Annotated in this window: 47 protein-coding genes, 1 pseudogene and 2 riboswitches (1 of these 50 cut by a window edge); of the genes and pseudogenes, 19 read left to right on the plus strand and 29 right to left on the minus strand. The window is 70.3% G+C overall.

Translation table 11 applies throughout. The features are described from left to right. From IEY87_RS18040 to IEY87_RS18050, 3 genes are all read left to right on the plus strand, one after another. Positions 1-833, plus strand: the end of a protein-coding gene (locus tag IEY87_RS18040; RefSeq protein WP_225277026.1) for an excinuclease ABC subunit UvrA. Its footprint begins 1,714 nt before the window's first position; only the last 833 of its 2,547 coding nucleotides appear in the window; the start codon falls outside the window, past its left edge; it ends in the stop codon at positions 831-833. A 72-nt stretch (positions 834-905) separates the two neighbouring features. Next, the gene (locus IEY87_RS18045) at positions 906-1,265 is read left to right on the plus strand and encodes a DoxX family protein (RefSeq protein ID WP_189139822.1); all 360 of its coding nucleotides are present in this window, start codon (positions 906-908) and stop codon (positions 1,263-1,265) included. Between the two features lie 58 nt (positions 1,266-1,323). Next, on the plus strand, positions 1,324-1,899 hold the full coding sequence (locus tag IEY87_RS18050; protein ID WP_189139823.1) for a TetR family transcriptional regulator: 576 nt from the start codon (positions 1,324-1,326) through the stop codon (positions 1,897-1,899). Positions 1,900-1,939: 40 nt separating this feature from the next. On the opposite strand, the gene IEY87_RS18055 is transcribed toward IEY87_RS18050, so the two are convergent. Beyond that, the gene (locus tag IEY87_RS18055) at positions 1,940-2,548 is read right to left on the minus strand and encodes a TetR/AcrR family transcriptional regulator (RefSeq protein WP_225277025.1); all 609 of its coding nucleotides are present in this window, start codon (positions 2,546-2,548) and stop codon (positions 1,940-1,942) included. Between the two features lie 101 nt (positions 2,549-2,649). Here IEY87_RS18055 and IEY87_RS18060 point away from each other — a divergent pair, with 101 nt between their 5' ends. Both IEY87_RS18060 and IEY87_RS18065 read left to right on the plus strand, forming a co-directional pair. Next, complete coding sequence (locus IEY87_RS18060) at positions 2,650-4,200, plus strand: FAD-dependent monooxygenase (protein ID WP_189139824.1); 1,551 nt, start codon at positions 2,650-2,652, stop codon at positions 4,198-4,200. Positions 4,201-4,563: 363 nt separating this feature from the next. Beyond that, positions 4,564-5,616 carry an AraC family transcriptional regulator gene (locus IEY87_RS18065; protein ID WP_189139825.1) on the plus strand — a complete coding sequence of 351 codons (1,053 nt, stop codon included), beginning with the start codon at positions 4,564-4,566 and terminating at the stop codon, positions 5,614-5,616. On the opposite strand, the gene IEY87_RS18070 is transcribed toward IEY87_RS18065, so the two are convergent. Further along, on the minus strand, positions 5,534-7,597 hold the full coding sequence (locus IEY87_RS18070; RefSeq protein WP_189139826.1) for an AfsR/SARP family transcriptional regulator: 2,064 nt from the start codon (positions 7,595-7,597) through the stop codon (positions 5,534-5,536). The two genes, IEY87_RS18065 and IEY87_RS18070, sit on opposite strands and share 83 nt — an antisense overlap. Positions 7,598-7,970: 373 nt before the next feature. Between IEY87_RS18070 and IEY87_RS18075 the strand changes: the two genes are divergently transcribed. Next, complete coding sequence (locus tag IEY87_RS18075; RefSeq protein WP_189139827.1) at positions 7,971-9,002, plus strand: hypothetical protein; 1,032 nt, start codon at positions 7,971-7,973, stop codon at positions 9,000-9,002. A 158-nt stretch (positions 9,003-9,160) separates the two neighbouring features. Here IEY87_RS18075 and IEY87_RS46695 read toward each other — a convergent pair whose 3' ends face one another. The 9 genes from IEY87_RS46695 to IEY87_RS18115 form a co-directional block, all read right to left on the minus strand. Then, positions 9,161-9,292: a hypothetical protein gene (locus IEY87_RS46695; protein ID WP_263651551.1), complete on the minus strand. Its 132-nt coding sequence runs from the start codon at positions 9,290-9,292 to the stop codon at positions 9,161-9,163. 7 nt (positions 9,293-9,299) lie between these two features. Continuing rightward, positions 9,300-10,049 (minus strand): MerR family transcriptional regulator, encoded by a 750-nt coding sequence (locus IEY87_RS18080; RefSeq protein WP_189139828.1) that lies wholly within the window; start codon positions 10,047-10,049, stop codon positions 9,300-9,302. 80 nt (positions 10,050-10,129) lie between these two features. Next, a complete protein-coding gene (locus IEY87_RS18085; RefSeq protein WP_189139829.1) occupies positions 10,130-10,864 on the minus strand; it encodes a GOLPH3/VPS74 family protein in 735 nt (244 codons plus the stop codon). Between the two features lie 145 nt (positions 10,865-11,009). Then, the gene (locus tag IEY87_RS18090) at positions 11,010-12,800 is read right to left on the minus strand and encodes an alpha/beta fold hydrolase (protein ID WP_189139830.1); all 1,791 of its coding nucleotides are present in this window, start codon (positions 12,798-12,800) and stop codon (positions 11,010-11,012) included. Positions 12,801-12,986: 186 nt separating this feature from the next. Further along, positions 12,987-13,724 carry an ABC transporter ATP-binding protein gene (locus IEY87_RS18095; protein WP_189139831.1) on the minus strand — a complete coding sequence of 246 codons (738 nt, stop codon included), beginning with the start codon at positions 13,722-13,724 and terminating at the stop codon, positions 12,987-12,989. Further along, the gene (locus IEY87_RS18100) at positions 13,721-14,809 is read right to left on the minus strand and encodes a FecCD family ABC transporter permease (protein ID WP_189139832.1); all 1,089 of its coding nucleotides are present in this window, start codon (positions 14,807-14,809) and stop codon (positions 13,721-13,723) included. Before IEY87_RS18100 ends, IEY87_RS18095 begins: the two co-directional genes overlap by 4 nt. After that, positions 14,806-15,849, minus strand: coding sequence for an ABC transporter substrate-binding protein (locus IEY87_RS18105; protein WP_189139833.1), 1,044 nt, complete (start codon positions 15,847-15,849; stop codon positions 14,806-14,808). The genes IEY87_RS18100 and IEY87_RS18105 overlap by 4 nt, the downstream gene beginning before the upstream one ends. Positions 15,850-16,069: 220 nt before the next feature. Continuing rightward, positions 16,070-16,642: a GNAT family N-acetyltransferase gene (locus tag IEY87_RS18110; protein WP_189139834.1), complete on the minus strand. Its 573-nt coding sequence runs from the start codon at positions 16,640-16,642 to the stop codon at positions 16,070-16,072. Between the two features lie 5 nt (positions 16,643-16,647). Continuing rightward, positions 16,648-17,250 carry a superoxide dismutase gene (locus IEY87_RS18115; RefSeq protein ID WP_189139835.1) on the minus strand — a complete coding sequence of 201 codons (603 nt, stop codon included), beginning with the start codon at positions 17,248-17,250 and terminating at the stop codon, positions 16,648-16,650. 249 nt (positions 17,251-17,499) lie between these two features. Between IEY87_RS18115 and IEY87_RS45800 the strand changes: the two are divergent. Beyond that, positions 17,500-17,794 (plus strand): annotated as a pseudogene (locus IEY87_RS45800) (hypothetical protein). Here IEY87_RS45800 and cobF read toward each other — a convergent pair. Further along, positions 17,748-18,506 carry a precorrin-6A synthase (deacetylating) gene (gene cobF, locus IEY87_RS18125; protein ID WP_189139836.1) on the minus strand — a complete coding sequence of 253 codons (759 nt, stop codon included), beginning with the start codon at positions 18,504-18,506 and terminating at the stop codon, positions 17,748-17,750. The pseudogene IEY87_RS45800 and the gene cobF sit on opposite strands and share 47 nt — an antisense overlap. A gap of 62 nt (positions 18,507-18,568) precedes the next feature. Between cobF and IEY87_RS45805 the strand changes: the two genes are divergently transcribed. From IEY87_RS45805 to IEY87_RS18140, 4 genes are read left to right on the plus strand one after another with little or no spacing between them, the layout of a single operon-like run. Beyond that, positions 18,569-18,694 (plus strand): hypothetical protein, encoded by a 126-nt coding sequence (locus tag IEY87_RS45805; RefSeq protein WP_308112920.1) that lies wholly within the window; start codon positions 18,569-18,571, stop codon positions 18,692-18,694. After that, positions 18,691-19,899, plus strand: a complete 1,209-nt coding sequence (gene cbiE, locus IEY87_RS18130; protein WP_225277024.1) for a precorrin-6y C5,15-methyltransferase (decarboxylating) subunit CbiE — start codon at positions 18,691-18,693, stop codon at positions 19,897-19,899. The genes IEY87_RS45805 and cbiE overlap by 4 nt, the downstream gene beginning before the upstream one ends. Then, positions 19,896-20,651, plus strand: coding sequence for a precorrin-4 C(11)-methyltransferase (cobM, locus tag IEY87_RS18135; protein ID WP_189139838.1), 756 nt, complete (start codon positions 19,896-19,898; stop codon positions 20,649-20,651). Before cbiE ends, cobM begins: the two co-directional genes overlap by 4 nt. After that, positions 20,636-21,382, plus strand: a complete 747-nt coding sequence (locus IEY87_RS18140) for a cobalt-precorrin-6A reductase (protein ID WP_189139839.1) — start codon at positions 20,636-20,638, stop codon at positions 21,380-21,382. The genes cobM and IEY87_RS18140 overlap by 16 nt, the downstream gene beginning before the upstream one ends. Here the strand turns inward: IEY87_RS18140 and IEY87_RS18145 are convergent. From IEY87_RS18145 to cobG, 3 genes are all read right to left on the minus strand, one after another. Next, complete coding sequence (locus IEY87_RS18145) at positions 21,373-22,851, minus strand: precorrin-2 C(20)-methyltransferase (protein ID WP_189139840.1); 1,479 nt, start codon at positions 22,849-22,851, stop codon at positions 21,373-21,375. The two genes, IEY87_RS18140 and IEY87_RS18145, sit on opposite strands and share 10 nt — an antisense overlap. A gap of 5 nt (positions 22,852-22,856) precedes the next feature. Next, entirely contained in the window at positions 22,857-23,477 is a 621-nt protein-coding gene (locus IEY87_RS18150) for a precorrin-8X methylmutase (protein WP_189139841.1), read from the minus strand. Further along, entirely contained in the window at positions 23,474-24,775 is a 1,302-nt protein-coding gene (cobG, locus tag IEY87_RS18155) for a precorrin-3B synthase (RefSeq protein ID WP_444544168.1), read from the minus strand. Before cobG ends, IEY87_RS18150 begins: the two co-directional genes overlap by 4 nt. Then, positions 24,741-24,864, plus strand: a riboswitch (cobalamin riboswitch). Its footprint overlaps the gene before it by 35 nt. Positions 24,865-24,917: 53 nt before the next feature. Between cobG and cobN the strand changes: the two genes are divergently transcribed. Beyond that, positions 24,918-28,505, plus strand: a complete 3,588-nt coding sequence (gene cobN / locus IEY87_RS18160) for a cobaltochelatase subunit CobN (RefSeq protein ID WP_225277023.1) — start codon at positions 24,918-24,920, stop codon at positions 28,503-28,505. Here the strand turns inward: cobN and IEY87_RS18165 are convergent. Genes IEY87_RS18165 through IEY87_RS18190 form a run of 6 tightly spaced genes read right to left on the minus strand, consistent with a single transcriptional unit; the run spans position 28,460 to position 34,058 of the window. Then, positions 28,460-29,773 (minus strand): cobyrinic acid a,c-diamide synthase CobB, encoded by a 1,314-nt coding sequence (locus tag IEY87_RS18165; protein ID WP_189139896.1) that lies wholly within the window; start codon positions 29,771-29,773, stop codon positions 28,460-28,462. The two genes, cobN and IEY87_RS18165, sit on opposite strands and share 46 nt — an antisense overlap. Positions 29,774-29,781: 8 nt before the next feature. Continuing rightward, the gene (gene cobO, locus IEY87_RS18170; protein ID WP_189139842.1) at positions 29,782-30,384 is read right to left on the minus strand and encodes a cob(I)yrinic acid a,c-diamide adenosyltransferase; all 603 of its coding nucleotides are present in this window, start codon (positions 30,382-30,384) and stop codon (positions 29,782-29,784) included. 2 nt (positions 30,385-30,386) lie between these two features. Then, the gene (locus tag IEY87_RS18175) at positions 30,387-32,540 is read right to left on the minus strand and encodes a magnesium chelatase subunit D family protein (protein ID WP_189139843.1); all 2,154 of its coding nucleotides are present in this window, start codon (positions 32,538-32,540) and stop codon (positions 30,387-30,389) included. Beyond that, positions 32,537-33,091, minus strand: a complete 555-nt coding sequence (locus tag IEY87_RS18180) for a histidine phosphatase family protein (RefSeq protein WP_189139844.1) — start codon at positions 33,089-33,091, stop codon at positions 32,537-32,539. The genes IEY87_RS18175 and IEY87_RS18180 overlap by 4 nt, the downstream gene beginning before the upstream one ends. Positions 33,092-33,096: 5 nt before the next feature. Then, complete coding sequence (locus tag IEY87_RS18185; protein ID WP_189139845.1) at positions 33,097-33,861, minus strand: CbtA family protein; 765 nt, start codon at positions 33,859-33,861, stop codon at positions 33,097-33,099. An 8-nt stretch (positions 33,862-33,869) separates the two neighbouring features. Continuing rightward, a complete protein-coding gene (locus tag IEY87_RS18190; RefSeq protein ID WP_138208152.1) occupies positions 33,870-34,058 on the minus strand; it encodes a CbtB domain-containing protein in 189 nt (62 codons plus the stop codon). 195 nt (positions 34,059-34,253) lie between these two features. After that, positions 34,254-34,441, plus strand: a riboswitch (cobalamin riboswitch). Between the two features lie 359 nt (positions 34,442-34,800). Here IEY87_RS18190 and IEY87_RS18195 point away from each other — a divergent pair. Genes IEY87_RS18195 through IEY87_RS18210 form a run of 4 tightly spaced genes read left to right on the plus strand, consistent with a single transcriptional unit; the run spans position 34,801 to position 37,920 of the window. Further along, the gene (locus IEY87_RS18195) at positions 34,801-35,019 is read left to right on the plus strand and encodes a hypothetical protein (RefSeq protein WP_189139846.1); all 219 of its coding nucleotides are present in this window, start codon (positions 34,801-34,803) and stop codon (positions 35,017-35,019) included. A 29-nt stretch (positions 35,020-35,048) separates the two neighbouring features. Beyond that, positions 35,049-36,269 carry an acyl-CoA dehydrogenase family protein gene (locus IEY87_RS18200; RefSeq protein WP_189139847.1) on the plus strand — a complete coding sequence of 407 codons (1,221 nt, stop codon included), beginning with the start codon at positions 35,049-35,051 and terminating at the stop codon, positions 36,267-36,269. Continuing rightward, positions 36,266-37,240, plus strand: coding sequence for a ThiF family adenylyltransferase (locus tag IEY87_RS18205; RefSeq protein WP_225277022.1), 975 nt, complete (start codon positions 36,266-36,268; stop codon positions 37,238-37,240). The genes IEY87_RS18200 and IEY87_RS18205 overlap by 4 nt, the downstream gene beginning before the upstream one ends. After that, positions 37,237-37,920 (plus strand): thermostable hemolysin, encoded by a 684-nt coding sequence (locus IEY87_RS18210; protein WP_189139848.1) that lies wholly within the window; start codon positions 37,237-37,239, stop codon positions 37,918-37,920. Before IEY87_RS18205 ends, IEY87_RS18210 begins: the two co-directional genes overlap by 4 nt. Before the next feature lie 33 nt (positions 37,921-37,953). On the opposite strand, the gene IEY87_RS47190 is transcribed toward IEY87_RS18210, so the two are convergent. From IEY87_RS47190 to IEY87_RS18225, 3 genes are all read right to left on the minus strand, one after another. Beyond that, positions 37,954-38,214, minus strand: coding sequence for a DUF998 domain-containing protein (locus IEY87_RS47190; RefSeq protein WP_225277087.1), 261 nt, complete (start codon positions 38,212-38,214; stop codon positions 37,954-37,956). A 325-nt stretch (positions 38,215-38,539) separates the two neighbouring features. Then, the gene (locus IEY87_RS18220; RefSeq protein ID WP_225277086.1) at positions 38,540-39,046 is read right to left on the minus strand and encodes an LLM class flavin-dependent oxidoreductase; all 507 of its coding nucleotides are present in this window, start codon (positions 39,044-39,046) and stop codon (positions 38,540-38,542) included. A 4-nt stretch (positions 39,047-39,050) separates the two neighbouring features. Further along, positions 39,051-39,674 (minus strand): NADPH-dependent F420 reductase, encoded by a 624-nt coding sequence (locus tag IEY87_RS18225; RefSeq protein WP_189139849.1) that lies wholly within the window; start codon positions 39,672-39,674, stop codon positions 39,051-39,053. Positions 39,675-39,925: 251 nt separating this feature from the next. On the opposite strand from IEY87_RS18225, the gene IEY87_RS18230 reads away from it, so the two are divergent. Next, positions 39,926-40,537: a TetR/AcrR family transcriptional regulator gene (locus IEY87_RS18230; RefSeq protein WP_189139850.1), complete on the plus strand. Its 612-nt coding sequence runs from the start codon at positions 39,926-39,928 to the stop codon at positions 40,535-40,537. Between the two features lie 364 nt (positions 40,538-40,901). On the opposite strand, the gene IEY87_RS18235 is transcribed toward IEY87_RS18230, so the two are convergent. From IEY87_RS18235 to IEY87_RS18245, 3 genes are read right to left on the minus strand one after another with little or no spacing between them, the layout of a single operon-like run. Then, the gene (locus tag IEY87_RS18235; protein WP_189139851.1) at positions 40,902-42,224 is read right to left on the minus strand and encodes an MFS transporter; all 1,323 of its coding nucleotides are present in this window, start codon (positions 42,222-42,224) and stop codon (positions 40,902-40,904) included. 28 nt (positions 42,225-42,252) lie between these two features. Further along, a complete protein-coding gene (gene ilvD, locus IEY87_RS18240; protein ID WP_225277021.1) occupies positions 42,253-43,932 on the minus strand; it encodes a dihydroxy-acid dehydratase in 1,680 nt (559 codons plus the stop codon). Further along, the gene (locus IEY87_RS18245) at positions 43,929-45,263 is read right to left on the minus strand and encodes an FAD-dependent oxidoreductase (RefSeq protein WP_225277020.1); all 1,335 of its coding nucleotides are present in this window, start codon (positions 45,261-45,263) and stop codon (positions 43,929-43,931) included. The genes ilvD and IEY87_RS18245 overlap by 4 nt, the downstream gene beginning before the upstream one ends. A 103-nt stretch (positions 45,264-45,366) precedes the next feature. On the opposite strand from IEY87_RS18245, the gene IEY87_RS18250 reads away from it, so the two are divergent. After that, the gene (locus IEY87_RS18250) at positions 45,367-46,011 is read left to right on the plus strand and encodes a GntR family transcriptional regulator (RefSeq protein WP_189139853.1); all 645 of its coding nucleotides are present in this window, start codon (positions 45,367-45,369) and stop codon (positions 46,009-46,011) included. Positions 46,012-46,222: 211 nt separating this feature from the next. Continuing rightward, complete coding sequence (locus tag IEY87_RS18255) at positions 46,223-47,257, plus strand: hypothetical protein (protein WP_189139854.1); 1,035 nt, start codon at positions 46,223-46,225, stop codon at positions 47,255-47,257. A gap of 516 nt (positions 47,258-47,773) precedes the next feature. Here IEY87_RS18255 and IEY87_RS18260 read toward each other — a convergent pair. Together IEY87_RS18260 and IEY87_RS18265 are read right to left on the minus strand one after the other, a co-directional pair. Then, positions 47,774-48,127: a hypothetical protein gene (locus IEY87_RS18260; protein ID WP_189139855.1), complete on the minus strand. Its 354-nt coding sequence runs from the start codon at positions 48,125-48,127 to the stop codon at positions 47,774-47,776. A 54-nt stretch (positions 48,128-48,181) separates the two neighbouring features. Next, positions 48,182-49,015, minus strand: coding sequence for a CPBP family intramembrane glutamic endopeptidase (locus tag IEY87_RS18265; RefSeq protein ID WP_189139856.1), 834 nt, complete (start codon positions 49,013-49,015; stop codon positions 48,182-48,184). Positions 49,016-49,293: the final 278 nt, after the last annotated feature.

Here is a 49,293-nt window from a genome sequence, read left to right on the forward strand (position 1 = left end):
ATCAGGAACCGCTCGGGCGGACCCCGCGATCCAACCCGGCCACCTACAGCAAGGCGTTCGACATCGTCCGCAGGCTGTTCGCCGAAACCGACGTGGCACGCGGGCGCGGGGTCGACGCCTCCTGGTTCAGCTTCAACACCGCGAACGGCGGCCGCTGCGAGACCTGTACGGGATACGGCCGCAAGCTGGTCGACATGCACTTTCTGCCGGATGTGTGGGTGGTCTGTGACGCGTGCGAGGGGCGGCGCTACCAGCCGGAGGCCTTGGACATCAGGTATCAAGGGCTGGCCATCGATCAGGTCCTGGAGCTGACCGTCGCCGAGGCCGTGGAGCGGTTCTCCGCGCCCCGGCAGCTCGCGGAGATCCTGGGCGCCCTGGACCAGGTCGGGCTCGGCTATCTCCAACTCGGCCAGAGCGCAACGGAGTTGTCCGGGGGCGAGGCCCAGCGGCTCAAACTGGCGTCGGCGATCCAGCGAGGCGCCGCGAGCCGCAGGGCCGGCCTGGTCGTTCTCGACGAACCCGTCTCGGGCCTGCACCCGTCCGACATTCAGCGGGTGGTCGACGCGTTCGACGTGTTGCTCGACTCGGGCAACACCGTCGTCGTGGCCGAGCATGACATCCCCGTCGCCGCGTCCGCGGACTGGGTGATCGACCTTGGGCCGGGCGCCGGTCCGGACGGCGGTGCGGTGGTCGCGGCGGGCACCCCGGACACCGTCGCGACCGCGGACACCCCGACCGCGGCTTTCCTTCGGCGGTACGCGGCGGGCCTGCCGCTCCTGGGCACGCGGGAAGACACGGGCCGACAGCGAGCCGGGAGTGCCGGACCTGCTTGAGCGAGAGGACCGTACTATACGGTATGGTACGGTCCTAGCGCGTGGTCATCGATTCACTGTCTGAGGAGAGCTGTGTCAGCATTGCCCGATCCGATCTGGCCGGTCGTCGTCCTGGCGATCATCCAGGCCGGCGACGCCGTCATGTGCATCAAGCCCGTCCCGTTCATCGCCCAGTGCTTCAAAGACGTGAGATTTCCGCGACGTCACTGGTGGATCATGCCGCCGCTGAAGTTCGCCGCCGCGGCCGGTCTGATCCTGGGCATCTGGCTGCCGTACCTCGGTGCCGTGACCTGTGCCGCACTCGTCCTCTACTTCGTGGTCGCCATCACGATGCACATCGCGGCTCGGGACTTCGGCCGCAACCTCTTCCTCAACGCCACCGTCATGCTGCTGATCTGCGTCGCCGTCGGCGTCTTCAGCTTCGTGGCATGAAGCTCGCCGGCGCCTCGGCGAGCGCGGACTCCTCCATACCCGATGGTACGTTTACCGGATGAGCACGGCACGAGACCGGTGGCTGAACGAAGGCTTGCACGTACTCGCGGAAGAAGGCGCGGCAGGGATTCGCATCGACCGGATCGCCGCTCGGCTCAACCTGTCGAAAGGGTCGTTCCACCATCACTTCGACGGTGCCGAGGGATACAAGAAAGCGCTTCTCGACCAGGTCGAGCGCCTGTCGATCGACACGCTCGAAAACGCGATCGCCGACGTCGGCGAATCGGCTGGTGCCCGGGTGATCCTCGCCCGGCTGACGACACTCGTCCGCCCTGGCGGCACAGGGCTCTATCGTCCAGAACTCGATATCGCGGTGCGGGCGTGGGCGACCTGGGATGCGGAGGTGCGTGCCGTGCAGACCCGCCTGGACGAGGCCAGACTGTCCGCACTCCAGCGGGTGTGGCGATCAGCCGTCGCCACCGACGAGGAGGCGCGGACGGCAGCCCTGCTGCCCTACCTGCTCGCGGTCGGAGCGACTGTCGTCTTTCCTCCCGTCGACGCCGACCAGCTTCGCGACCTCTATGAAACTCTCCTGCCACTCGTGCCGGACAGCGGCACGACGTCACCATCGTGACCTGGCCATAGGCGATTCACCGAAGCCGCCTCATGATCGATCAGCCGGCGTCCAGGCAGAGCGGAAGCGCCTGGATGATCAGCTTGCTCGTCGCCTCGACGTAGGAGTCGTCGACGGTCCTGCCGGTGTTGAGCACACGCCACTGCGTGAGCCCGACCAGGAGGTCGAGGGCCAGGTCAAGGCTCAGGTCGGCGGGCAACTGGCCACGCTCCACCGCGCTCCGCAGAAACCGCTCGCACGCGAGCCTGCGCGGCTGCCGGATCGCGGTGTCGAAGGCAGTGGAAAGTCCGGGATTGCGAGCGGCCTCGGCGGTCAGATCGAGCACGATGCGCATGACCACGGGATCCGACAGCGTATCCGCCACCGCTCGGACGTAGGCTCGTACGTCGCTGCTCAGGTCACCGGCCCCGCCCGCCGGGACCTGCCGGGACGCGATGACCTCGATGAGGTCGACCACCATCGCCTCTTTCGAGGGCCACCGCCGGTAGAGCGCGGCCTTTCCCGTACCGGCCCGCCGGGCCACCGCGCCCATCGACATGCCGGCGTAACCCGTCTCCGCCAGCTCGGCGACCGCCGCCGCGACGATGGTGTCGGTGACCGTCTGGCGCAGCACGGCGGCGCCACGGCCACGCGAGTTGATCTCAGCCATATCGGCGATAGTACCCCGAGACGGAACGGTTGCGTCCCGGCTCGATGGACGCCTATCCTTCAAACGGAACGGATACGTTCCGTCCTGAATGGGGGGAAGGCATGACCGACGTAGAGGTGCTCATCGTCGGAGGCGGACCGACCGGGCTGACGCTGGCTTGCGAGCTGGCCCGGCGCGGCGTCACCTTCCGAGTGATCGACAAATCTCCCGAATTCCACCGCCAGTCTCGGGGTAAGGGCATACAGCCGCGCAGCCTGGAGGTGTTCGACGATCTCGGCGTGGTCCAGGACTTCCTGGACGCGGGGACGTCCGAGATGCCGGCGCGGATCTACATGGACCGCCGGTTCATCGCGGAGCTGCACCTCCTGGCCGGGGTCCACGCGCGGCCGGATGTGCCGTACCCGACGCTCGTCCTGCTGCCGCAGTGGCGCACCGAGGAGATACTCCGCGCCCGCCTGACCGAGTGGGGCGGTCAGGTGGAGCGCGGCCTGCACCTGACCGACCTCAAGCAGTCCGACGGCGAGGTCGTCGCGCGACTCGCCACGGGTGAGGAGATCCACGCCTCCTACCTCGTCGGCTGCGACGGCGGCAGCAGCGCCGTGCGCGAGGCCGCCGGGATCGCCTTCCCCGGTCTGGTGTCGGAGACCGAGCACTACCTGCTCGGCGACGTGGAGGTGGACGGCTTGCCCCGCGACGGCTCCTATGTCTGGTACGCGGCCGATGAGTCCTCCGTGGGCCTCGCACTGCTGCCCGGTACGCGGTCGTGGCAGTTCGGCCTCACCGTACGCCCCGGTGAGGAGGGCGCCGGGGAGGAGCCCTCACTCGAGCTCTTCCAGCGCCTGTTCGAGCAGCGCACCGGCCGGACGGATGTGCGCCTGCACAACGCCACCTGGCGCTCGCGCTTCAGCTACAAGGTACGGCTCGCCGACCGCTACCGTGCCGGCCGCGTCTTCATCGCCGGAGACGCCGCCCACGTCCACCCGATCGCGGGTGGCCTCGGCATGAACACCGGCATCCAGGACGCCTACAACCTGGGCTGGAAGCTGGCCCTCGCGGTACGCGGTCAAGCCTCCGACAGCCTGCTCGACACCTACGAGCGGGAGCGCCGCCCGGTGGCCGAATCCGTGCTCAAGACCAGCGGCGCCAGTATGACCGCGCTGTTCTCCGCCAAGCCTCTGATGACCTTCCTCCGGGACCGGATCATCCTGCCGCTGATGCGCAGCCCCGCGGTAACCAAGGCGATCGTCAGCAGGACCTCCCAGCTCAACGTGAAGTACCGCGACTCCGAGCTGTCGGTCGGCGACAAGGGCAAGGTCCGTCCCGGCGATCGGGCACCCGACTCGCCGTGCCGGCACCCGGTGACCGGCGAGCAGTCGCGGCTGTTCGACCTCTTCCGCGGCCCCCACTTCACGCTGCTCCAGTTCGGCGCGATGGTGCCAGGCCTGGCCGAGCGCCTGGACGCACTCTACGGCGACGGCATTCGCGTCTACCAGCTGGAGCCAGGCCCGCCGAGCAAGCACTACGGCGCCGGCAGAGGCACCCTCGTCCTCGTCCGCCCGGACGGCTATGTGGCCGTACGAACCCGGTCAGGCGACGCGGTGGCCGACTACTTGAGGACGATCTCCGCCACGCCAAGGGTTTCAAGTCCATAAGGGAATCGTGGCGCACCAGGCCGTTCGACCTGGTGTGCCAACGGGCGACCCCTGATCGACGGCGTGGACCCCATGATGTCCGCGGGCCCCTACCTCGCGGCGACGGCGGCCCGCGGCTCGCGACGGAAACTTATCAACAATCCCATCAAGGCGTGATTTATTTAGAAATACTTCGAAATGTCTGGATTCAGATGTACAGTATCGCGATCCATCGCTAGCCTGCTGTCCGCGGGAGGAAGAGTCCAGGGTCCTTCCGCTGCGGAGATGACGTGGGTATGCGCATTCCGGAACTCACGTCACCATGCTGCCGAACTCGGTTCCCTGATCGACGATCAGGTCGACGCAGCCTCCATGTCGAGTACCATGGCGCGACTGCTCGCGGGGGCGGGGTGGTCGGCAGAGCGTGCAGGGGAAGTCAGCGCGATGGCAGATTTTAATGTGCGGGAATCGGGGCGTACCTCAGACCCAGCGATAAAATCCCCGGCTGTCACCGCAGATGTCGATCAGCTGCGCGAACTACTGGGACAGCAATATCCATCTTACTACCTTCGGATTGTCAAATCGCACCCGCGCGGCGCGCGACACCAGCTTCTCCACAAAGGAAAGATCGCTTTATACACCGCGTCATATGGGGCAGAAATTCGTACCGGGACGTCGGAGTCGTTCAACTTCTACGCGATCATGCCGTTGCGAGGGGTCGGCGAGGTGACGCTCAACGGGCGGGACGACGTCAACGCACCGATCTCCCTCATAGGTCCCCAGCAGAAGATAGACATGCGTTGGAGTCTCGATCACGAAGTGATGCTGATGCAGATTCCGTCGGAACTCCTGCAGGAAGCGCTTGAGACGTACCTGGGTGATCCTCCCAAGGAGAGACTGCGGTTCGAACCGGGGGTGGTCGCCACCGGCGCGCTCGGTCACGCGCTGAGACTGCTGTCGTCGGTCGGTACGGGCGGGACGCTGCCGTTCACGGCCTCGAAGCAGGCCGAGTATCACTTCGAGCAGTTCCTGCTGCACACCTTGCTCTCCTCCCAGCCCCACAATTACTCCTACGAACTCGGCGAGCCATCCGCCGCGTGGACTCCTGCCGCTCTTCGGCGTGCGACCCGCTATTGCGAGGATCACGCCGGCGAACCGATCAGTCTCGGCGACATCGCCGCCGCGGCCAGGGTCAGCGTCCGCACCCTGCAACTCGGCTTCCGCGAGCACCTGCAGACCACCCCGATGGCCTATCTCCGTTCCGTACGGCTGGCTCACGCCCACGCCGATCTGGTCCGTATCGCCGAGACGGGCAGCCAGACAACCGTCACGGATGTGGCCCTCCGGTGGGGATTTACCCATCTCGGCCGTTTCGCGGCCAGGTACCGGCAGACCTACGGCCGGCCGCCGTCCAGCACCCGCCAAGGACACCGGTAAGCGTGGCAGCCGCTCCACCTGAGCAGTGCGCCTGTCGATGATCACATCCGCCCAGCTCATGGGCGAGTATCTCGGTGAGCTCGAGTCGCAGGACCGAGGCGTCAGCGTGTTCCTCTACCGGCTTCGCGAGGTCCGAGAAGCCGGCGAGACGCCGATCCCTTGTCACCCTGTATTCGGCGGCGCCCAGTTCCGCGCGGCAGAAATTACGGATCGGGATGAGGATCCGATACCGATAGTCATGACCGCGGACGGGTTGGACCAGTGAGTTGTCGACCAAGGTGGCCAGAGAAAGGGCTACCTGCCCGCTCGTGACAGGGCCGTGGGCGCTGAGCTGTTCGGCCGCCTCGAGAGTGAAGCTTCCTGAGAACACGGACAACTGCCGCAGGACCAGCTTGTCCGTTTCGCTGAGGAGATCGAGACTCCAGCGGATGGTCGTACCGAGGGACTGCTGATGGGGCAGGCCGGGTGCCAAGCGTTCGCCCAATGCGCCGGGGTGTCCGAGACGCGTCCGCAAGGCCGCGATCGATATCGACCGCAGTCTGGCCGCGGCCAATTCGATGGCGAGGGGCAGCCCGTCGAGCTTGCGGCACACCTCGACCACGTCGCCGAGATCGTCCGAGAGGTCCAGCAGCGGGCAGACTTCACCCGCACGGGTGAGAAAGAGGTCCACCGCTCCGTATCCGCACAGCTCTGATTCGGGTGTTCCCGCAGAGGGCAGCGAAAGCGGGGAGACCTCCCACACCGTTTCGCCGGGGAGCCCGAGAGATCGACGCGACGTGATGATGAACCGAACTCCGTCGCATGACCGGAGCACCTCGTCGGTCCAGAACGCGATGACGCTCGCCACATGCTCCGCGTTGTCGAGCACGATCAGCAGATGTTCGCCTTGCAGCGCGGTGATGAGATCCGCTGCGCGAACATCAGGATCGTCCGACAGCCCGAGCCCTGACCGAATGGCGTCCGTCACGGCATCGAGTCGCGCGGTGCGGTCGTCCCCCGTGGCGTGCCTCGACGACAGAGAGCCGAGTTCGATGACCGCGACGCCGTCGCGATGCGCCTCCTGAGCCCTGGCGGCCACCTCGAGGGCCAATCTCGTTTTTCCCACCCCGCCTGGGCCGGTGAGCGTCACGAGCCGACGCTTTCTCACGAGTTCGGTGACCTTCCTCAGGTCGTCCGCACGCCCGATCAGGGGGCCGTCCGCGGCTCTTCGCCCTCGCCAGCGCGGCCCAGGGGATACCACGACCGGACGCTGCGTGAGAGCCTCCATGTTCGCGCGACGGAGCTCTTCGCCAGGATCGGCGCCGAGTTCCTCGCCGAGCCTGCGCCGGATCTGATCGAAGGCCATCAGCGCTTCGGCTTGCCTGCCCGCATGGTTGTACACGCGCATCAAAGCGGCGTGGAGCGGTTCATTCAAGGGGTAGTGGCGGGCCAGGCCCTCAAGACCTCTGACCAACTCGGCGCGATCATGGCGGCCGGGTGCTCGGGCCGCGACGACCATTGCCGTGATCAGTTCCTGCTCGACGGCCGCGAGATTCGCATCCGTTCTCGGAAAGGCGCTCAGGTCCTCCAGCGGAAGCCCATGGAACATGGTGAGCGCCTCCGCGGGCACTGTTTCCGATCCTTCACGCTTCGCCGTGGACAACAGGAACCGGAACCGGAGCAGGTCGAGACTGTCCTCGTCCAGGATCAGCGAATAGCCGCCGTGCACCCTCTTGAGCATGCTGTCGGCAGCGGTTCCCGAGACACGCTCCGGCTGCAGCAGGCCACGGAGCCTCTTGATGTACGTCTGAATCGTGTTGACCGCCGTCGGTGGCGGGGACTCCTCCCAGAGAAGAGCGGAGATCTCACTCGTGCTGACCCGCCCGCACGGGTTCAGTAACAGCGCCCCCAAGACCACCCGCTGCTTGGGCGACCCCAGGGCGAGTTCGCACTCCTCGCGCCACGCTCTTAGCGGACCCAGAACCTGAAAACGTACCCCCATACGACGGACCCCGTCTCAGGCGGCGGCATTCGGCGGCGCGGTGAAGACGCCAAGGGCATCAATCGTCACCAGGGTGAGAATGGTGGAGTGCATGCTGCTCCCTGCAGTTGGAAACCGGCGAGCCGGCGCTCAGACGCTTTCGGCATACAGGGCCTCCCGGAAGGTGTTCGGGCCCCGTGCGCTCGATTGCGTCGTCGCGATTAGGCATGGAGCGTAGGAGGCGGACACGACCAGCGGCTATCCACATTGCGTCGCACGATATTCGTGCTTCGGACAGCACGCTCTCTGAGCCTGAACGCTCGCGTGCGGGCCGGGGCGGCGAAGGCGTCGCTCAGCCAGGAGATCAGGGCGCCGTCGCTCTCGGGCTTTACCGGTGGATCAAGGCGGCGCCGGCCCGGGCGGAGCGGGCCGCGGCCGATCCATACACCACATCCGTGGCGCGATCACGTACAAGTCCGAATGCGCCACGAAGAAGAACTACGACCGGACGTTCCAGGACGTCACGGCGTCTGCTCTGGTCGACAAGCGCAACAAGCTGGCGGTCACGACGTCGACGGCGCTGGCCGGCGCGATCGCGTCGGTCAAGGTGAACAACAAGGAGTTCATCTCCAGCGGCGGCCACGGTGCCGCTTTCCAGTACGCCTTCCACGCCTGGCAGCGGGGTAAGGCGTCGACAGAGTGCTACAACCCCACGCAGGCCGGTACTCGCATGGACGACGCGGGTCAGCCGCCGCCCTACCACGGTCCCAGCACCAGCGCGCTCTACACCATGGCCAGGTCCGGCAGCACCATCCGCACGGCGGGGAGGCCCGCGATGTTCGTTACCCTCGCGGACACGAAACCGGGCTGGGGCGACTGCCGCAGCGCCGACCACCAGGCCAAGCGCGTCCCGTTCACCATGGGCCTGTCGCCGTACTGGCTGCAGACCTCGATCGAGCTCGCCCCCGACCACGACGCGCCCAAGCTGGAGAACGTCTTCCGCGCCGCCGCCACGATCACCTCGGACGACGAACGACACGATCACTTCGACGGTGTCCTCGTCGCCTACCTGCAGCCGGACTTCACCAAGGTCTTCTCCTACAGCCCCGCCACCGGTCGCCTGTCGCCCAAGCCCGTGGACTCCCACACGAGCAAGGACCCCATGGTCCGTTGTACCGACGACGGCGACTACTGCCTCGGCATGTACGTCAAGCCCGACGTTCTCGGCGACAAGGCCTACTACTACACGATGACCCGCCCGCCCATGGACTACAACGGCCACTTCGGTGAGAACACCATCCAGGTCACCAGCCCCAGCGGAGCCATGGACAAGGGAGACAAGGTCACCTACGAAACCTACGTGGTCGTCGGCGACAAGAGCCGCGTCGCCGACACCATGACCCAGCTCCACCGCGCCTTCAGGTAGCCGGCCCTCGGCCAGGGCTCATACCGACCCCGATGACGCCACAGCCTTCGCGCTCCGCGCCCGGTAACAGTCTCGTGGACAGCACGGGCACGCCCATCGTGCTGTCCAGGCTTCCTTCGCCGTTCAGCGCAGCCGCCACAGTGCGCCATGCGAGCCGGTCAGCTCCCCTTGAGCGCCGGTTGCCCGGCGATCCGGCGCGAGGGAGGTACGGTCACCCGGCACATCTTGCCGGAACCGGAGCCGGCGAAGAGCCGATCCGACAACGGGGCGATGTCGGCAAGCCAGGACATCCGCCGGTCATGCTCGGGGGCCCGGCACCTCGTCCGTGTCCGCCCGCGCCCGCGCGAGCGCTGTGGCTCCCACCAGGACCTCCAGCTGCGCCGGATTGTAGATCGCGTGCATGGTCTCGACCATGGTGACAGCGGTCGATATCGGCGTCCGCCTCAGATGCGTTTCCGGTGCGGCTATCCAGGGGTAGTTCGCGAGAGCTTTCGTGATCGTCTCCGCGAACTCCTCGACGAGGCGAGCGCGCGTCGCCTCGTCGGCGTCCGCGGGCAGCGACTCGAACTCCACCGTCGCGGCGTCTGCGTCGACGTCGAGCATCTCGCTGACGTCATTCATCACCTCGGGCTGGTACAGCTGCGAGTAGATGAGCGTCAGGGATCGCTCGGAAGGAGACAACCGCGGCGCGACTCTCGCGAACCCCGTCGCCACCTCCGTGATCGAGCCATGCTGGAGCATGTCGGCGATCTCAGCGCGCGCCCGCTGGCTGCGTTCGATCGTCTCGATGAGGTTCGCGTCGATGGCCGCCAGCACCTCTGGCGAGGTCCCGACGCCGGAGTCCAGACGCTCGATCTCCGCGATCGGGACGCCGATGTCGCGGAGCCGGCGGATCTGCAGCAGACGGATGAGGTGGGGGACGCCGTACTGCTTGTAGCCGTTCATCCGTCGGTCGGGCACCTCGAGCAGGCCGCGCTCGTGGTAGTGCCGGACGGTGTTGACGGTCGTGCCCGCCAGGTCAGCGAGCTCGCGGGTGCTCCACGCCATGGTCCTACCTCCGCTCGCATCCTAGGCCAGGAATTTCGTCCCGGACGATGCGGGAACATCCTGCGAGATCTCTGGTGGGACTAGCCGCGGCCGGCGGCATTCGCGGCGGTCGATGCGCTCAGGGCGCCGCTGAGGACGGCGATCGTCGCCCGGGTGACGGCCGCTCCCACGGCCGCCGCGCCCCAGTCGCCGCTCTCGAGCTCCTTCGCGCGGTGGATGACCGACGATGTCCATGGGATCTCGGGATCGAACTGGTGCAGGTTGGCACTCGCGGAGAGCAGCGCCGTGATCGCAGCGGTCCTGGCGTCGGGCTCGTTCCCGTCGACGAGCGTCGCGCGCACGCGGGTGAGGAGCTCCGCGCGCCGCGTGCTGCCGAGCTCGAGGGACTCCGATGGGATGAAGCCGAGCACTTTCTTGCGCGTGCGTCGCAGATGTCCGTCGTCGATGAGCTTGTTGAGCACCTTGCCGCGCAGTTCCGGACCGATCGCCGCGATCACCGTCCGCATACCGCGCGGCTTCGTGGCGAGGTAGTCCCACGCAGGGCGCAGGATGTCTTCGTGCGGGGCGTCGCCCCGTGCGGCGACGCGGCGGACGAGCCGGCCTGCCTCCTGCACCTCGGTGAGGTCGCGGAGTGCCAGATCGGCGACGACGGCACCGCCCAGCACGTAAAAGAGGAAGTTCTCGCCCGCGATCGCGCCGGAGGACGGCTGGAAGAGCAGCAGCAGCACGTCCTCGACGAGCAGCGGCTCGTCGATGGACCGCTCGAGCGGCGCACCGTCCGCGCGATCGACCGGTACCTGGTTCTCGTCACTCATCGTGCCCCTCTCCCCACCGGACGAGCCCTGCGCTCCTGGTTCCCCCCATTGAGAACCATGTTCCCGGAACAGGGTCGAATGCGGGGCCTCGCGGTGGCGGCCCGAGCCGGGGCGACTCGGGCCGCGCGCGCTCAGCACCGGGTCATCACGGGGTGCCCGAGGAGGGCTGCGGAGCCGGCGTCTCGCTCAGTGTGCCCGTCTCGGCCAGGATGGTCGGGTCGGTGAACCGAGGGACGTCGGTGGCGTGCCCGGCGTTCTCGTCCAGTGGCGTCCACGACTCGTACGTGAATCGCTCCAAGGGCAGAGGTTTGCCCGCGGCGACGATCGTCCATGCGGGCCGCTCGCCGCCGAGGAGGAAGTCGATCACCGGTCGGTCTACTTCTTCCGTGCCGTAGGGGAACACCCCATGGATACTCTCGTTGTCGACCGCGATCAGGCTCGTGTTCGGCAGCCCTGTGCCGGCCGCCCAGCCCTGCTCGAACGGTGTCATCGAGTCGAGCTCGCTCTGCAGGACGATGGTCTCGGGAAAGCTGTCGTCCAAGGCCGGCATCTTCGAATCCGTCGGCCAGAACGCGCACGTCGGCGTGACCAGCAGCCCGAGCTGCTTCGACAGCGGCGCGACGGCTGCCGTGCGCTCGTTGAACTCTTCCCAGTGGTCGAGGCCCTGCGTCCACTGACCGTCTGTGCACGCGGTGAACTCGATCACGTAGTCGTGCGTACCGCGAACCGTCTCGCCCGGTTCGCCGGCCGGAGGTTCGGCCAGCTGCGCGAGGCGCTCGTGCGCCGCGGCCCGCAGCCCGTCGGGCAGGTCCGTCCGATCGATGATGCGAGCAGCCGACTCTACGGGGATCACCGGGTCCGCCGGCGTCTCGCCCTCGGCGATGATGTTCGACACGAGGCTCCCGGCCATCGGGTACGCGACAGGGTTCGAGAAGGCGACCGGGCCATTCACCGAGTTCCAGGCATAGAGCGCCGCCAGCGACTGCTCGGGGGTGCTCGTGGCCGCGAAGTACCGCTTCCAGATGGTTTCCGGGTCGGTGCCGAGCCCGACGGTCGCGTCGTTGCGGGCGATCCAGTTCATCAGGTGCAGGCGGAACTGGCGATCGCGGCCCTCGTGGGCGGCGTTGTAGAGCGTCTGGATCGATTCCTGCGTCGAGTCCGTCGCCGAGTCGAGCACCATGCGCTCGATGTTGTCGGAGAAGAGGCCGCCGAACCATGTCCCTAGCCAGGTGCCGTAGGAGTAGCCCACGTAGGTCACCGACTCAAGCCTGAGAAGGTGGCGGATGAAGTCCATGTCGTAGGCGGCCTGCTCGGTCGTCATGGTCGCCACGTCGGCATCCTGCGAGCAGGCTTCGCCGATCGCCTGCGCCTGCGCCGATCGCCCGTCGGCCGGGTCGTACTCGTACGCGCATTCCGCGTGGCTCGACTGACCGAGGCCACGCTGGTCGAAGCTGACGTAGTTCGTGGTCGGACGGAGTTCTGGCGTGTACATCTGGACAGTGGTGCTGTAGGACAGCCCGGATGCGTACGGTCCGCCGGGGTGCGTGATGATCGTCGTGCGGTAGTCAGGGTCGGCGGGATCGATGTTTCGCGCCTGAGAGATCCGGACATCCCAGGTGACCTCCGGGTCGGGGTCGTGCCAGTCCCGCGGGACCTGGATGGTGGCGCACTCGACGTTGGACAGGTCCGCACCCGGCAAGGGCGGGCCGTCATCGTGGAACACGCAGGCCTCCCAGGCCGGCTCCTGGTCCGCAAGCGGGCCGGCGAGTACGGCGACATCCGGTGTCTGCCTCACTTCACCGTCGCCGCCGCTCCGGAACGCGACCGTTCCCGCCACCAGAATGGCGGCTACTCCGGCAGCCGCGACCCCCGCTATCAGCGGCTTGAGTCTCCGGCGTCGCCTGGTCTCCGCCTGGGCGGAGCTGTCATGGGGCATGAGTGGTCTCCTCATCGGTCGCAAACTACGGATCGCCGCATGCGTCGAGCGGTGGCCGAGCGCCGCTCGACCGCCGTGCCACCGAGTCCAACGTGTGTTCCGAGGACAGGGTCAAGCGCCGGCGTCCGCCTCTCGGGCGGCGTGCGGCGCCGATGACCCTCGCGCGACGCGGGTCTGGGTCGACTCCTAGTCCGCGAGCCGTTCGAAGACGAGCTGGGTGCGGTGGACGGCGCGCACGCCGTACACCTGGGAGATCAGTTCGGGGGTGAGGACGTGGTCGGGCGGGCCACCGGCGACGATGCGGCCGGCGTCCATGACGTAGAGGCGGTCGCAGAAGGCGGCGGCCTGGTTGAGGTCGTGCAGGACGGCCAGGGTGGCGATGCCGAGCTCGCGCACCAGGTGCAGCAGTTCGAGCTGGTGGCGGACGTCCAGGTGGGAGGTGGGCTCGTCGAGCAGGAGCAGGCGGGTCTGCTGGGCGAGGGCGCGGGCGAGCAGGACGCGTTGTTTCTCGCCGCCGGACAGGGTGGCGAAGATCCTTTCGGTGCGGTCGGCCAGGCCGACCCGCTCCAGCGCGCCGACGCACAGCTTCTCGTCGGCGGAGGTGTCCGTCTTGTACGGAGTACGGCCCATCCGTACGATCTCGGACACGGTGAAGTCCAGGTCGGCGGGGGTTTCCTGGGCGACGACGGCGGTGCGCCGGGCGGCCTCGCGGGCGGGCATCCGGTGCACGTCGTCGCCGTCCACCGCGATGAGCCCGGCGGACGGGCGCAGCGCCCGGTAGATGCTGCGCAGCAGCGTGGACTTGCCGCAGCCGTTCGGCCCGACTAGGCCGACGACCTCGCCGTCGTCCACCAGCAGGCCGGCCTCGTGCACGATCCGGTGGCCGTCCAGCTTGACGGACACGCCTCGCAGGTCGAGCGTCACTGGACGCTCACCGCCCGGTCCACCGAACGGCGGCGCAGCAGCCAGAGGAAGAACGGCACGCCGAACAGGGCGGTGACGATGCTGAGCGCCAGCTCCTGCGGGGCGTTGACGGTGCGCGCGGCGATGTCCACCAGTTGCAGGAAGACGGCGCCGAGCAGGGCGGTGACGGGCAGCACCCGGCGATGGTCGGCGCCGACGAGCAACCGGGCGGCGTGCGGCACGATCAGGCCGACGAACGCGATCGCGCCGCTGGTGGCCACCAGCACGCCGACCAGCAGCGAGGTCAGCACGAACAAGGTCAGGCGGAAGCGGTTGACGTTCACGCCGAGCGAGACGGCCGTCTCCTCCCCGGCGGCGATCGCGTTCAGCGGCCGGTGCTGCAGCAGCAGGTACGTCACCCCGGCGGCGAGGACGACGGCCGGCAGCGGCAGCAGGTGCCAGCGGGCCCCGCCGAGGCTGCCCATGAGCCAGAACAGCACCTGCTGGGCGGCCCGCCCGCTCTGCGCCGCCTGGAGGACGAAGCTGTAGGCGGCCTGGAACAGGTACGCCAGCGCCACCCCGGCCAGCACGAGCCGCGAGGGGGTGAGCCGCCCGGACCGCTGCGCCAGCGCGTACACCAGGGCGAGCGCGAGCAGCGACCCGGCGAAGGCGGCGGCCGACATCGACAGCCCGCCGAGCGCCGAGACGCCCAGGATGAACACCGTCACCGCCCCGAACGAGGCTCCGGAGGAGATGCCGAGCAGGAACGGGTCGGCCAGCGGATTGCGTACCAGCGCCTGGAGCACCGCCCCGACCACCGCCAGCCCGGCCCCGACGAGCAACGCGAGCAGCGCGCGTGGCAGCCGGAACTCCCACACGATCTGCTCCTGCACCGGCGTCCAGGTGCGCGGCACCAGGCCGGGCACGATGCCGTCGGCGACGATGCCCCATGCCTGGGGCAGGGCGACGGGCACCGCGCCGATGCTCACCGCCAGCCAGGTCGAGGCGACCATGGCCACGACCAGCACCACGACGAGCATCCCGAACCGGCCGCGCCGGTTCACCGTCGACGTGGTCGTCACGTCCTGCTGAATTTCACTGGTCATCGCGTGAAGGCGTCCGGGTGCAGGAATGCGGCGATGTCCGTGATGGCCAGGATGTTGCGGTAGCCGGGGTGCTGGGCCGCCACGGGCAGGGCCAGGTAGCGCTTCTCCTTGGCGGCCGGGCTGTTCTTCGCGATGGCGAACGCCTCTTCGGCCTTGGCCGGCGAGCTCGGCATGTCCTCACCGCGCAGCGTCGCGTAGTCGCTGACCAGAACCGCCTCGGGCTGGGCGGCGCTGACCTCCTCGACGCTGACCTCGGTGTAGTCGCCCTTGACGTCGGCCAGCACGTTCACGCCGCCCGCTGCCGTGATCATCTGGTTGGTGACGCCCGAACCGCCGTAGGCGTTGACCGGGCCCTTGCCGCCGTCCGTGGCCAGGACCTTGACCGGGGTACGGCCCTCGACCCGCTTCTTGGCGTCGGCCAGGCTGCCCTGCAACGCGCCGACCAGCTTCTCGGCGCGCTCGGAGACGCCGAAGATCTTGCCAAGATTCCGCAGGTCGGTGAAGGTCTTGTCCAGGGTGTACTGGAGCGTCTCCTCGGGGCTGCACCAGCCGCCCAGGATGTAGACCGGAGAGCCGGCCGCGTCCAGCTCCGCCACGCCGGCGTACCCGCCGGCGGTGTCGAAGCCGGCCATCGCGTTGTCCAGGACGAAGTCCGCGCCCTGGGCGAGCATGACCTCCTTCTGCGGCAGCATGATCGTCTCGGAGATCTGCGGGATCTTGTCGTACTGCTCCTTCTGCCCCGGTAGGAACGCGCTCTCGCCGAAGAAGGTGCGTCCCGCGATCCGATCGCTCAGGCCGAGGGCGAGCAGCGTCTCCAGGGACGGGTGGTAACCGGTCACGACCTTGGACGGCGGCCTGTCGAAGGTGAGCTCGCGCCCGCAGTTCTCGACGGTGACGGGGAAACCGGTCTGCGGCGCGGACGCCGTCTGCGTGCCCTCCTGGGTGGCGGGGGCTTGTGAGCAGGCGGTCAGCGTCAGGGCCGACGTCAGGACGAGCAGCTTCTTCGTGATGGTCGAGGAGGTACGGGGCGGGCGGCTCATGCGGTGAGTCTCCGAGGGTGAGCGGTCGAATGATCGTGAAGCGGAAACACCACATTCTGCTCATATCTCGCAAATGCAAGCAAGTTGCATTTGCTGGCCGCACATCAGACCGAAACTGGTCAGAATGCGTCCGGATGCAGGGAGCGGGCTATGTCGACCCACGCCGCGAGCCTGCCGATGATGCGGGGCAGTGGCGCCGGCAGGGCGACCTCTCAGAGCTCTACTGGTTGCTGTCCTTACCGGTGAGCGGCTGCTTCAGCATGATCAATCTGACCCTGTCCTCGGTGGTCAGCAGCGCCGCCACGCGCCAACCCCTGCGGCGGTACAGCCCGAGCGCCGCGCCCGCGCGCGGATGCGTGGTCAGCCACCATGGCACTCCCGGGGCAGCCGACAGCAACGCGTCGTGCAGACGTGCCCCGAGCCCATGTCCCCGCATCGAGGGCAGGACCGCCAGTTCTCGGAGGGTGAGGTCCTCTCGCGGCAGTCGGGAGGCCAGCAGGGCGAGTCTGGAGCAGCGCACACCATAGGCGAACCCATGCACCTGATCACCGTGAAACGCCGCGGCGAACGTGAATCCCCGCCGGCGCGTGTCGGCGGCGAGCCGTTCGGCGACGGCGCCGGCCGACTCCCTCGGCTCGGCCCAGGGCGGAAGGGTGAAGACCTGTCGCGCCACCTCCGTCACGGTGTCCAGCAGGCCGTTCACTTCGCTCGCCGGGATGAGCCGGATCTCGGAGAGAGCGGCGCCCGCCTGGCCCTGCGGACCAAGCTGTGGCCGGGCGGGCGTCGCCGGCATGGTGGCTAGGCGCCGCGGGCGGCGTCGTAGCGGGCGATGACGTCGTTCCAGTTGATCAGGCCCCAGAGCTTCTCGACGTAGTCCGGGCGCACGTTGCGGTACTGCAGGTAGTAGGCGTGCTCCCAGGCGTCGAAGACGAGGAGAGGGGCGGTGTTCATGCCGACGTTGCCGTGGTGGTCGTAGACCTGCTCGACCACCAGGCGGCGGCCGAGCGGCTCCCACGCGAGCACGCCCCAGCCCGAGCCCTGCACGGTGGCGGTGGCGGTGGTGAGCTGCTTCTTGAAGGCGTCGAAGGAGCCGAAGTGCTCGGTGATGGCGTCGCCCAGCTCGCCGTCGGGGCGGTCTCCGCCGTCGGGGGAGAGGTTCTGCCAGAAGATCGTGTGCAGGACGTGCCCGGACAGGTTGAACGCGTAGGTCTTCTCCAGCCCGACCAGGCCGCCGAACTCGCCCTTGTCGCGTGCCTCGGCCAGGCGGTCAAGGGTGTCGTTGGCGCCCTTGACGTAGGCGGCGTGGTGCTTGGCGTGGTGCAGCTCCAGGATCTCACCGGTGATCGCCGGCTCCAGCGCCGCGTAGTCGTACGGCATGTCCGGGAGGGTGTACTGCCCCATGAGCTATCTCCTCGAAATCTCGTACTTGCATATGCCTCGCAATAACCTTAATGCCGCAACTAGCTCGTGTCTCGGGTGGCATGCCGACAGCGATGGCGACATTCGCTCAGTGCTTGAATCCACCGCCGTCACCCTCGCCTTCGGCCGCCACCAGGTCCTGGACGGCGTAACCCTGACTGTCATGCCCGGGGAGACGCCCGGCCCGGCCTGGCCGGGCCGAGCGGGTGCGGCACATCCACCCTGGCGTGCGTGCTCCCCCTGCTGCTGCGGCCATCTGGCGGCACGGTCAGCCTCGACGGTCAGCCGATCACGCGCTGGCGGCACCGCGCCCGGCAGCGCACCTCGATCGACCTGATCTTCCAGCAGCCCGCACGAGGTGTCCGACGGCCAGCTCCAGCGCGCCTGCGTGGCCCGTGCCCTGGCACTCGAACCCCGCTACCTCATCTGCGACGAGATGAACGTCCGCGCCTGGTGGCACCGGCCCGCCCGCAGGCGATTCAACGATCGGCGCGAGGAGCCCGGCGCAGCAGGTAGGTGTCCATGATCCACCCCTTGCGGGCGCGCGCTTCGGCGCGGAGCTCGCGGATGCGGTCGCCGACCTCGGCGACCTCCCCGGAGACCAGGATCTCGTCAGGGGTGCCCAGGTAGGCGCCCCAGTAGATGTGGAAGTCGTCCAGGCCGGCGAAGGAGCAGTGGGCGTCCAGCATGACGACCACGTCGTCGGCGGTGGCGCCCTCCTCGGCCAGACGGCGCCCCGTGGTGAGGTGAACGGGCCGCCCGACCTGGGTGAGGCTGGTGCGGTGGCGGGCGGTCAGTGCGGCCACGCTGCTGATGCCGGGGATCACCTCGTACGCGAACGTGACGTTGCCGCGCTGGAGGATCTCTTCGACGATGGCCAGCGTGCTGTCGTACACGCCCGGATCTCCCCAGACCAGGAACGCCCCGGTCTCGCCGTCGGCCAGTTCCTCGCTGATGAGCGCTTCGCAGGCCAGCGCTCTGCGCGAGCGCCAGTCCTCGACGGCGGCGGTGTAGGTGGAGGCGTTCCGGTCGCGTTCCGGGTCGCGGGCCTCGGCGATCCGGTAGGGCGGGCGGCCGTGTTCGGCGATCAGGTCCTGCCGGAGCCGCACCAGCTCATCTTTCACCTCGCCCTTGTCGACGAGGAAGAACACGTCCGTACGGGCGATGGCCTTGGCCGCCTGGAGGGTGAGATGGTCGGGATCGCCCGCGCCGATGCCGATGACGAGTAGCCGCTTCACCCGTAAGAGTGTGCCAGAGCAGGAGATATACGATATCCCTCGCACACCACCCGAGGAGGACCGTGGATCTGGCCGAGCAGGTGGCCGACGCCGAGCGCCGCTACGCCGCCCGCTACAGGCCGCCGCGTCCGAATCCGTCCAGGGTGGTCGTGGAGATCCGGGTGACGAACGTGCTGGGCAACGTGTGATCACCGTCGTCGGCATCGGGGCGGACGGCTGGGACGGGCTGCCCGCCGAGTCGCGCCGTGCGCTGGAGACGGCGGAGGTCCTCATGGGCGGCATCCGGCAGCTCGGCCTCGTGCCGGCCTCCGCCGCCGAACGGGTCGCCTGGCCGGCGCCGCTGCTCCCGGCGCTGCCCGCGCTGGTGGAGAAGTACGCCGGTCGCGATGTGTGTGTGCTGGCCAGCGGCGATCCGATGTTCTACGGCATCGGCTCCACCCTGGTGCGGCTGCTGGGCGCCTCGCGGGTCAGGGTGCTGCCGCACCTGTCGTCGCTGTCGCTGGCGTGCGCCCGGCTCGGCTGGCCGGTCGAGCAGGTGGAGGTGGTGAGCCTCGTGGGCCGCCCGCCGGCGGCTTTGAACGCGGCTCTGCTGCCGGGACGGCGGATCGTCGTGCTCGGCGCGGGGCGCGACTCGCCGTCCCTGGTGGCGGGGCTGCTGGTCGGGCGAGGGTACGGCCCCAGCCCGATGACGGTGCTGTCGGACCTGGGCGCGGCGTCGGAGTCGGAGCTGCGGGGCACGGCGGACGCGTGGGCGGTGTCCGCGCTCTCATCCCTGAACGTGATCGCGATCGAGTGCGTCGCCGAGCCGGGCACCGAGCCGCTGGCCCGCGTCCCCGGCCTTCCTGACACGGCCTTCGAGCACGACGGCCAGCTCACCAAGCGCGAAGTCCGCGCCGTCAGCTTGTCGCGGCTGGCACCGGTGCCCGGCGAACTGCTGTGGGACGTCGGCGCGGGGGCGGGCAGCATCGCCATCGAATGGATGCGCGGCCACTCGGCGTGCGCGGCCGTCGCGGTCGAGAGCCGAGCCGATCGGGCCGCCGCGATCCGGCGCAACGCCGATGCCCTCGGAGTGCCGTCGCTGTGGGTCGTCGAGGGCGAGGCACCCGCCGCCCTGGACGGGCTTCCCGCACCGGACGCCGTGTTCGTCGGCGGCGGCGCGACAGGATCCGGACTGCTGGAGAAGTGCTGGGCGGCGCTGCGGCCCGGCGGCAGGCTCGTGGTCAACGCCGTCACCCTGGAGTCCGAGGCCGTCGTGGCCGGATGGTACGCCAGGCTCGGCGGCGATCTGGTGCGCCTGGCCGTTCAGCGTGCCTCCCCCGTCGGCTCGTTCACAGGATGGCGGGCCGCGATGCCGGTGACCGTCTGGTCGGTCACCAGGAAGGACCAGCCGTGACCGTCTACTTCATCGGAGCGGGCCCCGGCGCGGCCGACCTGATCACGCTGCGCGGGCTGCGGCGGCTGGAGTCCTCGCCGGTGTGCCTGTACGCGGGCTCGCTGGTGCCCCGTGAGCTGCTGGCCTCCTGCCCCGCGGGCGCCAGGCTGGTGGACACGGCGAACCTGACGCTCGACGAGATCGTCGCGGAGCTGGCCGCCGCCCACGACCAGGGCCTGGACGTGGCGCGGCTGCACTCGGGCGACCCGTCGGTGTTCAGCGCGGTGGCCGAGCAGATGCGCCGGCTGGACGCGCTCGGGATGCCGTACGAGGTGGTTCCCGGGGTGCCGGCGTTCGCGGCGGCGGCGGCCTCGCTCGGCAGGGAGCTGACCGTGCCCGGCGTCGGCCAGACGATCATCCTGACCCGCACCTCGGCGCGGGCCACGCCGATGCCCGAGGGCGAGGATCTGGCGACGCTCGGCGCCGGTGGCGCGACGATGGTGCTGCACCTGGCCGTTCAGCGGATCGACGCGGTGGTGGCCGAACTGCTGCCCTCCTACGGCCCCGGCTGCCCGGTCGCGGTGGTCGCGCGGGCCAGCAGGGCCGATGAGGTGATCCTGCGCGGGACCTTGGCGGACATCGCCGGTCAGGTCCACGAGGCCGGCATCCGGCGCACGGCGGTGATTGTCGTCGGGCGGGTGCTTTCGGCGACGCAGTTCCCCGACAGCCACCTCTACAGCGCGGAACGGGCACGGCCGTGCGCCGGGTCCTGATCCTGGGCGGCACCGCCGAGGCGCGGGCCCTGGCGGCTGAGCTGGCCGGCGAGCTGGCCGGAGGGGGCACGCATGTGGTGTCGTCACTGGCCGGGCGGGTGACCAATCCCCGCCTGCCGGTGGGTGAGGTGCGGGAAGGCGGGTTCGGCGGGCCGGACGGGCTGGCCGCCTGGCTGACCGCCGAGCGGATCGACGCCGTGGTGGACGCCACGCACCCGTTCGCGGCCCGGATGACGGCCTCCGCGGCCGAGGCTTCGGCACGGACCGGCGTGCCACTTCTCATCCTGCGCAGACCGGGCTGGCGGGAGAGCCCGGACGACGCCTGGCGGCGCGTTGCCTCCCTGGAGGAGGCGGCCGCCCGGCTGGCCGACCTGCCTGTGGAGCGGGTGTTCCTCACGACCGGCCGCCGGAGCCTGCCGGTCTTCACCGGACTGTCCGGAGTGTGGCTGCTGGCCAGGTCGGTCGACCCGCCCGACGCGCCCGTCCCCGCCAACGTGCAGGTGCTGCTCGACCGCGGCCCGTACACGGTCGAGGGAGAGCGGTCCCTCATCCTGGAGCATCGGCTGGACGTGCTGGTCACCAAGGACAGCGGCGGTGAGATGACGGTCGCCAAGCTCGTGGCGGCGCGCGAGCTGGGGCTGCCGGTGATCATGGTGGACCGGCCGCCACCGCCGCCGGGCGTCCGGGCGGTGGACTCCGTGGCCGTGGCGGCCGCCTGGGCTCAGGGGTAGCGCCGGGGTGTGTAGACGACGCCCCGGTCCGTGACCCGGGTCGTCGAGGAGCCGATGATCAGCAGACAGCGCATGTCGACCTGGGAGGGATCGAACGCGCCGAGCGTGGTGACGGTGACGCTCTCCTCCTCGCCGCCGACGTTGCGGCCGATCACCACGGGAGTGGCGGCGTCGCGGTGCTCCAGCAGCAGGTCACGGGCCGCGCCGAGCTGCCAGGTACGGCTGCGCGAGGCCGGGTTGTAGATCGCCAGCACCAGATCCGCCCGTGCGGCGGCCGACAGCCGGTCGGCCACCACCTCCCACGGCTTGAGCAGGTCGGACAGCGACAGCACGCAGTAGTCGTGGCCCAGGGGAGCGCCGACCCGGCTGGCCACCGCCTGTGCGGCGGTCAGACCGGGGACGACCCGCACCGGCACATCGGGGAAGTCGGCCGCCGCTTCGAGGACCGCGCTGGCCATGGCGAACACGCCGGGGTCACCGGAGGACACCACGGCCACCCGCGCCCCCTCGCGGGCCAGCTCGAACGCGTGCCTGGCCCGCTCGGCCTCGACCCGGTTGTCGGTACGGTGGCGGCGCTGGCGCGGGTTCGGCGCCACCCGGTCCACGTACGGGCCGTAGCCGACCAGGTCCGTCGCCGCGGCCAGCGCCTCCTGCGCCTCCGGAGTGAGCCACGGCCGCCCGGCCGGGCCGAGGCCGACCACGCTCACCTCGCCCCGTCCCTCGGTCGCCGCCGGCTCGGCAACGAAGGTCCGCTCGGCCGGGCTGGCCAGCAGAGCCAGCGAGAAGTACGGCACGCCGTCCGCGTCGACGTCCTTGAGCGGTGCGACCCGCTCGGCGCCCATGGTGGCGCGCTCGACGTACCAGGCGTCGTCGAGACGCCCGGCCTCGGCCAGGGCGTCGCGGACCTTCGTGAAGGTCCTGCCCAGCTTGAGCACCGCGGCGGAGTCGGTGCCGCGCAGCCGCTCGGCCAGTTCACCGGCGGGCAGTGTGCCGGGCAGCACGGTGAGCACCTCGTCCCGCTCCACCAGGGGCCGGCCGAGCACGGCGGAGGCGGCGCTGACGGAGGTGACCCCGGGCACCACCTCCGTGGGGTAGCGGTGGGCGAGCCGCTTGTGCATGTGCATGTAGGAGCCGTAGAACAGCGGGTCGCCCTCCGCCAGCACGACCACGGTGCGGCCGGCCTCCAGGTGCGCGGCCAGCCGTTCGGCGCAGTCGGCGTAGAAGTCGTCGAGCGCGCCCTGGTAGCCGCCAGGATGGTCGGTCGTCTCCGTGGTCAGCGGGTAGAGCAGGAGCTCCTCGACCTGCCCTTCTTTCATGTACGGCAGTGCGATCGAGCGGGCGATGCTACGTCCGTGCCGGGCCGCGTGATAGGCGATCACGTCCGCCTCGCCGATCAGCCTGGCGGTCTTGACCGTGACCAGTTCCGGATCGCCGGGGCCGAGACCGACCCCGTACAGCCGTCCTGTCATCGTGCTCACTCCGTCTCGCTCGCGAGGGCGTTGACCGCCGCCGCCGTCATCGCACTGCCGCCGCGGCGGCCGTGCACCACCAGGTAGTCCAGGTCGCTGTCCGCCAGCGCTCGCTTGGACTCGGCCGCGCCGATGAACCCCACGGGGATGCCGAGCACCGCCGCGGGCCTGCCCGCGCCCTCCGCGACCAGTTCGAGCAGCCGGAACAGGGCGGTGGGCGCGTTGCCGATCGCCACCACCGCGCCGTCGAGGCGGTCGCGCCAGAGTTCGAGAGCGGCGGCGCTGCGGGTGGTGCCGAGCCGTCCGGCCAACTCGGGCACCCCGGGCTCGCCGAGCGTGCACAGCACCTCGTTGGCGGCGGGCAGCCTGCGCCTGGTCACGCCCGAGGCGACCATCATGGCGTCGCACAGCACGGGCGCGCCACGGCGCAGCGCCTGCCTGGCCCTGACGACCACGGCGGGCGACCAGTCCAGGTCGGCGACCAGGTCCGTCATCCCGCAGGCGTGGATCATCCGCACCGCCACCTGCGCGACCTCCGGCGGCATGCCGCTGAGGTCGGTCTCGGCGCGAATGGTCGCGAACGACCGCCGGTAGATCTCGGCGCCGTCGCGGATGTAGTCGGTCACTGCTGCCTTTCCTGGTAGCCGTCTTCGGTGGCGATCATCTGGACGACCTGGCCGCGGGGGAGTCCGCACCGGCGCTCACAACCGGCCCAGTGCACGGGCGTACGCGGAGCGGTGTCGAGGCCGCTCACCCAGCGCCGCGCGTCGGCCTGGACGTCCGCCAGCGACTTGGCGCAGCCGGGACGGCCGGTGCAGGCGGTGACGCCCGCCCATGGCGAGGCCGGGTCGACGACGAGTCCGGCCTCTTCGAGCGTGTTCGCCGCGCGATCCGCTTCCCCGGGGGACAGGTTCAGCAGGACGGCGGTCCGCCAGGGAGTGAGCCGCACAGTGGTTCCGGCGTTCGCGAGCGCCACAGCCTGGGCGGGCGTCAACCGGCCGAGCGGCACCAGGGCTTCCAGCGCGACGCGGCCGTCCCGCTGGGCGATACGTCCGGCGCGCCTGATAGCGGGCGAATCGCGCAAGTCGGCGTGACGGCTCGCCTCGGCCAAGATGGCAGGGGCAGCAGGCGACTCGGTTGTCATGTCGTTCAGACGGGCGGCGATCCGCCGGGGGCCGTTCTCCAGCTCGTGGATGCGCCACGCCGCGTGCGAGGCCCGCTCGTCGAGGAACGCCTCAGCCGCGGCGATCATGAGGTCGATCACGGTGTCCGGGTGCGCGGCGAGCCCGAGGTCCGAGCCCGCCAGCAGCAGCCGCCCGAGTCGTGAGCCCTCTGCGGCGAAGGTGACGTCCGCGCCGAGCCCGATCACGTCTCCCGTGCCGTCGTCCAGCGCGAACAGGAACCGTCCCGGCAACGCGGCGAGGCGTGCGCGTGAACACAGCGCCTGGTCGAGGGCATCCACCATCGGCTGCGTGTCGAGCGACCCTCCGGAGCCCCGCCCGCTCAAGGGTGAGCCGACGATGTTGCGGACGCGTTCGTGAGCGGCGGACGGGAGAAGGCCCGCGGACGCGATCCGCTCGGCGAAGGCGGATGCCGAGCGCAGAGCACGCACCTGTACGTTCGCTCGCGAGGTGAGCTCGATCACCCCTGAGCCGAGCTCGTCCGCGCAGGCCGCGATCTCGCGGAGCTGAGGAGCGGTGACGGCGCCGCCGGGCAGGCGGACCCGGGCCAGCGGGCCGTCTGCGGCCTCGTGCACCTGTAGCGCTCCCGGACAGGCGTCAGGGCGCACCCGTCCGGAAAAGTCGGCTATGGACACGAAGAGGATGGTAACGCCACTTCTGACAAGGGTGGCTCCTGCCGTAGGCTCCAGGGTAGGCGATGGCAAAGGGAGGAAGCCGGTGCGAAACCGGCGCGGTCCCGCCACTGTGACCGGGGAGCGAACCCCACTACAGGCCACGACCCGGCGACGGGTGGGAAGGCCGGGGTGAGCGCTGATCCGGGAGCCAGGAGACTCCTGCCGTCGCGACACCCGCGACCGGGGCGAGGACCCCGAGGGAGGATGCGCCGTGCCTGGCGACAGCCATACCGTTCTGCTGCTCTCGACCTCCGACACAGACCTGTTGAGCGCCCGGGCCGGCGGCGCGGCCTACCGATGGGGCAATCCCGCCAGGCTGGCCGCCGAAGACCTGCCGGACCTGCTCGAAGGCGTCGATCTGGTCGTCGTCCGCCTGCTGGGCGGCCGCAGGGCCTGGGAAGAGGGCCTGGACGCGCTGCTGGCGCAGCCGCGCCCGGTCGTGGTCCTGGGCGGGGAGCAGGCCCCGGACGCCGAGCTGATGGAGCTGTCCACGGTCACCGGCGGCGTCTGCGCCGAAGCACACGCCTACCTGGCCCATGGCGGACCGGCGAACCTGGCCGAACTGCACGCGTTCCTGTCGGACACCGTCCTGCTGACGGGGCACGGGTTCGCGCCGCCCGCACCGGCGCCCTCCTGGGGACGGCTGGAGCGCGTGACCGGCTCCCGGAGCGGGCCGGTGGTGGGCGTGCTGTACTACCGCGCGCATCACATGGCCGGCAACACCGCGTTCGTCGAGACGCTCTGCGCGGCCATCGAGGAGGCGGGCGGGCAGGCGCTGCCGGTCTTCTGCTCCTCGCTGCGCACGGCGGAGGCCGAGCTGCTCGACACGCTGGGCGCGGCCGACGCGCTCGTGGTGACCGTGCTCGCGGCGGGCGGCTCCCGGCCGGCCACGGCGGGAGCCGGCGGTGACGACGAAGCCTGGGACGTCGGCGCGCTCGCCGCGCTGGACGTGCCGATCCTGCAGGGACTCTGCCTGACCACCTCGAAGCAGGCGTGGGCGGAGAACGACGACGGGCTCTCGCCGCTGGACGCGGCCTCGCAGGTGGCGATCCCCGAGTTCGACGGGCGGATCATCACGGTGCCGTTCTCGTTCAAGGAGGTGGACCGGGACGGGCTCACCGTCTACGCCGCCGACGCCGAGCGGGCCGCCCGGGTGGCGGGCATCGCCGTACGGCACGGCCTGCTGCGGCACACCCCGCCCGCCGAACGCCGCCTGGTCGTGATGCTGTCGGCGTACCCCACCAAGCACTCCCGGGTGGGCAACGCCGTCGGGCTGGACACCCCGGCCAGCACCGTGCGGCTGCTGGCCCGGCTCGCCGAGGCGGGCTACGACCTGGGTGACGGCTTCCCCGGTGTGGCCGAGCAGGACGGCGACGCGCTCATCCACGCGCTCATCGCCGCCGGCGGCCAGGACCAGGACTGGCTGACCGAGGAGCACCTCGCGGGCAACCCGGTACGCATCTCCGCCGCGTCCTACGAGCGCTGGTACCGGACGCTGCCCGAGGAACTGCGGGCCGGGATGGAACGGCACTGGGGGCCACCGCCGGGCGAGCTGTTCGTGCACGACGGCGACATCGTGCTGGCCGCGCTGCGCGCCGGGAACCTGGTGGTGATGGTGCAGCCGCCGCGCGGATTCGGCGAGAACCCGATCGCCATCTACCACGACCCCGACCTGCCCCCGAGCCACCACTACCTGGCCGCCTACCGCTGGCTGTCGGCCGAGTTCGGCGCCCACGCGATGGTGCACGTGGGCAAGCACGGCAACCTGGAATGGCTGCCGGGCAAGTCGGCCGGCATGTCCGCCGCCTGCGGCACCGACGCCGCCATCGGCGACCTGCCGCTGATCTACCCGTTCCTGGTCAACGACCCGGGCGAGGGCACCCAGGCCAAGCGGCGGGCGCACGCCGTGCTGGTCGACCACATGGTGCCGCCGATGGCCCGCGCCGACACCTACGGCGACATCGCCCGGCTGGAACAGCTCCTCGACGAGCACGCCACCATCGCCGCCATGGACCCGGCCAAGCTGCCCGCCATCCGGGCGCAGATCTGGACGCTGATCCAGGCCGCCCGGCTCGACCACGACCTCGGGCTGGACGACCGGCCGCACGACAGCGAGTTCGACGACTTCATCCTGCACGTGGACGGCTGGTTGTGCGAGGTGAAGGACGCCCAGATCCGCGACGGCCTGCACGTGCTCGGACAGGCGCCGACCGGCCAGGTACGGGTGGACCTGGTGCTGGCCATGCTGCGGGCCCGGCAGATGTGGTCAGGCCGGGAGACGCTGCCCGGCCTGCGCGAGGCGCTCGGGCTGGCCGAGGACGGCACGGCCGGGCTGGGCGACGTGGACCGGGCCGAGGCCGTCGCCCGCGCCCTGGTCGAGGGGATGGAGGAGCGCGGCTGGGCGCCGGACGCCGCGCCGGAAGTCGCCCGCGCGGTGCCCGCCGAGCGGCTGGACCTCGTCACCCGCATCCTGACGTTCGCCGCCACGGAGGTGGTGCCGCGCCTGGCCCGTACCACCGACGAACTCGACCACCTCCTGCACGCCCTCGACGGCGGGTACGTTCCCGCCGGCCCGAGCGGCTCCCCCATGCGCGGCCTCATCAACGTGCTGCCGACCGGCCGCAACTTCTACTCCGTCGACCCCCGCGCGGTCCCCAGCCGGCTGGCCTGGGAGACCGGTCAGGCGATGGCGGACTCGCTGCTGGAGCGCTATCACGCCGACACGGGGGAATGGCCGCGCTCGGTGGGCCTGTCCGTCTGGGGCACCAGCGCCATGCGCACGGCAGGCGACGACGTGGCCGAGGTGCTGGCACTTCTCGGCATCCGGCCCGAATGGGACGAGGCGTCGCGCCGGGTCACGAGCCTGGAGCCCATCCCGCTCGCCGAGCTCGGCCGCCCCAGGATCGACGTGACGGTCCGCATCAGCGGCTTCTTCCGCGACGCCTTCCCGCACGTGGTGGGCCTGCTCGACGACGCCGTACGCCTGGCCGCCCGGCTGGACGAGCCGGACGAGGACAACTACGTCCGCGCCCACGCCCGCCAGAGCGGTGGCGACGAGCGGCAGGCCACGATGCGCATCTTCGGCTCGGCGCCCGGCGCGTACGGGGCTGGGCTGCTACCGCTCATCGACAGCCGTAACTGGCGCGACGACGCCGACCTGGCCGAGGTGTACGCGGCGTGGGGCGGCTTCGCCTACGGCCGCGACCTCGACGGCGTCGCCGCCCGCCCGCAGATGGAGGACGCCTACCGCCGGATCGCCGTGGCCGCCAAGAACGTCGACACCCGCGAGCACGACATCGCCGACTCCGACGACTACTTCCAGTACCACGGCGGCATGATCGCCACCGTCCGCGCGCTCACCGGCAAGGCCCCCGCCGCGTACGTGGGCGACAGCACCCGCCCCGACGCGGTACGCACCCGCACCCTGTCGGAGGAGACCTCGCGCATCTTCCGCGCCAGGGTCGTCAACCCCCGATGGCTGGCCGCGATGCGGCGGCACGGCTACAAGGGCGCCTTCGAGCTGGCCGCGACCGTCGACTATCTGTTCGGCTACGACGCCACCGCCGGCGTGATGGCCGACTGGATGTACGACAAGCTCACCGAGACGTACGTGCTGGACCCGGAGAACCAGGCGTTCATGGCCGAGTCGAACCCGTGGGCGCTGCACGGCATCGCCGAGCGGCTGCTCGAGGCCGCCGAGCGCGGCATGTGGGAGCACCCCGACCCGGACCTCCTGCGCGGCTTGCGGGAGGTCTACCTCAAGACCGAGGGTGACCTGGAGGACGACACGAGCCGCTGAGCCAGGCCGGGTGCTCCGGCCCAGTGCAGGTGCAGGTAGGACGCGGTCACGAGGGCGTCGCCGAACCCGTCGGCGCCGCCCTCCCAGCGGAACAGCGGATCGCCCGCGAGGTCGATGACCGTGCGGTGGAACTCGTGGCCGCGGAAGCGCTCGCCCGCCCTCGTCAGCGGCGAACGCCTGAGTGCGACCACGTCCCGGTAGCCGAGCGTCAGCCGGGGCGTCATCCGCGCCCGCCCCGGCACCCGCCCGCACATACGTTGCCCGTCCAGCTCCTCGCACAAGTAGAGCAGCCCGGCGCACTCGGCCGCGATCGGCCCGCCGAAGGCCGCCACCTGCTCGCGCAACGGCTCGTTGGCGGCCAGTTCGGCCGCGTACACCTCGGGGAACCCGCCGCCGACGACCAGCGCCGCGGTCCCGTCAGGCAGCTTCTCGTCACGCAACGGGTCGAACACCGCGATGTCGGCGCCGGCCGCGCGCAGCAGTTCCACATGTTCGGCGTAGCCAAAGGTGAAGGCCGCTCCGCCCGCCACGGCCGCCACCGGCCCGGCCCCGGCGGCACCCGGCTCCGGAACCCAGGGCGCCGCGTCCAGCGGTGGGGCCGATCGCGCCAGCCGTACCAGCGCGTCGAGGTCGCACGAGCGGGCCACCAGCGCGCCCAGCCGGTCCACCGCCGCCACCGCCTCCGCCTCGCGCTCGGCGGCGGGCACCAGCCCCAGATGCCTGGACGGCGTCGAGACGGCGTCGTCACGGCGGATCGCGCCCAGCACCGGCACCCCCGCCGACGCGAGCGCGGCCCGGCACAGCTCTTCGTGCCGGTCGGAGCCCACCTGATTCAGCACCACGCCGGCGACGCGCACCCGAGGGTCGAACGTGGCGAATCCATGCACCACGGCCGCCACCGAACGGCTCTGCCGGGCCGCGTCCACGACCAGGACCACCGGAGCGTCCAGCAGCCTGGCGACGTGCGCGGTCGAAGCGAAGTCCGTGTCACCCCGGCCGTCGAACAGCCCCATCACCCCCTCGACCACCGCCACGTCGCATCCCGCCGCCCCGTGCAGGAACAGCGGCACGATGCGCTCCTCGCCCACCAGCCACGGATCCAGGTTGCGGCCAGGACGCCCGGTGGCCAGCGCGTGATAGCCGGGATCGATGTAGTCGGGCCCCACTTTGTGCGGCGAGACCTTGAGCCCGCGGGCCCGCAGCGCCGCCATCAGCCCGGTGGCCACCGTGGTCTTGCCGCTGCCCGACGACGGCGCGGCGATGACCAGCCGAGGGACTACCACTCGATACCCTTCTGGCCCTTCTGCCCGGTGTCCATGGGGTGGCGTACCTTGCCCATCTCCGTCACCAGATCGGCGACCTCGATCAGCCGGCCGGGGGCGTCCCTGCCGGTGACCACCACGTGCTGGCCGCCCGGCCTGCCGGTGAGCGTCTCCAGCACGTCGTCCAGGTCCAGCCAGCCCCACTTCAGCGGGTACGTGAACTCGTCCAGCACGTAGAAGCGGTACGTCTCGGCCGCGAGATCGCGCTTGATCTGCTCCCAGCCCTCCCGGGCGTCGGCCGCGTGATCCTCCTCGGAGCCGGGCCGCTGGATCCATGACCAGCCCTCGCCCATCTTGTGCCAGGTCACCGAGCCGCCCTCGCCGCTGTCGCCGAGCACCTTGAGGGCCCGCTCCTCGCCGATGCGCCACTTGGCCGACTTCACGAACTGGAACACCCCGACCGGCCAGCCCTGGTTCCAGGCCCGCAACGCCATCCCGAAGGCGGCCGTCGACTTGCCCTTGCCGGGGCCGGTGTGGACGATCAGCAGCGGCCTGGTACGCCGCTGCCGGGTGGTGAGACCGTCGTCGGGGACGACCGAAGGCTTTCCCTGCGGCATGGTCAGACCGCCTTCCTGTAGTCACGAACGAGGCCGCCCAAATCGGCCAGCGCGTCGAGGGAGACGAGCCGCGCCCGCAACCGGGACGCCAGCCTGACCGCCAGACCGAGCCGGACCGGCCCGCTCTCGCAGTCCACCACCACGCAGGCCGTGCCCTTCAGCAGGGAGACCGCCCGGTCCACGTCCCCGCCCGCCGTGACGCGCCCGTCGGTCACCAGCACCAGCAGCGGACGCCTGGCCGGGTCACGCAGCCGCTCCACGCGCAACACGTCCGCCGCGCGCATCAGACCCGCCGCCAGCGGGGTGCGCCCGCCGGTCGGCAGCGAACGCAACCGCGCCGCGCCCGCCTCCACCGACGAGGTCGGGGGAAGCGCCACCTCCGCGCCCGCACCTCGGAACGTGATCAGGCCGACCTTGTCGCGACGCTGGTAGGCGTCCAGCAGCAGGCTCAGCACGGCCGTCTTGACCGCGCTCATCCGCTTGCGCGCCGCCATCGAGCCGCTCGCGTCCACCACGAACAGCACGAGGTTGCCCTCCCTGCCTTCGCGCACCACTTCGCGCAGATCGTCCGCACGCAGCACCAGCCCGGGACCGGTGCGCCCGCGCCCGCGCTGGTGCGGAGCCGCGGCCAGCATCGTCGCCGTCACGTGCAGATCGCGCACCTGACCGGAAGGTCGGCGGGCGCCGGCGCCCCGGCCGTGCCGGGTCCGTGAGCGCGACCGCCGGCCGGCCGCCCCCTCGCCGATCCCCGGCACCTCCAGCAGCGGCACCCGGTGCGGAGCCCCTACGCCGGCCACCCGTCCGCCGATGCCGGGCGTCGTCCCTCCCGCATCCTCGTCCCCCGGGTCCGGGAAGCTGCTGTCCGGTCGCCCGTCGCCGGCGGGTGGCTCCGGTGCGCGCCCGGCGTCCTCGGGGCTCCCCGAGAGCGGTCCCTCGCCTCCGTCCGACGGCCCTTCGCCCCCGTCCGACGGCGGCCCTTCGCCCCCGTCCGACGGCGGCCCTTCGCCCCCGTCCGACGGCGGCCCTTCGCCCCCGTCCGACGGCGGCCCTTCGCCCCCGTCCGACGGCGGCCCTTCGCTCCCGTCCGACGGCGGCCCGGCGGGGCCTTCGCCGTCAGGGCCGCCGTTGCCGGGCCCGTCATCCTGCGACGTACGCTCCAGCAACTCGTCGAGCAGGGCCTCGTCCAGCCCCGGCGCGTCGAACGGGTCGCGCCGCCGCCGGTGCGGCAGCGACAGGCGGGCCGCCGCCCGCACGTCCTCGGTGGTCACCGTGTCCCGCCCCTGCCAGGCGGCGTGGGCGACGGCGGCGTTCGCCGTGACCAGGTCGGCCCGCAGCCCGTCGACCTCGAACGCCGCGCACACCGTCGCGATCTGCCACAGCCGGGCGTCCGGCAGCCGCACGCCCGGCACCCGGGCCCGCGCGCCCGCGATCCGGTCCGCCAGCGCCGACTCCTCCTCAGCCCACCGTGCCGCGAACGCTTCCGCGTCGGCGTCGAAGGCCAGCCGCCTGCGGATGACCTCCACGCGTTCGTCCGGGTCGCGGGACGCCCTCACCTCGACCGTCAGCCCGAACCTGTCCAGGAGCTGCGGACGCAGCTCGCCCTCCTCCGGGTTCATGGTGCCGACCAGCAGGAACCTGGCGGCGTGCCGGACCGAGACCGACTCGCGCTCCACGTAGCACCTGCCCAGGGCCGCCGCGTCGAGGAGGAGATCGACGAGGTGATCGTGCAGCAGGTTCACCTCGTCGACGTACAGCACGCCACGATGCGCGGCCGCCAGCAGGCCCGGCTCGAACGCCTTCACGCCCTCCGTCAGCGCCCGTTCCACGTCGAGCGAGCCGGCCAGACGGTCCTCCGACGCCCCCACCGGCAGCTCCACCAGCACGGCCGGGCGACTCACGCCCCCGACGCCGTGCTCGTGGGGTCCGTCCGGGCATTCGGGGTCGGGCGCACCCGGATCGCAGGCGAACCGGCAGCCGGGCACCACGTCCACAGCGGGCAACTGGGCCGCCAGCGCGCGCACGATCGTGGACTTCGCGGTGCCCTTCTCACCGCGTACGAGCACCCCGCCCACCCGGGGCGAGACCGCGTTGAGAACCAGCGCCAGCTTCAGGTCAGCAAGCCCGACGACGGCGCTGAACGGGTAGGTGACGATCAAAACAGAACCTTCCGGTTGACATGGGCCACCCGCCAGCCCTCCCGCGTGACGGCCAGCTCAGTGGTGGACAGAGGAGCCAGATCGATGCGCCCGGCACCCAGCGGACCCAGTCCCAGGGCGTGCCCGAGTCCCGCCCGGATGGCGCCGGCGTCGCACACGACGACCCCGCCGGGTTCCTCCCGAACGGAGTCGAGCCAGGCCGCCACCCTGATCGCGAGTACGGCCCGGCTCTCGCCGCCGTGCGGAGCCGCGTGCGGGTCGGACAGCCAGCTCGCCAGGGCATCCGGCTCCTCGCGCGCGACTCGCTCGTACGGCAGGCCGCGCCACCGGCCGCAGTCCGCCTCCGCGAGCGCCGGGACGACCCGCGCGTCCAGTCCGAGGGCGGTGGCGGTCTGCCGTGCCGCGAGGGCAGGAGCGGCCCACGCCACCGCCCCGGCGACCGCCGGGCCGAGCGCGGCGGCTCTGGCCAGATCCGCCGCGTCGGCGTCGTCGTCGGCCGGAAAGCGGGCGGCGCGCATGCCGGGCGTCGTGGCGTGCCGGACGAACAGCACCCCGCTCAGCTCGGCGCGGTGGCGCTCAACGGAACGTCGCTCGTACGCCGTGCCGCCCGCTCGCTCACCCAGCCGAACAGCACGCCGAAAGCCGCCCAGAAGACGAGCTGGGTGCCGATCGAGGCGAGCCTGAACTCCCAGAGCAGCGTGGCGGGGAAGCCGTCGGCCACCTCGTCGACCGTCGGCAACAGCGCCCAGGCCGCACCCACGGGGACGAGAAAGCCGATGACCGCCGCCACCCAGCGGGCCCACGGATCCGCGGTGACACGGCGGGCGGTGGCCACCGCGATCGCCGTCGCCGCCAGCCCGACGAGGATCATCACGAGGTAGAGCACCGTGCGGCTGTTGATCGTGTCGGGGTCACCCACCGCAGGCGGGTTGGCCGGATACTTCACGAAGGGAACGAGGATGACCGCGACGAAGGCCGTTCCGGCCGCGGCGAGCGCCAGCAGCCCGTCGGAACGCGGTCCCACCCGTCCTCGCAGGCCCGCGAACACGAGCGCGAACACGCCGCCGACGGCCAGCCCGTACAGCCCGGTGGCGAGGAAGAGCCCGGCCTTCTGCGCCGGCCTGCTGACCTCGGCCTCCTCGCCGTGGCTGTGCCCGGCCTCCTCGGCGGCGGGCTCCGGCGCCTCGGCCTGGGCCGCGGCCTCCTCCAGGGCGATCGCCGCATCGACCCGCGGCTCCCCGAAGGCGAAGGCGAATGTGCCCGCGATCAGTCCGGCCAGCAGCCCCACGAGCAGACCTCTGGCCAGGAACGTGCGTACCATTCCGGCCCCTAGTGACAGGGCACGCCGAGCAGATGCCGCCCGTCGTGCATCAGCTCGTGCAGGAAGGCGCCCGTCTGGGAGACCGCGCCGTTGTCCATCAGGACCAGGTAAGCGACGAGCAGCAGTACGGGCACCGCCAGCAGCCAGGGGCGCAGGCGTGGGAAGGGAATGGTGGACGGAGTGGTCAAACCACTCATACGAGCCTCCTCGGGGTGACGCGTCCCATAGCGAGGTCACGGCGGCCAAGCGACCTGGCTCCCGGGATCTACGTCCCGGATACAGTGGCGCGTCCGCACCGGCTTCTCACCGGATTTCCCTTGGACAACCGTGAAATCTACCGGAACGTATCCTTTCCTCCCGTTCTCGTCAATGCACACCAGCGGCAACCGGGCAGGATGCGCGTATGAGACGATGCCGGACGTAGGCGACGGCGGAACGAGGAAGCCGGTGTGAATCCGGCGCGGTCCCGCCACTGTGATCGGTGAGCGATCCCCGACGAAGGCCACTGCTCTGACCTTTCCGCTGCCTGGCGTGCGGCCCTTCTCCAGCGATCCAGTCCCGTCATGCCGGTCAGGAAAGGCCCGCCCATGACGAGCCGACGCTCGCTGCCCCTGTCGCTCATGGCGCTCGCCGTGCTGATCGCCACCGAATGGGGTTCGACTCTGCCCTGTATATATCGTGTCAACCTCTCGTCAACACATGGCCCCTACGGTGATGGCTGGCCATTGTTCCACTCGTTCGACAGGGGGGCTTTTGTTGTCGACTTTTGATTCGGCCGACTCCGCTACTTCGTTATTCGGATCGGTCTTCTCCGCGCTCGCCGAGGACAGGATTTTCTCGGATGCGCTCCGCCGGAGTGGGACAACGCTCAGGTTCATTCACACGAATCCGGAGTGCCGGTTCTTCATCAGTGGCGACGGGGTCGTCACGGGGGGTGAGGTGCCGGAGTACGCCACGCTGACGTTCACGATGAGCAGCGACACCGCACACGCGCTCTGGTCAGGCCAGTTGTCCTTCCCCGCGGGCATCACCAGCGGGAAGATCAGGATTTTCGGAAAGGTCTCCAAGGTCCTGGAGGTCATGCCCGTCCTCACCCCGGTCCTCTTCCTCTACCCGAAGGCCGCAGCCGAGGCCGGCATTCCCGTGCCGAGCAACTGACCACGAGACCGATCAAAGGAGACGCCTTCATGACGACCATCGCGCAGCTTCCTGCGCAAGAGCTGAACTTCGACGTCCTGCCCGCCGAGATTCAGCAATTCAAATCCGTCGTACGGGAGTTCGCCCAGGAAGTCGTGCTTCCCCGGGCCCAGGAACTCGACCAGGCCCCGGCCGGCGAGCTGGATTGGGACATCGTCCGGCAGGGCCATGCCCTCGGTTTGGACCGGGTCGCGATCCCGGCCCAGTTCGGCGGCCTCGGCCTGGGAATGCTCGGAATCTCCGTGGCCATGGAAGAGCTCGCGGCGGCGTGCCCGGGAACCGCTCTGATCTTCGGAGCGTCGATGCTCGGTCAGACCCCGATCCTCTACTCGGGCGACCCTTACCTGCAGCAGCGGTACCTGCCGCTGTTCGCCGGGCAGGAGCCCGTCCTGGCCTGCAACGCCGTGACGGAGGAGGAGGCCGGGTGCGACCTCATCATCCCGGCGAACGCCGTCCACGCGATCAATGTGATGACCGCCAGGCGTGCGGGGGACGTCTATCTCCTCAACGGTCACAAGCGGTTCATCACCAACGCCAAGGTCGCCACCTTCGCCTCGGTCTTCGCCAATATGGAGGGCCACCCCGGCGCGACCGGCCTGACCTCCTTCATCGTGGACCTGGACCAGCCCGGCGTCACCCGGGGGCCGGTCGCCGACAAGATGGGCTACCGGGCGTGCCTCGGCAGCGAGCTGGTCTTCGAGAACGTCGAGGTCCCGCTGAGCAACGTCGTCGGCGGTGAGCTGAACGGCATGGCGATCAACATGGCGCAGAGCAACATGGCGCGCGCCTCCGTCGCGGGCATCTCGACCGGCGTCGCGCAGGGCGCGCTGGACAAGGCGCTCCAGTGGTGCGGTGAGCGCGTCCAGGGCGGTGAGCTCCTCTACCGGCATCAGTTCAGCGCCGCGAAACTGGCCGAGATGGCCGCCAAGGTCGAGGCTTCGCGCATGCTGTACATGTTGGCGGCCAACAAGGTCGACAACCAGCTTCCCGCGCCCGAGTACGAGCCGGCGCTCGCCAAGTTCTTCGCGGACAGGGTCGCCATCGAGGTGGCCGACGCCGCCGTCTCGCTGATCGGGGCCCGCGGCTACCTGCGCGAGTACGGAGTGGAGAAGATGCTCCGCGACGCGTACGGCGCCCGGATCTACGAAGGCACCCCCGAGGTTCTCGCCCTGGCGATCACGGACTGCCTCTATCGCGTGGACGAGCTGTGACCCGGGCATCCGAGGCGGCCGCCGCGTTGTCACCGGAGGAGTTCTACGCCGAGTTCACCCGCCGGAACGCCGGCGTCGTGACCGAGCGGCAGCAGCGGGCGCTGAGCACCGCGACCGTGCTCGTGGCCGGCTGCGGCTCGGTCGGCGGAGCGGCCGTGGAGCCGCTCACCCGGCTCGGCGTGCGCGACTTCGTCCTGGCCGAGCCGGACACGTTCGAGCTCAACAACCTCAACCGCCAGCAGGCGACGTTCCGCGACCTCGGCAGGAACAAGGCCGAGGTCGCCGCGGAACGCGTCATCGCCATCAACCCGCACGCGAGCGTGCGGGTCCACGCCGAGGGCGTCACCCAGGAGAACGTCTTCGAGCTGACCGCGTTCTGCGACCTGATCGTCGACGGGGTGGACGTCACAACGGGGCCCGGCTGGCAGGCCAAGCACGCCCTGCACCGATCCGCCTCCCAACGGCGGCTGCCGCTGATCACCGGATGGGACATGGCGGGCGTCCAGTACGTCCAGTGCTACGACTACCGCCACGTCCCGGAACCGTTCAACGGGCTCGTCACCGAGGACGACCTGCGGCAGTGCGGGGTGTGGGAGCTCATCTTCAAGGCGATCCCGGTCCAGCTGATCCCCCCGGACATGCTCACCGAGGTCGCGCCGAACCTGACGAACCAGGACTACAGCGTCCCGCAGGTCATCTACGCCGCGGTCATGTTCGGCGCGATCACCTCGCACATGGCGGCCCGGCTCCTCGCCGGCGAGGAGGTCCGCGACGAGGTGCACCTCGACCTGCATGAGCAGGTCAGGCCGGCGACCCGCCGGCGCCTGAACCGGGCCGAGGCAGAGAGCCTGCTGTTCGCGTTGCGGCAGACCAGCGCTCGCGGCCTCGGATCGCCGGACCCGGGAAAGGACGAGCAGACCGAGAGGAACGCCGGAGGGAACGGGGAGGGGATGCGAAGGGCGACACGGTGAACATCTCTCTCGCCCCCCGCTGGTCCGCCGCCTGGCGGGACGCCGTCGATCTGGTCAAGGCGCAGTACCACTCCGCTTACGGCGCGACCATCTCCCCCGATCCTGACTGGTTCGTGCTCGCCACCCGGGGGCCGATCAGCGCTCTGCCCGTCGCCGGGGAACCGATCGAGATCGCCGCTTGCGCCGGGCTGACGAACGGGGCCGGCCGGGATCTGTTCTCCGAGCGCTACTTGACGGTCCCGCTCGAGGAGGCGATCGAGAAGGCCACCGGAACGAGCGTGGCCAGGGAGCGGGTCGTGGAGGTCGGTTCGCTGGCGGGCAGCGGGGTGCTCGCGGGCTTCGAGCTGATAGGGCTGCTGCCGGTCATCTCGTGGTGCCAGGGGATGGACTTCATCCTCTGCACGGCGACCCCGCAGGTCCGCAAGGCCATGACCCGGTGCGAGATCCCATTCCGGGTGCTCGCGGAGGCGGACGGGCGGCGCCTGGAGGAGAGCGAACGCCGGCGCTGGGGGACGTACTACGACACGCAGCCGCTCACGGTGGTGATCCCGCTCCGGGAGATCGGCCAGGTGTTCGCCCGGGTGACGGGTAAGTACAGGTTCCTTCACGAAGGGCTCCTGCGCTCCGGGGCGCGGCACGTCCTGGAGGTGGCCCGGGCCACGCCCGCTCTGGGACGGTGATCGCCGGCCCCTCAATCGGTGATGGTCGGCCTCTCAGTCCGTGATGTCGGCCTCTCGGTCGGGGTGATCGAGGCACGGAAGCGGTAGCGGTCCCCCCGGTGGACCTGGATCGTCAGTTCGGGCGGCCGGCCGTCCTGGTTGGCGCCGCATCCCGAACAAGCAGCGGATCGTCGCGGCGCCGCACAGCGTGAAGACGACCACCAGGAACATGCCTCCCGGCGCGGTGACCGCGTACAGGTCGCTGATGGTGTGAGCCAGAACGCTATAGCGCGGGCCCTGCCAGGAAGCGGCGATGAGTCACCTCGCGACGAAGGCCGCCTGAGCTGTCAATCCCGCCCACGCCCAACGCCTGGCGCTCGCACGCTGCCGGACCGAGGACCTTGGTGTTCCGGCGGTGGCGGGATCGGGCGCTGCTACGGATCCGCTGGGCATCGATGGTGCTCCTTCGTCTGGCTGCGGCAGTGCCGGGGGAGGCGAGGCGGCGTGGTGGGTCTCGCCGCCGAGGATCTCCTGGCAGGTGAGGTCCGCCAGTCTGTGGGCAGGCTGTTGGCCTCCACGACGGACTCGCGACCGATGAGCGGCTCATCGCCGGGCGAGCTGTTCGGCACCGCGTTCTCGGTCACAACCGGCCGGTGCGCGCGATCACCTGGCCGGCGAAGTCAAGCATCTGGTCAAGGCTGGGGAACAGTGCGTAGGCATCCACGAATGCCTCGTCCGCGCCGGAATCGGCGAAGCGCTTGAGCTTGTCGGCCAGAGAATCGACGGACGTGCCCGGTTCGATGTTGATACGGATGGCCTTCTTCAGCGCGTCGGGGTCGCGGCCGGCCTCCTGCGCCGCTTGGCGCGCGAGTGACCACAATGGATCGATGACCTCGGCCGCCAGGAAATCGACCCCGAGCCAGCCGGTGGCGCTGCGGCCCACCCGGCGCATCGCGGCCTCGCTGACGCCGCCGATCCAGATGGGAGGCCCGCCCGCTTGCACCGGGCGCAGGTCGGCGTGGACCGGCGGCAGCGAGAAGAACTCGCTGTTCCAGGACACCGGGTTGGCCGTCCACCACTCGTGCAAGAACGCCAGCAAGTCATCGAGCATCCGCCCGCGCCGGCGCCAGTCCGCGCTGCGGGAGATTTGGTCACACGGGAAGCTCGGTGATGCTGAGGGCGAAGTCCAAGTTCCCCACTCCGTGGTTGGCGAGGCCCACCGTGACCACGCCCGCTCCTTCCAGCCAGTGCGCCATCCTCAGGCCGCCGACGTCCAGCGGGCGCAGCCCGAGGCTCTCGACGAACGCCTCCACACGTGCCTTGGCCCGCGCATCGTCGCCGGCGATGAACACGTCGGGCCGGCCCTGCTCCAGGACATGACGGAAGATGGTGTTGAACGCCTTCACCACGCTGGCGCTGGCCGGGGCCGCCTTGGCGACTTCCTGCGCGATCGAGGTCTCCTCGCGGTGGGCCAGTCCGTCGAACGTGGAATTGAAGGGATTGCTGATGTCGATGATGACCTTGCCCGCGAGAGCGTCTCCGTACTGGGCGACGACCGGCACGACGCCGTCGTACAACAGGGCCACGATGACGATGTCGCCGGCCGGGGCGGTGCCCCATTCTCCCGTCGTGGCGCCGCTGCCGAGAACCTTGGCGAGGTCAGCGGCCTTGGTGTGATCGCGGCCCATGACCTCGACGGTGTTGCCGCCCGCTACCGCCCGCGCGCCGATGGTACGGGCCATGTTCCCGGTGCCGATGATGCTGATGGTGCTCATGAGATGTCCTCCCGGTTGTCCGTTGTTCGGTTCAGATGGCGGTGGTGCCCGTGCCGGCCGGTGGTGCCGCCGGTGATGACCGCCACCTTGCCGTCAAGCTTCGCCATGGTCGCTCCCTTGGTCCGGTGGTGCCGAGCGCACCTGGAGTGACGGCGTTATATACACCGATCTGTTTGCTTACGGTACAGGCCGAGTGGGCGGGGTACAAGCTATGTACACCGGTCATTACCTAGCTGGGCTACCATGAACCCATGACGGAGTTGGTAAAGGGCCCTAAGGGCCGCCGCCGCGGCCGGGGTGCCCGCGAGCGCATCCTCAGCGCGTCCCAGCAGCTGTTCCGCGAGCAGGGCATCAACCGCACCGGCATGGACCTGCTCTGTGCGGCGGCCCAGGTGTCCAAGCGCACGGCCTACCAGCACTTCGCCGGCAAGGACGAACTCGTCGCCGAGTACCTCCGTGAGTTCGACCCCTCCGTTCTGTCCGGCGTGTTCGACCGCACCGACCTCACGCCCCGCGAACGGCTCCTCGCCGTCTTCGACATCCCCCCAACCACCCCCCTGTGCCCCTACATCGCCGCCGCCGTCGAACTCCACGACCCCGAGCACCCCGCGTCCCAGTACGCACGCGACTACAAGAAAGCCGTCGCCGCGCGGCTCGCCGCCGCCGCCCGCGAAGCCGGTGCCGCCGACCCTGAACAGCTCGGCGAGCAGCTCGCGCTGCTCATCGACGGCGCCGCGGCCCGCACCCGGGTCCTCAACGCCGACGCCTTCCCCACCGCGGCCGCCATCGCCGCCGTCCTCATCGACAACGCCATCCCCGCCGCAGCCGGAGATGACCGGCCACGGGAGGAAGCGTCAAGTTGACGTGGCACTCCGCGGCCGGACTGGACGCGCTGCCGGTCGCGCGGCTGCACCCTGCTGGAATCCCACTGCGTGATGTCGGCGCGCGGCGCATGAACGAAAGGCGGTCATGCCCCACGCCACCCGGGCGACGACGCGTTCGAGCGGCAGCCTGAAGACCCACTGGGTATGGCGTGCCGGACCCTGCACCTGACCATCGGACGACATCCTCCAACCCGACGGCCACGTCAGCCTCCGCCTCGGTGGCGCGAGAAGGAATCGGCCCCTGCGGAGCAGGACAGGGGCAGGCGATTTGCCGCCGAAGCCTGGCCCGGCGCGCCGCCGGACCCGCCCGTATCGCGTGTGAGCAGGCCCGCCATGCCAGCCGTCAGGCGCTCCCGTCCGGGGCGCCGGCGGTCGTGACGATGTCGCGATGGCGGGTCTCCGGGCCGAAAGCCAGTGCGATGAGCGTCACCACGGTCAGCGCCACCAGGTAGACCGCCACGGCCCACCAGTGCCCGGCCCAGGCGAGCAGGGCGGTGGCGATCAGGGGCAGGAATCCGCCGGCCAGCACCGAACCCAGCTCGCGGGCGAACGCGAACCCCGACAGGCGGGTCTTGGTGTCGAACAGCTCCGCGAAGTATGCGGCCTGCGGGGCGAGCATGGCCGGGTAGAAGACGCCCAGCCCGACCGCGAAGCCGATCACGATCAGCGCCGGGGACAGGGTCTCCAGCAGCAGGAAGTACGGTGCCAGCCACAACACCGAGGCGATCGCGCCGCCCGCGTACACGGGCCTGCGGCCCACCCTGTCGGACAGCGCCGCCCACAGAGGAACCGCCACGATCTGCAACGCGGAGCCGATCACCACCGCCAGCAGAGTGAACGAGCGGTCGATGCCCAGCCGGTCCACCGCGTAGACCACGCCGAACACCGGGAACAGGTAGGCGAAGGAGTTTTCCGCGAAACGGGCGCCGATGACCACCAGGAAGCTACGCGGGTGCTCCCGTAGCGCGGCCAGCACCGACCCCTTCGCGGCCGTCCCGGTCTTCTTCGCCTCCTCGAAGGCGGGCGTCTCATGGATGCGGCGCCGGATCAGGTAGCCGACCAGCAGGAGCAGCGCGCCCAGCAGGAACGGCACCCGCCAGCCCCACGAGCGGAACGCCGGTTCGGGGAGCAGCAGCATGAGCTGGAAGACGCCGGTGGACAGCAGGGTCGCCACCGCGAACCCGGTGGGCGCCCATGCGCCGGCGGCGCCGCGCCGCGACTGGTCGCCGTGCTCCACCGACAGCACGACCGCGCCCGCGTACTCGCCGCCCGCGGCGAAGCCCTGCACCAGCCGCAGCACGATCAGCAGCAGGGGCGCCCAGAAGCCGATCTGGTCGTAGGAGGGCAGGAAACCGATCAGCGTCGTGGCCGCGCCCATCAGCGTGATGGTCAGGACCAGCATCCGCTTGCGCCCGGCGCGGTCGCCCAGGTTGCCCAGGATGATGCCGCCGATCGGGCGGGCCATGAACCCGACGGCGTAGGTGGCGAACGCGGCCAGCGTGCCCACCAGCGGGTCGCCGGAGGGGAAGAACAGCTTGTTCAGGATGAGGGCGGCCGCCGTCCCGTAGATCAGGAAGTCGTACCACTCCAGGGTCGTGCCCACGAGGGCGGCGATGCCCGCGCGACGCGCTTGGTGCTTGTCGTGCGGGGTCGTGATTGTCACCATGGCCGTTTGTTCCTTAGGTGCTGGGGGGTTACTTGGCGGGGCGCCGGGTCACGGCGCCGCGCTGAATCGGGCCGACCAACTCGGCGTACTGGCCGAGCCATCCGCGGTCGGTCCCGGGCTCGTGAGAGGTGACGGGGCCCGCCTGGCGTACAGGGTCGGTGTCCACGGTGCGGGCGTCGAGGTCGATGGTGATGGGGTCGCCGTCGCGGACCCCGGCGAGCGGGCCGCCGTCGGCGGCCTCGGGCATGACCTGGCCGACGATCAGGCCGTGGTTGAGCCCTGACAGTTCGCCGTCGGTGACCACGGCCACCTGACCGCCGAGCCCGGCGCCGTTCAGGGCGGCGACGAAGTTGGCGGCGAAGACGGTGCCCGGGCCACCGCGTACGCCCATGCCGCGCAGCACGATCACCTGGCCCGGCCGGACAGTGCCGTCGCCCAGGCCCGCGATGGCCTCTCGCTCGCCGGCGAACACCTTGGCCGGGCCCTGGAATCTGCGGCTGGTCCCCGCGCCGACCCCGGCCAGCTTCACGATCGCGCCGTCGGGGGCCAGTGAGCCGCGCAGGATGAGCAGGCCCGGCTCGGGGGTGACCGGATCGTGCGGCTCACGCAGCACCGTGCCGTCGGCGGGCCGGGCCACGGCGGCCAGTTCCCCGACGGTCCGGCCGGAGACGGTGAGCGCGCCGGAGTGCAGGCGGGGCAACAGCGTGCGCATGACGGTCTGTACGCCGCCTGCCTCCTCCAGGTCCCACACCTGATCCGGGCCGTTGGGCCGGATGGCGGCGAGTTGCACCGCGTCCCGTGCCCGCTCCTCGACCAGGTTGACGACGTCCAGGTCAAGGTCGGCCTCGGCGGCGATGGCGGCCAGGTGGCGCACGCAGTTGACCGATCCGCCGAGGGCGAGTGCGACCTCCACGGCGTTGCCGACCGCTTCGGCGGTCAGCACCTTACGGGCGCTCAGCCCTTCGTGCACCATCTCCACGATCCGCCGGCCCGCTTCCCGCGCCCGGGTCAGCATGCGCTCGGAGTTGGCCCGCGTCGGCGCCGAGCCCGGCATGGTCATGCCCAGGGCCTCGGCCAGGCAGTGCATGGTGTTGGCGGTCGCCAGTCCCGCGCAGACGCCCGGCCCGGTGATGCCGGCGTCGGCCAGCTCGCCCAGCTCCTGCACGGTCATGGTGCCGGCCGCGACGGCGCCCACCGATTCGTAGACGGTGTCGATGTCGACCGAGCAGCCCGCGAAGGTGCCGCCGCGCTGGTAGCCGCCGATCACCACGATGGACGGCAGGTCCAGCCGGGCCGCCGCCATCAGGTGGGCCGGGGTGGTCTTGTCACAGGAGGACAGGAATACCACCGCGTCCAGCACGGCTCCCTCGACCGCGGCCTCGACGTCGTTGACCACCAGGTCACGGGTGGGCATGAGGTAGCGGCCGTCACGGCCGGCGGTGGTGATGAAGTCGCTGGGGGCGGTGGTGCGGATCTCGAACGGGAGCCCGCCCGCCGCGCGTACGGCCTCGGCGACCATGTCGGCGACGTCGTCGAGGTGGATGAAGCAGACCGAGAGCTTCGACGACGTGTTCACGATCGCGATCTTGGGCTTCTCCTGGTCCTCCAGGCTGATGCCCATGGCGCTCCACTGCGCCCGGCGCACCGCCCAGCGCGAGGTGCCGGGGGTGAAGTTGCTGCGTAGCGGGGTCTTCGGGTGTTCGGTCACAGCGCGCTTCCGTTCTGTCTCATGGTGGATCGGACCCGCGCGCCTTCGACGCGGCGGTACGGTGTGCCCTCGTCGAGGGACAGGACAGTGGCCACCGCGGCGGCGTGGCCGTACTCGAAGCATTGGGCGGTCACCCGGGCCGAGGCGAGCGCTTCGTGCTGGGCGCTCAGGCAGCGCCCGGCGACGATGACGTTCTCGCCGGCCTCGGGGACCAGGGTGAGGTAGGGGACCTCGTAGTAGTCGTCGTCGAGCCAGTGCAGTTTGGGCCGCTCGCCGTCGTGCAGTTCGATCGGCCATGGGCTGCGCGCTATGCCGGAGGGGTCCTTGCGGCCGCTCACGACGGCGTCGTTGGTCAGGGTGGCGGCGCCGGTGATCGTGCGGGTCTGCCGGACGCCCGCCTCCACGCCGGTGTCCACGACGTAGGCGTCCTGGCAGCCGGGGAGGTCGCGGGCGATGAAGCGGGCGTACTCCCGGACCTGGCGCCGCCCGCGGATCTCGGCGTCGGTGAAGTCGGCGGGGTCGATCACGTTCAGCATCCGCCCGTCGGCGCCGGTCAGCCGGGTCGCGTTGACCATGAGCTCGCCCGGGCGCGGGGTCGTGAAGATCCAGATCTTGTCCCGGGGGAGGTCGGCGCCGAGCTCTCTGGCCTGGCGGATGCGCTCGCTCACCCAGGGCGGGCTGATGGTGTCCTCGCCGTAGCCGGACAGGAAGGCGTCCACGTCCACGCCGCCGAGACGGAAGAACATGGTGGGGTTCTGGATCCGTCCTGCGTCGCCGAAGGTGTGCCGGCCGCCGGCGCGGGCCACCAGCGCGGCGTCGCCGGACGCGTCGATGGTGCGGGCGGCGTGCACGACACACGTCCCGGCGTTGGACGACAGCACCGCGCCCCGGTACGCATCGCCGTCCATCACCACACCGACGACCGAGGTGTGGAACAGCACGCGTACGCCGGCGGCGGCGAGCAGGGCGTCGGCCGTCTCCCGCCACACCAGCGGGTCGTGGGCGCTGGTCCAGGTCCTGCCGTAGCGCTGCGGCGGGGTCAGGCCGCCGCGTTCGGCCAGGCCGTGCCGGAAACGCTCGGTGAATCCCCAGACGACCTGCTCGGGCGGTGAGCCGGCGCCGTTCGCGAGATACAGGCCGCACACGGTGCCGGACATGCCGGCCACGGCGGCGCCTCCCGCGAAGCCGTACTTCTCCACGAGCAGCACGCTCTTGCCGGCCTCCGCCGCCACCGTCGCCGCGGCCACGCCGGCCGCCCCTGCCCCGACCACGAGCACGTCCACCTCTGCCAGGACGGGGTAGTCGGCGTCGGGCGCCACGACGGCGGGCAACCGCCAATCGTCAACCGATATATTGGTCATATGCCGACGGTACATCACGACAGGGTATGATTGTCCAGTCCGAAATTCCTGCGGAAGACAACGAGGTCAGCGGATGGCGGAGCCGAACAAGACCACGCGGGCCTATGAGGCGATCGAAGGCATGATCACCTTTCAGGAGCTCGTGCCTGGATCGCTCATCTCCGAGGCCATGTTGATGGAAAGCACCGGCCTGGGCCGCACGCCCGTGCGCGAGGCGCTGCAACGTCTGGCCCGGGAGCGCATGGTGGAGATCCACCCGAACCGGGGCGTGTTCGTCCCGCCCGCCTCAATCGAGGCCCAGCTCAAGTTGCTGGAGTTGCGGCGCAGCCTGGAAGCGCTGGCGGTCCGCCTCGCGACCCACCGGGCCCTGGCCGAGCAGAAGCGCCAGATGAGGGAGGTCATCGAGCAGTTCCGGCGCGGGGTGCCGGACGCGCGTGCCTTCGACGCGATACTGAAGCAGGCCCACGCCCTGATCGTGGAGGCCGCGCACAACGAATACCTGTCGGTGGCCATGGCTCCGCTGCAGGGGTTGTCGCGGCGGTTCTGGTTCGCGCACCTCCGCGATCCGGAGAGTGAACTGCGGGCGGCGTCACGGCTGCACGGGGACATCCTCGGTGCGATCTGCCACGGCGATGAGACCGAGGCGGTGACCGCCTCCACGCGGCTCAACGACTACCTGGTCGACTTCGCCTACGCCACCCTCAACCCTCCGGGCTAGTACTGTGACCGGCGGCGACGCCCCCCGATATGGCGGAACGGTCAAGGGGGTGCGGATGGATCGGGTCACCGCGAGCGAAGCCGGAGCCAATCGGGTGGTGGTGCAGGTCGGCGAGAAGTCCTGGCTGCGGTTTCGAAGACATATCCGGTGCGGACCGAATACGGTGACCCATTGACGATCGCCCCGCCCGTAAGCCTCCCGGAGACTTTTCATGCGTACCGCAGCGGCAATCCTCTCCTTCGTGCTCGCCATCACCATCCTGCCCGCCCAGTCGGCCACCGCTGCGGTGTCCACCTCGCCGCTGCCGGGTGGCAGGACCACCTTTGTCGTCTCACAGGGTCATCTGAAGGCCGCCTCCCAGCAGAACTGGGTACGTCTGGGCAACTATCGCTTCGCCGCGAATGGCACGGTGAAGGCCGCCCTGTATCTGTGGTGGCAGCGGCATCCCAAGGCCAGACAGCGCACCGGCACCGTCCCCGATCCGAGCTGCACCACCAAGAAGGGCGGTGCTGTATCACGACCCCGCGCCTGCGAGGTGCTCACCGCCGGGGGATTCACCGGCGCCCCCGGGGAGAGCCGTACCGGGACGTACACCGTGGCGGGCGGCGTGCTCACCATTCGGTGGAAGATCGCCCAGACCTGGACGGAGCAGTGGTACGTACGGTCCTCGCCTGACGGCAAGCTGACCCGCCTGGACCTCAAGCGGAGCACGCTGGCAACGCACGGGTACGGCTATGGCAGCAACGCCGCGATCAACACCCGGCGCGCGATGAGTTCGGTCAAGGCGTTCCCCGGCTCACTCAGGCAGGACCTGACGAGCTGGGCGGGCGGCAAGCTTGTCACCTCCGGCAATCAACCGTTCGGCCACTCCGCCTTCCGCGCCTGCGCCGCAACCACCTCGTGCCTGACCTACCTGCAGCCGTCCTCGCGTGGCGCGTGTCAGAAGTCGGGCGGCTGCCCCAAGTACGGCGGCGGAACACGCCCCAACATCAGCTCCATCCAGTACTACCTCACGACGATCTCCAAGTCTGACCGCCGCGACACGCTGTGGCACTGGTGCACCTGTCTGGCGATGGAGCGCGGTGAGTTCTGCTACACCGGCAACTCCCACGTCAAACCGCTCATGCAGATCATCGACGACACGGGAGCCTTCCGCGGCTGGGTCGGCGCGGAAGCGTCCTTCTCGACCGGCGGCTCCCGGGCGGCGGACATGCTGGCAGTGCTGCGCATCTCCGACTTCCGCTGAGAGCGGTGGATGCCGCCAGGTCCAGATCGATAGCAGCAGCGACCTCGCGCGGGGCGTGGCGCAAGCCTGAGAGGTGGCTGACGTTGTCGTCATCGACACCTGGCTCGGAAACCGCGACAGGCATCGAGACCGTACTTACCGGCATCCGGATGCCACAGATGAACTCGATCAATCATGGAGCGATGGGTGCAAACCTGCCGCCGCGAACTCCTGGACCGCTGCACCATGGTTTCGCTGTGAACGTACGCGCTGACACCGACATTTGTGGCGACAGGATCTCCTTGCCGCGCTCCTGACGTCGCTGCCGCGCGAGGTTCTGCGCCGGCTGCGGCTCCTCATCCGCCCGGACACGGTTCTGCGCTGGCACCGACGATCTGATGAGACGTCGTCACGCCCGTACCCGCAGGCCGAAGCAGCCTGGCCGCCCACCCACCGTCCGCTCTATCCGTTCTTGATCCGGCGCCCGGGCGGGCGTCCACCACGTGGGCCGATTTCCTGCGCTCGCAAGCAGACGCCCTACTGGCCTGCGATTTCATTGAGGCCATCACCCTGAACGGGCAGCGCCAGTACATCTTGGCCGTCATCGAGCACGCCACCAGGCGCATTCGCGTCCTCGGTACCACCGCTCACCCAAGCGCCGACTGGGTCACCCAGGCGATCAGGAACCTGGTGATGGATCTGGACGACGCAGGCTGCCGAGCGCGCTTCCTGATCCGAGACCGGGATGGGAAGCTCCCGGCCATCATGGACGAGGTCCTCGCCGAGGCCGGTAGCAACACGGTGCTCACCGGTATTCGGATGCCGCGGATGAACTCCATCATGGAATGGTGGGTGCGGTCCTGCCGCCACGAGCACCAACGCGAGCGGCACTCCCGGACCGTGACGTCCATCTGCCGTCACGGTCCAGGACCCGCCGGAGTCCGATCACCTGGCGAGCCTCGCGGCCGCGTCCGCCCGGGCCGAGCGACGGACGGGGACCACGTGACCGCGCCGGTGTGCCAGCCACATGAACACGACGGTGGCCACCACGCCGAACACCACGGCGTACACACTGCCCTCCGGTCCGAAGTCGCCGCCCGTGACCAGCGCGGGACCCGACATCGTCGCGTCCAGCAGGCCCTGCGGGGTGTTGCTGCCGGACACCTTGGTGCTGAAGATGGCGCTCGCGGCAATGTTCCAGCCGAAGTGCAGACCGATCGGCACCCACAGCTTGCGGGTGGCGATGTACGCGGCGGTCAGCATCCCGCCTGCCTCGATGGCGATGGCGATGGCGCCCCACAGGGTGGCGTTCGCGTTGAGCAGGTGGATCAGGCCGAACAGCGAGCCGGTCAGCACGAGCGCGATCCAGGTTCCGGTCCAGTGCTCGACGTTGCGGAACAGGACACCGCGGAAGACGAGCTCCTCGGTCACGGCGGCACCCGCCATGATGCCGAGCAGGGCGACGGCGCTCGCCGGCGTGCCCAGGCCGTTGATCGTGTAGTCGCCTAAGAAGGCGATGTTCGCGATGACTGCCCCGAACAGCGCGATGCCGAGCAGCGTGCCCCAGCTGATCCCGGCACCTGCTCCCTTCAGCGACACCTCGACGAGGGCCCGGTGCTCGGTGCGCCGAACCACCCAGCCGTAGACCAGGACCGCGACGACGGCCGTCAGCAGGCCGGCGACGAGCGCCAGCCAGGGGTTGTCCTTCACCCCCGCGGTGCCCAGATTGCCGAGGATCCATACCGTCACAACCGCCAAGAGCTGCCATATCAGACGCACGATGACTCCTTCGTGAGAATCCGCGGCGGGAGCGCCGCAGGCTACTAGCAGGGGTGTGCTCAGCCCTCGATCGCGCGGGCGCCAATGGCGCGGCCGATTGTGTCATCGACGCCCCTATTTGGTTAACGTGTGAACCAGAAGGTACGCCGCACTTGGTTACCATGTCAACCAGACGGTAAAGTGACGTGCGTGACCGAGCCGCGGTGGTTGGACGAGCGAGAACAGCAGGCCTGGCGCAGCTTGATGAAGATGCAGGACGGGCTGTCGGAGTTCCTCGA

Origin of the sequence: Nonomuraea glycinis, from assembly GCF_014646515.1 — a bacterium.
Taxonomy (GTDB): Bacteria; Actinomycetota; Actinomycetes; order Streptosporangiales; family Streptosporangiaceae; genus Nonomuraea; species Nonomuraea glycinis.

Excerpts from the sequence above, each read along its gene's own strand:
- IEY87_RS18065 (WP_189139825.1), top strand. The coding sequence starts at position 4,564 with ATGGCGCGACTGCTCGCGGGGGCGGGGTGGTCGGCAGAGCGTGCAGGG.
- IEY87_RS18055 (WP_225277025.1), bottom strand. The coding sequence starts at position 2,548 with ATGGCTGAGATCAACTCGCGTGGCCGTGGCGCCGCCGTGCTGCGCCAG.
- IEY87_RS18235 (WP_189139851.1), bottom strand. The coding sequence starts at position 42,224 with ATGGTGACAATCACGACCCCGCACGACAAGCACCAAGCGCGTCGCGCG.
- IEY87_RS18225 (WP_189139849.1), bottom strand. The coding sequence starts at position 39,674 with ATGAGCACCATCAGCATCATCGGCACCGGGAACATGGCCCGTACCATC.
- IEY87_RS18200 (WP_189139847.1), top strand. The coding sequence starts at position 35,049 with ATGACGACCATCGCGCAGCTTCCTGCGCAAGAGCTGAACTTCGACGTC.
- IEY87_RS18145 (WP_189139840.1), bottom strand. The coding sequence starts at position 22,851 with ATGACAGGACGGCTGTACGGGGTCGGTCTCGGCCCCGGCGATCCGGAA.
- IEY87_RS18085 (WP_189139829.1), bottom strand. The coding sequence starts at position 10,864 with ATGAGTGACGAGAACCAGGTACCGGTCGATCGCGCGGACGGTGCGCCG.
- IEY87_RS18105 (WP_189139833.1), bottom strand. The coding sequence starts at position 15,849 with ATGAGCCGCCCGCCCCGTACCTCCTCGACCATCACGAAGAAGCTGCTC.
- IEY87_RS18080 (WP_189139828.1), bottom strand. The coding sequence starts at position 10,049 with ATGGCGTGGAGCACCCGCGAGCTCGCTGACCTGGCGGGCACGACCGTC.
- IEY87_RS18190 (WP_138208152.1), bottom strand. The coding sequence starts at position 34,058 with ATGAGTGGTTTGACCACTCCGTCCACCATTCCCTTCCCACGCCTGCGC.
- IEY87_RS18070 (WP_189139826.1), bottom strand. The coding sequence starts at position 7,597 with ATGGGGGTACGTTTTCAGGTTCTGGGTCCGCTAAGAGCGTGGCGCGAG.
- IEY87_RS18060 (WP_189139824.1), top strand. The coding sequence starts at position 2,650 with ATGACCGACGTAGAGGTGCTCATCGTCGGAGGCGGACCGACCGGGCTG.
- cobO (WP_189139842.1), bottom strand. The coding sequence starts at position 30,384 with ATGCCGCAGGGAAAGCCTTCGGTCGTCCCCGACGACGGTCTCACCACC.
- IEY87_RS18050 (WP_189139823.1), top strand. The coding sequence starts at position 1,324 with ATGAGCACGGCACGAGACCGGTGGCTGAACGAAGGCTTGCACGTACTC.
- IEY87_RS18255 (WP_189139854.1), top strand. The coding sequence starts at position 46,223 with ATGCGTACCGCAGCGGCAATCCTCTCCTTCGTGCTCGCCATCACCATC.
- IEY87_RS46695 (WP_263651551.1), bottom strand. The coding sequence starts at position 9,292 with ATGTCCTGGCTTGCCGACATCGCCCCGTTGTCGGATCGGCTCTTCGCC.
- IEY87_RS18090 (WP_189139830.1), bottom strand. The coding sequence starts at position 12,800 with ATGCCCCATGACAGCTCCGCCCAGGCGGAGACCAGGCGACGCCGGAGA.
- IEY87_RS18250 (WP_189139853.1), top strand. The coding sequence starts at position 45,367 with ATGGCGGAGCCGAACAAGACCACGCGGGCCTATGAGGCGATCGAAGGC.
- IEY87_RS18185 (WP_189139845.1), bottom strand. The coding sequence starts at position 33,861 with ATGGTACGCACGTTCCTGGCCAGAGGTCTGCTCGTGGGGCTGCTGGCC.
- IEY87_RS18115 (WP_189139835.1), bottom strand. The coding sequence starts at position 17,250 with ATGGGGCAGTACACCCTCCCGGACATGCCGTACGACTACGCGGCGCTG.
- IEY87_RS18100 (WP_189139832.1), bottom strand. The coding sequence starts at position 14,809 with ATGACCAGTGAAATTCAGCAGGACGTGACGACCACGTCGACGGTGAAC.
- IEY87_RS18230 (WP_189139850.1), top strand. The coding sequence starts at position 39,926 with ATGACGGAGTTGGTAAAGGGCCCTAAGGGCCGCCGCCGCGGCCGGGGT.
- IEY87_RS18110 (WP_189139834.1), bottom strand. The coding sequence starts at position 16,642 with ATGCCGGCGACGCCCGCCCGGCCACAGCTTGGTCCGCAGGGCCAGGCG.